Annotated in this window: 43 protein-coding genes and 1 pseudogene (2 of these 44 running past the window's edge); 28 read left to right on the top strand and 16 right to left on the bottom strand. The window is 72.7% G+C overall.

Annotation, left to right across the window (positions count from 1 at the left end; translation table 11 throughout):
• Nucleotides 1-1,287, bottom strand: partial view of a pyridoxal phosphate-dependent decarboxylase family protein gene (locus tag B6R96_RS23300; protein WP_081525213.1) — the 5' portion only. 102 nt of this gene lie to the left of the window's left edge; only the first 1,287 of its 1,389 coding nucleotides appear in the window; it begins with the start codon at nucleotides 1,285-1,287; its stop codon lies beyond the left edge, outside the window.
• 75 nt (nucleotides 1,288-1,362) lie between these two features.
• Nucleotides 1,363-1,677 (bottom strand): hypothetical protein, encoded by a 315-nt coding sequence (locus tag B6R96_RS37565; RefSeq protein ID WP_162498482.1) that lies wholly within the window; start codon nucleotides 1,675-1,677, stop codon nucleotides 1,363-1,365.
• Here B6R96_RS37565 and B6R96_RS36935 point away from each other — a divergent pair.
• Nucleotides 1,655-2,032 (top strand): DUF4232 domain-containing protein, encoded by a 378-nt coding sequence (locus tag B6R96_RS36935; protein WP_237291498.1) that lies wholly within the window; start codon nucleotides 1,655-1,657, stop codon nucleotides 2,030-2,032. The genes B6R96_RS37565 and B6R96_RS36935 overlap by 23 nt on opposite strands.
• Nucleotides 2,033-2,153: 121 nt before the next feature.
• On the opposite strand, the gene B6R96_RS23290 is transcribed toward B6R96_RS36935, so the two are convergent.
• Nucleotides 2,154-3,296: a PP2C family protein-serine/threonine phosphatase gene (locus B6R96_RS23290; RefSeq protein WP_030384700.1), complete on the bottom strand. Its 1,143-nt coding sequence runs from the start codon at nucleotides 3,294-3,296 to the stop codon at nucleotides 2,154-2,156.
• Nucleotides 3,297-3,413: 117 nt separating this feature from the next.
• Here B6R96_RS23290 and B6R96_RS23285 point away from each other — a divergent pair.
• Nucleotides 3,414-4,650: pseudogene (locus B6R96_RS23285) on the top strand (GNAT family N-acetyltransferase).
• Nucleotides 4,651-4,669: 19 nt separating this feature from the next.
• On the opposite strand, the gene B6R96_RS23280 reads toward B6R96_RS23285, so the two are convergent.
• Together B6R96_RS23280 and B6R96_RS23275 are read right to left on the bottom strand one after the other, a co-directional pair.
• Entirely contained in the window at nucleotides 4,670-5,476 is an 807-nt protein-coding gene (locus B6R96_RS23280) for an Fpg/Nei family DNA glycosylase (RefSeq protein ID WP_081523552.1), read from the bottom strand.
• Between the two features lie 76 nt (nucleotides 5,477-5,552).
• Nucleotides 5,553-6,038, bottom strand: coding sequence for a ribose-5-phosphate isomerase (locus B6R96_RS23275; protein ID WP_030384703.1), 486 nt, complete (start codon nucleotides 6,036-6,038; stop codon nucleotides 5,553-5,555).
• Nucleotides 6,039-6,257: 219 nt separating this feature from the next.
• Here B6R96_RS23275 and B6R96_RS23270 point away from each other — a divergent pair, with 219 nt between their 5' ends.
• Complete coding sequence (locus B6R96_RS23270) at nucleotides 6,258-7,691, top strand: amino acid permease (RefSeq protein WP_081523551.1); 1,434 nt, start codon at nucleotides 6,258-6,260, stop codon at nucleotides 7,689-7,691.
• 74 nt (nucleotides 7,692-7,765) lie between these two features.
• On the opposite strand, the gene B6R96_RS23265 is transcribed toward B6R96_RS23270, so the two are convergent.
• Complete coding sequence (locus B6R96_RS23265) at nucleotides 7,766-8,350, bottom strand: biotin transporter BioY (RefSeq protein ID WP_053704099.1); 585 nt, start codon at nucleotides 8,348-8,350, stop codon at nucleotides 7,766-7,768.
• A gap of 285 nt (nucleotides 8,351-8,635) precedes the next feature.
• Here B6R96_RS23265 and B6R96_RS23260 point away from each other — a divergent pair, with 285 nt between their 5' ends.
• On the top strand, nucleotides 8,636-10,033 hold the full coding sequence (locus B6R96_RS23260; RefSeq protein WP_081523550.1) for an amino acid permease: 1,398 nt from the start codon (nucleotides 8,636-8,638) through the stop codon (nucleotides 10,031-10,033).
• Between the two features lie 71 nt (nucleotides 10,034-10,104).
• Here B6R96_RS23260 and B6R96_RS23255 read toward each other — a convergent pair whose 3' ends face one another.
• A complete protein-coding gene (locus tag B6R96_RS23255; RefSeq protein ID WP_081523549.1) occupies nucleotides 10,105-10,887 on the bottom strand; it encodes an SDR family NAD(P)-dependent oxidoreductase in 783 nt (260 codons plus the stop codon).
• Nucleotides 10,888-11,067: 180 nt separating this feature from the next.
• On the opposite strand from B6R96_RS23255, the gene B6R96_RS23250 reads away from it, so the two are divergent.
• Together B6R96_RS23250 and B6R96_RS23245 are read left to right on the top strand one after the other, a co-directional pair.
• On the top strand, nucleotides 11,068-12,483 hold the full coding sequence (locus B6R96_RS23250) for an amino acid permease (RefSeq protein WP_079404934.1): 1,416 nt from the start codon (nucleotides 11,068-11,070) through the stop codon (nucleotides 12,481-12,483).
• 160 nt (nucleotides 12,484-12,643) lie between these two features.
• Nucleotides 12,644-13,300 carry a superoxide dismutase gene (locus B6R96_RS23245; RefSeq protein ID WP_030384709.1) on the top strand — a complete coding sequence of 219 codons (657 nt, stop codon included), beginning with the start codon at nucleotides 12,644-12,646 and terminating at the stop codon, nucleotides 13,298-13,300.
• Between the two features lie 135 nt (nucleotides 13,301-13,435).
• On the opposite strand, the gene B6R96_RS23240 is transcribed toward B6R96_RS23245, so the two are convergent.
• Nucleotides 13,436-14,086 (bottom strand): mycothiol-dependent nitroreductase Rv2466c family protein, encoded by a 651-nt coding sequence (locus B6R96_RS23240; RefSeq protein WP_053176893.1) that lies wholly within the window; start codon nucleotides 14,084-14,086, stop codon nucleotides 13,436-13,438.
• Nucleotides 14,087-14,226: 140 nt separating this feature from the next.
• Here B6R96_RS23240 and pepN (B6R96_RS23235) point away from each other — a divergent pair, with 140 nt between their 5' ends.
• The gene (pepN, locus tag B6R96_RS23235) at nucleotides 14,227-16,785 is read left to right on the top strand and encodes an aminopeptidase N (protein ID WP_081523548.1); all 2,559 of its coding nucleotides are present in this window, start codon (nucleotides 14,227-14,229) and stop codon (nucleotides 16,783-16,785) included.
• 218 nt (nucleotides 16,786-17,003) lie between these two features.
• Entirely contained in the window at nucleotides 17,004-17,966 is a 963-nt protein-coding gene (locus B6R96_RS23230) for a hypothetical protein (protein WP_081523547.1), read from the top strand.
• On the opposite strand, the gene B6R96_RS23225 is transcribed toward B6R96_RS23230, so the two are convergent.
• Entirely contained in the window at nucleotides 17,942-18,832 is an 891-nt protein-coding gene (locus B6R96_RS23225) for a pyridoxamine 5'-phosphate oxidase family protein (RefSeq protein WP_081523546.1), read from the bottom strand. The genes B6R96_RS23230 and B6R96_RS23225 overlap by 25 nt on opposite strands.
• 137 nt (nucleotides 18,833-18,969) lie before the next feature.
• Between B6R96_RS23225 and B6R96_RS23220 the strand changes: the two genes are divergently transcribed.
• Both B6R96_RS23220 and B6R96_RS23215 read left to right on the top strand, forming a co-directional pair.
• A complete protein-coding gene (locus B6R96_RS23220) occupies nucleotides 18,970-19,530 on the top strand; it encodes a CGNR zinc finger domain-containing protein (protein WP_081523545.1) in 561 nt (186 codons plus the stop codon).
• Nucleotides 19,531-19,803: 273 nt separating this feature from the next.
• The gene (locus B6R96_RS23215) at nucleotides 19,804-23,127 is read left to right on the top strand and encodes a S8 family serine peptidase (protein ID WP_081525212.1); all 3,324 of its coding nucleotides are present in this window, start codon (nucleotides 19,804-19,806) and stop codon (nucleotides 23,125-23,127) included.
• A gap of 96 nt (nucleotides 23,128-23,223) precedes the next feature.
• Here B6R96_RS23215 and B6R96_RS23210 read toward each other — a convergent pair whose 3' ends face one another.
• The gene (locus B6R96_RS23210) at nucleotides 23,224-24,708 is read right to left on the bottom strand and encodes a M28 family metallopeptidase (RefSeq protein WP_081523544.1); all 1,485 of its coding nucleotides are present in this window, start codon (nucleotides 24,706-24,708) and stop codon (nucleotides 23,224-23,226) included.
• 261 nt (nucleotides 24,709-24,969) lie between these two features.
• On the opposite strand from B6R96_RS23210, the gene B6R96_RS23205 reads away from it, so the two are divergent.
• Together B6R96_RS23205 and pepN (B6R96_RS23200) are read left to right on the top strand one after the other, a co-directional pair.
• A complete protein-coding gene (locus tag B6R96_RS23205) occupies nucleotides 24,970-25,998 on the top strand; it encodes an aspartate-semialdehyde dehydrogenase (protein WP_053176880.1) in 1,029 nt (342 codons plus the stop codon).
• A gap of 141 nt (nucleotides 25,999-26,139) precedes the next feature.
• Nucleotides 26,140-28,734 carry an aminopeptidase N gene (gene pepN / locus B6R96_RS23200; RefSeq protein WP_081523543.1) on the top strand — a complete coding sequence of 865 codons (2,595 nt, stop codon included), beginning with the start codon at nucleotides 26,140-26,142 and terminating at the stop codon, nucleotides 28,732-28,734.
• 201 nt (nucleotides 28,735-28,935) lie between these two features.
• Here the strand turns inward: pepN (B6R96_RS23200) and B6R96_RS23195 are convergent, their stop codons facing one another.
• From B6R96_RS23195 to B6R96_RS23185, 3 genes are read right to left on the bottom strand one after another with little or no spacing between them, the layout of a single operon-like run.
• The gene (locus B6R96_RS23195) at nucleotides 28,936-29,838 is read right to left on the bottom strand and encodes a LysR family transcriptional regulator (protein WP_081523542.1); all 903 of its coding nucleotides are present in this window, start codon (nucleotides 29,836-29,838) and stop codon (nucleotides 28,936-28,938) included.
• Nucleotides 29,839-29,848: 10 nt separating this feature from the next.
• Nucleotides 29,849-30,769 (bottom strand): DMT family transporter, encoded by a 921-nt coding sequence (locus tag B6R96_RS23190; protein WP_051778989.1) that lies wholly within the window; start codon nucleotides 30,767-30,769, stop codon nucleotides 29,849-29,851.
• A gap of 50 nt (nucleotides 30,770-30,819) precedes the next feature.
• Complete coding sequence (locus tag B6R96_RS23185; RefSeq protein WP_081523541.1) at nucleotides 30,820-31,752, bottom strand: EamA family transporter; 933 nt, start codon at nucleotides 31,750-31,752, stop codon at nucleotides 30,820-30,822.
• A 140-nt stretch (nucleotides 31,753-31,892) separates the two neighbouring features.
• Between B6R96_RS23185 and B6R96_RS23180 the strand changes: the two genes are divergently transcribed.
• Complete coding sequence (locus B6R96_RS23180) at nucleotides 31,893-32,384, top strand: MarR family winged helix-turn-helix transcriptional regulator (protein WP_081523540.1); 492 nt, start codon at nucleotides 31,893-31,895, stop codon at nucleotides 32,382-32,384.
• A gap of 109 nt (nucleotides 32,385-32,493) precedes the next feature.
• Here B6R96_RS23180 and B6R96_RS23175 read toward each other — a convergent pair whose 3' ends face one another.
• Nucleotides 32,494-32,733 (bottom strand): hypothetical protein, encoded by a 240-nt coding sequence (locus B6R96_RS23175; RefSeq protein ID WP_030384723.1) that lies wholly within the window; start codon nucleotides 32,731-32,733, stop codon nucleotides 32,494-32,496.
• A gap of 20 nt (nucleotides 32,734-32,753) precedes the next feature.
• Entirely contained in the window at nucleotides 32,754-34,781 is a 2,028-nt protein-coding gene (locus B6R96_RS23170; RefSeq protein ID WP_081523539.1) for a 4-alpha-glucanotransferase, read from the bottom strand.
• A gap of 201 nt (nucleotides 34,782-34,982) precedes the next feature.
• On the opposite strand from B6R96_RS23170, the gene B6R96_RS23165 reads away from it, so the two are divergent.
• Nucleotides 34,983-37,973 (top strand): beta-N-acetylglucosaminidase domain-containing protein, encoded by a 2,991-nt coding sequence (locus B6R96_RS23165; RefSeq protein ID WP_203351647.1) that lies wholly within the window; start codon nucleotides 34,983-34,985, stop codon nucleotides 37,971-37,973.
• 140 nt (nucleotides 37,974-38,113) lie between these two features.
• Here B6R96_RS23165 and B6R96_RS23160 read toward each other — a convergent pair whose 3' ends face one another.
• Complete coding sequence (locus B6R96_RS23160; RefSeq protein ID WP_030011969.1) at nucleotides 38,114-38,650, bottom strand: HNH endonuclease; 537 nt, start codon at nucleotides 38,648-38,650, stop codon at nucleotides 38,114-38,116.
• Nucleotides 38,651-38,936: 286 nt separating this feature from the next.
• Here B6R96_RS23160 and B6R96_RS23155 point away from each other — a divergent pair, with 286 nt between their 5' ends.
• The 14 genes from B6R96_RS23155 to B6R96_RS23090 all read left to right on the top strand — a co-directional run.
• On the top strand, nucleotides 38,937-40,019 hold the full coding sequence (locus B6R96_RS23155; RefSeq protein WP_078972214.1) for a mechanosensitive ion channel family protein: 1,083 nt from the start codon (nucleotides 38,937-38,939) through the stop codon (nucleotides 40,017-40,019).
• Between the two features lie 145 nt (nucleotides 40,020-40,164).
• Nucleotides 40,165-41,430 carry an ROK family transcriptional regulator gene (locus B6R96_RS23150; protein ID WP_081523537.1) on the top strand — a complete coding sequence of 422 codons (1,266 nt, stop codon included), beginning with the start codon at nucleotides 40,165-40,167 and terminating at the stop codon, nucleotides 41,428-41,430.
• A 155-nt stretch (nucleotides 41,431-41,585) separates the two neighbouring features.
• Entirely contained in the window at nucleotides 41,586-42,929 is a 1,344-nt protein-coding gene (locus B6R96_RS23145) for an ABC transporter substrate-binding protein (RefSeq protein WP_030384728.1), read from the top strand.
• Nucleotides 42,930-42,933: 4 nt separating this feature from the next.
• Nucleotides 42,934-43,884 carry a carbohydrate ABC transporter permease gene (locus B6R96_RS23140; RefSeq protein ID WP_053177824.1) on the top strand — a complete coding sequence of 317 codons (951 nt, stop codon included), beginning with the start codon at nucleotides 42,934-42,936 and terminating at the stop codon, nucleotides 43,882-43,884.
• Nucleotides 43,881-44,786, top strand: a complete 906-nt coding sequence (locus B6R96_RS23135) for a carbohydrate ABC transporter permease (RefSeq protein ID WP_081523536.1) — start codon at nucleotides 43,881-43,883, stop codon at nucleotides 44,784-44,786. The genes B6R96_RS23140 and B6R96_RS23135 overlap by 4 nt, the downstream gene beginning before the upstream one ends.
• A 5-nt stretch (nucleotides 44,787-44,791) precedes the next feature.
• Nucleotides 44,792-46,057 (top strand): 6-phospho-beta-glucosidase, encoded by a 1,266-nt coding sequence (locus B6R96_RS23130; RefSeq protein WP_081523535.1) that lies wholly within the window; start codon nucleotides 44,792-44,794, stop codon nucleotides 46,055-46,057.
• Nucleotides 46,048-47,037 carry an N-acetylglucosamine kinase gene (locus B6R96_RS23125; RefSeq protein ID WP_053704082.1) on the top strand — a complete coding sequence of 330 codons (990 nt, stop codon included), beginning with the start codon at nucleotides 46,048-46,050 and terminating at the stop codon, nucleotides 47,035-47,037. The genes B6R96_RS23130 and B6R96_RS23125 overlap by 10 nt, the downstream gene beginning before the upstream one ends.
• Nucleotides 47,038-47,245: 208 nt before the next feature.
• Nucleotides 47,246-48,652, top strand: a complete 1,407-nt coding sequence (locus B6R96_RS23120) for a hypothetical protein (RefSeq protein WP_443069948.1) — start codon at nucleotides 47,246-47,248, stop codon at nucleotides 48,650-48,652.
• 143 nt (nucleotides 48,653-48,795) lie between these two features.
• The gene (locus tag B6R96_RS23115) at nucleotides 48,796-49,746 is read left to right on the top strand and encodes a glutamate ABC transporter substrate-binding protein (protein ID WP_237291691.1); all 951 of its coding nucleotides are present in this window, start codon (nucleotides 48,796-48,798) and stop codon (nucleotides 49,744-49,746) included.
• A 122-nt stretch (nucleotides 49,747-49,868) separates the two neighbouring features.
• A complete protein-coding gene (locus B6R96_RS23110; protein WP_081523532.1) occupies nucleotides 49,869-51,158 on the top strand; it encodes a hypothetical protein in 1,290 nt (429 codons plus the stop codon).
• Entirely contained in the window at nucleotides 51,155-54,037 is a 2,883-nt protein-coding gene (locus B6R96_RS23105) for a serine/threonine-protein kinase (protein WP_081523531.1), read from the top strand. The genes B6R96_RS23110 and B6R96_RS23105 overlap by 4 nt, the downstream gene beginning before the upstream one ends.
• A gap of 3 nt (nucleotides 54,038-54,040) precedes the next feature.
• Complete coding sequence (locus B6R96_RS23100) at nucleotides 54,041-55,624, top strand: protein phosphatase 2C domain-containing protein (protein ID WP_081525211.1); 1,584 nt, start codon at nucleotides 54,041-54,043, stop codon at nucleotides 55,622-55,624.
• Nucleotides 55,625-55,684: 60 nt separating this feature from the next.
• Nucleotides 55,685-57,010 (top strand): VWA domain-containing protein, encoded by a 1,326-nt coding sequence (locus B6R96_RS23095; protein WP_030384738.1) that lies wholly within the window; start codon nucleotides 55,685-55,687, stop codon nucleotides 57,008-57,010.
• A gap of 44 nt (nucleotides 57,011-57,054) precedes the next feature.
• On the top strand, nucleotides 57,055-57,671 hold the 5' portion of the coding sequence (locus B6R96_RS23090; protein WP_081523530.1) for an FHA domain-containing protein. 397 nt of this gene lie beyond the right edge of the window; only the first 617 of its 1,014 coding nucleotides appear in the window; its start codon is at nucleotides 57,055-57,057; its stop codon lies off the right edge, out of view.

Below are 57,671 nucleotides of genomic sequence, written 5' to 3'. Positions count from 1 at the left end.
TCCCCCGTACACGGTCGGAGTGACGAACACCTCGGCGGCCACCGCCTCCCGCAGGGCGGCGACGCGTTCCGGGGTGGGGGCCTGGGCGAGGGTGAAGCAGACGACGTTGAGGCGGACCGGGGCGAGGAGGGTGAGGGCGGGGTCGGCCGCCAGGGCGGTGCCCAGGGCGCGGGCGCAGGCGATGTCGCGTTCGACGATCTCCCGGTGGCCCTGGCGGCCGTACGCGCGGAGTGTGAACCAGGCGGCGAGGGCGCGCAGCCGGTGGGAGTTCTCCGGGGTGAGGTGGACGAGGTCGGGGTGGTCGCCGAGCGGGCCGAGGTAGGCGGCGGAGTTCTGGAAGACGCGGGCCTGGAGGTCGCGGCGGCGGGTGAACTGGACGGCGCTGTCGTAGGGGACGTTGAGCCATTTGTGCAGGTCGATGCAGAGGGAGTCGGAGGCGTCGAGGCCGTCGGCGAGGTGTGCGTGCTCCGGGGAGAGGGCGGCGAAGGCGCCGAACGCGGCGTCGGTGTGGAGCCAGAAGTCGTGGCGTTCGCGCAGGGCCGCGATCGCCCGGAGGTCGTCGAAGTCGACGGTGTTGACGGTGCCCGCGTTGGCGACGACCACGGCCGGTCCGGGGGTGTCGGCCAGTGCCCGTTCCAGGGCGGCGGGGTCGACGGCCTCGCGGCCGGGCAGGGTGGGGACGTTGACGAGGGAGTTGCGGCCGAGGCCGAGGACCGAGAGGGCCTTGGCGATCGAGGAGTGCGGGGCGCCGGAGAGCACGCGGACCGGGCCGAGGGCGGCCGCGCCGTCCTCGGCCGGGCGGACGCCGAGGCGTTCGCCGAGCCATTCGCGGGCGATGGCCAGGCCGGTGGTGTTGGACATGGTGGCGCCGGAGACGAAGGTGCCGGAGTGCGCGGCGGAGAGCCCGAAGAGCTCGCGGAGCCAGCCGACGGTCTCGCGTTCGAGGTCCTGGCCGCCGCCGTCGAGCGCGGAGTTGGAGTTCTGGTCGTGGGCGGCGGTGAGCCAGTCCCCGGCGAGGGCGGCGGGGGTGGCGCCTCCCGTGACGAAGCCGAGGTAGCGGGGTCCGGCGGAGGCCGACAGCCGCGGCTCCCAGCGGTCGCGGAAGGCGGCGAGGGCGGCTTCCGTGCCGGTCGCGTGCTCCGGGAGGGGCTCGGGGGCGTGCGGCTCCCCGGCGGGCGGCACGACGGGACGCGCCGCCAGGGTGGCGAGCGCTTCGGCGGCTGCGGAGCGCGTGGCGTCGAGGAGTTCGGGAAGCCGGGCGAGGTCGGCGGCGAGCGTGCGGTCCATGGGGGCACGGTAGGCGCGGCCGGGGCCGAGGGGGCGGGCCAATCGGCGGGGATTGGCCCGTGTGGCGCCGTAGGCTCACCGGATGATCGCGAAGCAGCGGACGAGGCGGCGGACGAAGCGGCGGACGGGTCGATGGATACCGGCGCTGGTCACGGCGGGGGCTCTGGCGGGGGCGACGGCGGGGGTGTCCGGGTGCTCGACACCGCCGGCGCCGAGGGCGGCGGCCGGGCCGGCCGCGGTGACGGTGACCGCGAGGCCGGCGCCCACCGGGAGCGCCCCCGCGGCTCCGCCGGCCTCGGCGGAGCCGTGCCCCGAGGGCGGGGCGCGGCTCGTGGAGATGGACGGGGACGCGGCGATGGGGCTGCGGGTGGCGAACCTCCAGCTGGTCAACTGCGGTACGCAGCAATACGTACTGGAGGGCTACCCGCAGCTGTCGCTGCGCGACGGCCGCAACGATCCGGTGCAGGTCGTGGTGGAGCACGGGTCGGCGGGGATCACCACGGGGACGGCGAACCTGGACGAGGCCCCGCAGCGGGTGACGCTGGATCCGGGGCGGGCGGCCTACTTCGGGATCGTGTGGCGCAACCTCGTCACCGACTCGTCGGTGGCGGCCACCACGGCGCCGGTCGTGGAGGTCGAGCCCCGGCCCGGCGCCCCCCGGCTGTGGCTGCGGCTCAGGGCGCCGGTGGACCTCGGGAACACCGGGAAGCTGGGGCTCGGGCCGTGGAAGCCGCTGGTGCGCTGAGACGCGGACGTCAGCGAGGCCCGGCGCAGGAACCGGTGCCCGTGCCCGGCGGGCGGATCACGGTGGGGCCGTGGCCGTGGGGCCGCGCGGCGGGCCGGGGGTGGGGACGGCCCCACCCCGGTCAGGCGGAGCGGCGGATGAGGAGGAGGGCGCGGTCGTCGTTGACGTCCTTGGCGACCTTTTCGATCAGGTGCCAGGCGGCGCCGTCCCAGCCGGCGGCCACGTAGCGGTCGGCCTCGCCGGTGAGGCGGTCGATGCCTTCGCTGATCTCGCGGTCGGAGGTCTCGACCAGGCCGTCGGTGAAGAGCATCAGGACGTCGCCGGGGCGCAGGTTGCCGCGGGCGGGGGTGAATTCGGCTCCGTCGTAGACGCCGAGGAGCGGCCCCTCGCCGGTCTTCTCCTGCCAGCGGCCGGTGCCGGCGCAGAGCTGGAGGGCGGGGAGGTGGCCGGCCGAAAGGAGTTCGTAGTCGCCGGTCTCCAGGTCCAGGACGAGGTGGATGGAGGTGGCGAAGCCCTCGTCCCAGTCCTGGCGGAGCAGGTAGCCGTTGGCGGCGGGCAGGAAGCCGTGAGCGGGCAGGGCGCCCAGCAGTCCGCCGAAGGCGCCGGACAGGAGCAGGGCGCGGGAGCCGGCCTCCATGCCCTTGCCGGACACGTCGGTCAGCACGATCTCCAGGGTCCGGCCGCCGTTGGTGCGGGCCGCGACGACGAAGTCGCCGGAGAAGGACTGGCCGCCGGCCGGGCGCAGGGCCATCTCGCGGTGCCAGCCGCGCGGCAGGGCGGGCAGCTTGCTCTGGACGCGGATGCGTTCGCGCAGGTCGAAGAGCATGGTGCCGCCGCGTCTCCAGGGCACGCCGACGCGGCTGCGGAACTGGGCGATGACCAGCCCGAAGAATCCGCAGGCGGCGACCACCAGCACGGTGCCGGGGGTGACGCGCGCCGGGCCCTGGGTGTAGGGGCCGAGGACGAGGGCCTCGACGATCAGTGCGGTCGCGGAGGCGGCGTAGAGGGCGAGGAGGCTGGCGGGGCGCAGCAGCAGCCCGCCGGCCACGATCGGCAGGACGAGCGCCGACGGCGAGAACCAGACGGGCAGCATCAGCGTGCCGCAGGCGATGGCGGGCACGGTGAACAGCAGTCCGCCGAAGGCGAGCCAGTCGGAGGCGTCGCCGCGGAAGTAGTCGACGGCTGATTTGCGCAGGGCGGTGCGACCCCGGTGCGACAGCATGCGCATCCGGGCCATGAGGGATTCCACGCGTGCTCCGGCCATTGCTTCGGGACCTTATCCATCCTGGCTGTGGATGCGCAGGGGTACCCCCGGACCGGGGGGCGGGAGCGGCCCGAAAACAGATCGACTGGGGCGGATTGCCCTGATAGGCATGGCCGTATGGCTCTTGAGATGCGTGTATTGCAGGCGGATGAGTGGGATGTCTGGTACGACCATCTGGAACTGGCGTTCGGTGGCGTGCCCGAGTCCCCCGAGGAGCGGGAGCTCTACAAATCGCTGACCGAGGTCGACCGTTCGCTCGGCGTCTGGGACGGTGACGCGTGCGTGGGCTCGGCCGGCGCCTTCACCTTCCGGTTGTCCGTGCCGGGCGGGGCGGTCGTCCCGGCGGCCGGCGTCACGATGGTGGGGGTCTCCCCCACCCACCGGCGGCGCGGGGTGCTCACCTCCCTGATGCGCCGCCAGCTCGACGACATCCGGGCGGGTGGCGAACCGCTCGCCGTGCTGACGGCCTCGGATCCGGCGATCTACGGGCGCTTCGGCTACGGCCCGGCCAGCTACGCCCTGGCGGTGGAGGTCGACACGACCCGCGTACGGCTGTCCGTGCCGCCGGGGACGGACGCGATACGGCTGCGCCTCGTGGACCCGCAGCGGGCGCTGGCGGACTGCGAGCGGGTCTACGCGGCGCTGGTCCCCACCCGGCCGGGCATGCCGGCCCGGCAGCCGGGCTGGGAGCAGCAGTCGCTGCTGGACGCGCCGGCGATGCGCGGCGGCGGGTCACCGCTGAAGTGCGTGGTCGCCGAGCGGGAGGACGGCGAGGTGGTCGGCTACGCCCGCTACCGGGTCAAGCCCGACTGGGACCTGACGGGTTCGGAGGGCAGGGTCGAGGTGAGCGATCTCGACGCGCTGGACCCGGCGGCGTGCGCGGCCCTGTGGCGCTTCCTGTTCTCGATCGACCTGACCTGGACGGTACGGGCGACGCGGCGCCCGGTGGACGACCCGCTGCTGCACCTGGTGAGCGACATCCGGCGGTCGCGGACGCGGACGCGGGACTCGCTGCACGTACGGCTGGTGGACCTGGCGGCGGCGCTGGAGGCGCGGACGTACGGGGCTCAGGTGGACGTGGTCCTGGCGGTCCGGGACCCGTTCGGCCCGTGGAACGAGGGGCGGTGGCGGCTGGTGGCGGACGGCAAGGGCGTGGCCCGCTGCACCCGGACCGAGGAGGAGGCGGACCTGGAGCTGTCGGTCCGGGAGCTGGGGTCGGCGTACCTGGGGCGGGATCACCCTCACCTCGCTGGGCGCGGCCGGCCTGGTGCGGGAGCTGCGCCCGGGCGCACTGGCGGAGACCTCGCGGGCCTTCGCCGGGGACGTGGCGCCCTGGCTGCCGCACGGCTTCTGAGCCCGGGCCGGGCCGTGCCTCAGGGGGCCTGGCAGCCGGGGCACCAGAAGAGGTTGCGGGCGGCGAGGTCGGCGGTGCGGATCTCGCTCCCGCAGATGTGGCACGGCATGGCCGCCCGCCGGTAGACGTAGACCTCGCCGCCGTGGTCGTCGACGCGCGGCGGCCGGCCCATCGCCTCGGGCAGGTGCTCGTCGCGGACGGTGTCGATGCGGTTGTTGCGCACGCCCTCGCGCATCAGGGCGGCGAGGTCGAGCCACATCGCGTCCCACTCGCCGCGCGTGAGGTCCTTGCCCGGGCGGTACGGGTCGATGCCGTGCCGGAAGAGGACCTCGGCGCGGTAGACGTTGCCGACGCCCGCGATCACCTTCTGGTCCATGAGCAGGGCGGCGACGGTGGTGCGGGAGCGGGAGATCCGCTTCCAGGCCCGGTCGGGGTCGTCGGCGGGGCGCAGCGGGTCCGGGCCGAGCCGGTCGTGTATCGCCTTCTTCTCGCCCTCGCCGATCAGGGCGCAGGCGGTGGGGCCGCGCAGGTCGGCGTAGTGGTCCTCGTTCAGCAGGCGCAGCCGGACGGTGTCCGTGGCGGGCGGGGCCGGGGCGGGGCCGAAGCCGAGCTTGCCGAACAGGCCGAGGTGGATGTGGATCCAGGCGTCGCCGAGTTCCAGGAAGAGGTGCTTGCCGTGCGCCTCGGCGCCGTCGAGCTCGCGTCCGTCGAGTACGGCCGCGCTCTGCTCGAAGCGGCCCTGGGGGCTGCTGACGCGGACCACCCGGCCTGCGAACCGCTCGGCGTGGTCCTGGGCGAGGCGGTGGATCGTATGCCCCTCGGGCACGGCGGAGCTCCTCGGAAAACGGAAAGAGAAACCGGCCGCACCGGCCCCGGGGGGCGGCACGGCCGGAAGGGGGGGGTCAGCCCTGCGGGTGGTGGGCCGGGATCGGGGGGAGCTCGCCGGTGGTCTCGTAGGCGGAGAGCATCTCGATGCGGCGGGTGTGGCGCTCCTCGTCGGAGTACGGGGTCGCGAGGAAGGCCTCGATGAAGCTGACGGCCTCGTCCTGCGTGTGCATGCGGCCGCCGACGGAGATGACGTTGGCGTTGTTGTGCTCACGGCCGAGCTGGGCGGTCTGGACGCTCCAGGCCAGGATGGCGCGGACGCCCTTGACCTTGTTCGCGGCGATCTGCTCTCCGTTGCCGGAGCCGCCGATCACGATGCCGAGGCTGCCGGCGTCGGCGGCGGTCTTCTCCGCGGCGCGGAGGCAGAACGGCGGGTAGTCGTCCACCGCGTCGTAGATGTGGGGCCCACAGTCGACGGGCTCGTGGCCGTTGTTCTTGAGCCAGTCCACCAGGTGGTTCTTGAGCTCAAAGCCGGCATGGTCGGATCCGAGGTACACGCGCATGAAACGAGTGTGGCACGAGGAGGCCCGGCAGCCCGCAGCGGGTGTCGCGTAAGTCACTTCTAAAGCTCAAGTAAACCCAAAGAACGCAGATGGGACACGGGAGGACCCCGGTCCTGGACGTTCGCCCTAAGGCAACGATCCGGATTGAGGTCTTCCGTCCTGCGTTCATCTCAGGTTTGAATGCCGGGGCTCGCAACCCGAGAACCTAAGGATCCGTCCATGAGCTCCACGACGACCCTCCAGAAGGAAGGCGACCCCACCGGGAATCCCGGTGAAGGCCAGCCCTCCGACGGTCTGAAGGCCGGTCTCAAGAACCGCCACCTGTCCATGATCGCCATCGGCGGCGTCATCGGCGCCGGTCTCTTCGTCGGCTCCGGTGGCGGTATCGCCAAGGCCGGTCCCGCCATCCTGATCTCTTACGCGCTGGTCGGCGCGATGGTCGTCTTCGTGATGCGGATGCTCGGCGAGATGGCTGCCGCGAGCCCGAACTCGGGCTCCTTCTCGGCCTACGCCGATCGCGCGCTCGGCCGCTGGGCGGGCTTCTCCATCGGCTGGCTCTACTGGTTCTTCTGGGTCGTCGTCCTCGCCGTGGAGGCCACCGCCGGTGCCGCCATCCTGGAGGGCTGGATCCCGGCCGTCCCGCAGTGGGCCTGGGCGCTGATCGTGATGGCGGTGCTGACCGCCACCAACCTCGGCTCGGTCGCCTCCTACGGTGAGTTCGAGTTCTGGTTCGCGGGCATCAAGGTCGTCGCCATCGGCGCGTTCGTGATCGTCGGCATGCTGGCCGTCTTCGGCGTACTGCCGGGCTCGGACAACCCGGGCGCGGGCTTCGCGCACCTCACCGACGCCGGCGGGTTCTTCCCCAACGGCTACGGCGCGGTCCTCACCGGTGTGCTGATGGTCGTCTTCTCCTTCATGGGCAGCGAGATCGTCACCCTGGCGGCCGGCGAGTCGGAGAACCCCCGCAAGGCGGTCACCCGGGCCACCAACTCCGTCATCTGGCGGATCGGCGTCTTCTACCTGGGCTCGATCTTCATCGTGCTGACCCTGCTCCCGTGGAACGACAAGTCGATCACCGAGAAGGGCTCGTACGTCGCGGCCCTGGACTCGATCGGCATCGCGAACGCCGGCACGATCATGGAGGTCATCGTCCTGACCGCCGTGCTGTCCTGCCTGAACTCCGGCCTCTACACCGCCTCCCGCATGGCCTTCTCGCTCGGTGAGCGCGGTGACGCCCCCAAGGCGTTCGCCAAGGTCAACAAGAACGGTGTGCCGGTCGCCGCGATCCTGGGCTCCACGGTCTTCGGCTTCGTCGCCGTCTACTTCAACTACGCCTTCAAGGACACGGTCTTCAACTTCCTCCTCAACTCCTCGGGTGCCATCGCGCTCTTCGTCTGGCTGGTGATCTGCTTCACCCAGCTGAAGATGCGCGGGATCCTGGTCCGCGAGGCCCCGGAGAAGCTGACCGTGAAGATGTGGCTGTTCCCGTGGCTGACCTGGGCCACCGCCGCACTGATCATGTTCGTGATCGGCTACATGTTCGTGGACGACGCCAACCGCGAGGTCGTCACCCTGTCCACCCTGGTCGCCGGCCTGGTCGTGCTCGTCGGTGTGGTCCTGGACCTCCGCCGCAAGCGGGCCCTGCAGGGCTGATCGCACGTGCACGTACGCCGGAGCCCGGCCCGCCTTCGAAGGCGGGCCGGGCTCCGGTGCGTACGGGGGGCCGTTCAGCCGCGGCGGCCGACCAGCTTCCAGGCGGTCGGCAGGGCGCCCATGGCCAGTGCGGCCTTGAGGGCGTCGCCGATCAGGAAGGGGACCATGCCCGTCGCGAGAGCGGTGGTGAGGGACGCCCCGGTGACGGCCATCAGGTAGGGCACGCCCACCGCGTAGACCACGGCGGAGCCCACCGCCATCGAGCCGGCCGTACGCAGCACCGAGCGGTCGCCGCCGCGCCGCGCGAGGGCGCCGACGACGGTGGCGGCCAGCAGCATCCCGAGGACGTACCCGAAGGTGGCGCCGCCCGCGCCGGAGCCGCCGCCCGCGAACCACGGCACGCCGGCCATGCCCACCAGGGTGTAGACGGCGAGCGACAGGAAGCCGCGGCGGGCGCCGAGCGCGGTGCCCACCAGCAGCGCGGCGAAGGTCTGGCCGGTGATCGGCGCGGCCAGGCCGTCGACCTGGACGGATATCTGGGCGGCCAGCCCGGTGAGCGCGGCGCCGCCGACGACCAGCGCGGTGTCGCGGACGCGGCTCGCGGGCAGCAGGTCGGCGAGGACGGCGCCGGGCCGGAGGGAGACGGAGGCAGTGCTCATCGGGGAACTCCACGGGGTGGGGGTGGCAGGACGATCACCGACGCTAGTGCGCGCTCCCCCGCCTCCCCAGCGCTGCCCGGAACAAAGCCCCCCTCCCCGCTTTGGTGGGGATACCACAAAGCCCTCTCTCCACGCCCGAGTCGACGTGATCCTCGTCACGAGGAAGATCAGACAACACGTCCGTTTTGCACGGACGACCGCCGCTCAGCGAGACTGTAGGGTCCCGCCAATCCTGACGCGGAGCCCCCACCGCCGCTGGGCCGAACGAGAGTACGAGCACCCTTCATGCGCGAGCGCCTGGAAGCAGCACCTCCCACGACGGGCGACCTGCCCGCGGAACCCCTCAGCCACAGCCTCAAGCAGCGCCACCTGACCATGCTGGGCCTCGGCGGCGTCATCGGCGCCGGGCTCTTCGTCGGCTCCGGAGCCGGCATCGGCATCGCCGGTCCCGCGATCATCTGCTCCTACCTGCTCGCGGGCGTCCTCGCGATGCTGGTGATGCGGGCACTGGGCGAGATGTCGGCCGCGATGCCCGCCTCGGGCTCCTTCTCCGTCTACGCGGAGCGGGCGCTCGGCCGCTGGGCCGGTTTCTCGGCGGGCTGGCTGTACTGGTTCCTGCTGGTCGTGGTGCTGGCGGTGGAGGCCACCGGAGCGGCGAAGATCGCGAACGGCTGGGTGCCCTCGGTCGACCAGTGGGTGTGGGTGCTGCTCTTCATGGTGGTCTTCACGGTGAGCAACCTGGCCGCCGTGAAGAACTTCGGGGAGTTCGAGTTCTGGTTCGCCGCCCTGAAGGTCGGCGCGATCGTGCTCTTCCTGATCCTCGGCACCCTCGCGATCTTCGGCCTGCTCCCGGACACGGAGCCGATCGGCGCGGCCAACCTCACCGGCCAGGGCGGTTTCTTCCCCGAGGGCTTCGGCGGAGTGGTCGCCGGCATGCTCGCGGTCATCTTCGCCTTCGGCGGCCTGGAGGTCGTCACGATCGCGGCCGCCGAGTCGGACGACCCGGCGCGGTCGGTGTCCCGGGCGGTGCGCAGCGCGGTCTGGCGCATCCTCTTCTTCTACGTGGGCTCGATGGTGGTCATCGTGACCCTGCTGCCGTGGGACTCGCTGAAGCCGGGCGAGAGCCCGTACGTCGCGGTCCTCGACTCGATCGGTATCCCGGCGGCCGGCCAGATCATGAACATCGTGGTGTTCGTGGCGCTGCTGTCGGCGCTCAACGCGAACCTCTACGGGTCCTCGCGCATGGTGTTCTCGCTGGCCGAGCGGGGTGAGGCGCCCAAGTCGCTGCTGCGGGTCTCGGGCGGCGGGGTGCCGCGCCGGGCGGTGTTCGCCTCGGTGGCCTTCGGCTTCGTGTCGGTGGTGCTCAACCTGCTGTGGCCGGACACGATCTTCCTCTACATGCTCAACGCGGTCGGCGCGGTGCTGCTGTTCGTGTGGGCGCTGATCGCCGTGTCGCAGCTGAAGCTGCGCCGCCGGATCGAGCGGGACATGCCCGAGCGGCTGACCCTGCCGATGTGGCTGTTCCCGTACGCGACCTGGGCGGCGCTGGCCGGAATGGCCGCGGTGCTGGTCCTGATGCTGTTCGACGACTCCGCGCGGCCGCAGCTGCTGTGGTCGACGGGCGCGGCGGCCCTCGTCCTCGTGGTGGCCTTCGTGCGGGAGCGGCGCACCTCGAAGTCCTGACCGGCCCGCGGCCCCCGGGCCCACGGCATGCGAAGGCCCCCCGCGCACCCGGCGCGGGGGGCCTTCGCGCGTCAGGTGCGCAGGTACGAGGCTCCGTTGACGTCGAGCACGGTGCCCGAGCTCCAGCGTGCGGCGGGCGAGGCCAGGTGCAGCACGGCGGCGGCGATCTCCTGAGGGGTGCCGACCCGGCCGAAGGGGCTCTGCGCCCGGATCCGCTCGCCCTCCTCTCCCTCGAGCCGCCCGGCGACCCGCTCGGTGGCCACGAAGCCGGGCGCCACGGAGGCCACGGCGATGCCGTGCGGGGCCAGGGAGACGGCGAGGGACTGGCCGAGTGCGTGCAGGGCCGCCTTGGTGGCGCCGTAGGCGGGGTGGTCGGGCTCGCCGCGGAACGCCCCGCGCGAGCCGATGTTGACGACGCGGCCCTCCCGCCGGCCGGCGATCATGTGGCGGGCGACGCAGTGGGTGAGGTTGGCCGGGGCGAAGAGGTTCACGGCGGCGGTCTGCCGCCAGGCCTCCTGCCAGTCGGCGTACGAGGTCGTGGGCAGCGGGTGCGCGACCATCACGGCGGCGTTGTTCACGAGCACGTCGATGCCGCCGAGCGCCTCCTCGGTCTCGGCCGCGAGGGCTTCCACGCGGGCCGGGTCGGCGAGGTCGCCGCTGACGAGGACGTGGCCCTCGCCCGGCAGGCCGGCGAGGGTGCGCTCGGCGTCCGCCTGCCGGACCGTGCAGTGCACCGCCACCCGGTCACCCCGCTCGGCGAAGGCCGTGGCGATGGCCCGCCCGATGCCCCGCGAGGCCCCGGTGACGAGCACCCCCCGGCCCGTGTCGGCCAGTTCCCGTACGGCGTGGTCCATTCCTTCGTCCACCGGTCCCCCTGTCGTCGCGTCACCTGCGTCCTGTCGTGAGCGTACGGGGATGATCACGGCCGGTCATCCGGCTGTCCGCATATCGGACGCAGACCATCCGAAGATCGGACGGAGGTGAGACTGGGGCACCTCATCACGTCCCCCCGCACACCGGACAGGCACACCCCCATGAGCCAGAGCACCCTGACACCCCTCGAACCCCCGCAGAGCGACGCCGGGTCCCCGCTCGGCAACGGACTCAAGCAGCGCCACCTCTCGATGATCGCCCTCGGCGGTGTGATCGGCGCCGGACTCTTCGTCGGCTCCGGCGCCGGCATCGCCGCGGCGGGCCCCTCGATCGTGCTCGCGTACGCCGCGTCCGGGCTGCTCGTGATGTTCGTGATGCGGATGCTCGGCGAGATGTCCGCCGCGAACCCCGCCTCCGGTTCCTTCTCCGTCCACGCGGAGCGGGCGATCGGCCCGTGGGCCGGGTTCACCGCCGGCTGGATGTTCTGGATCCTGCTGTGCGTGGGTGTGGCCATCGAGGCCATCGGCGCGGCGCACATCATGACCGGCTGGTTCCCGGGCACCCCCTCCTGGATGTGGGTGCTGGTCTTCATGGCGGTGTTCTGCGGCTCGAACCTCGCCGCCGTCTCGAACTTCGGCGAGTTCGAGTTCTGGTTCGCCGCCCTCAAGATCGGCGCGATCGCCCTCTTCCTGGGCCTGGGCGTCCTCGCCGTGCTCGGCCTGCTGCCCGGCACCGACGCCCCCGGCACCGCCAACCTGCTGCACGACGGCGGCTTCCTGCCGCACGGGGTGGACGGCCTGCTGGTCGGGCTGCTGGCCTCGGTCGTCGCGTACGGCGGCCTGGAGACGGTGACCATCGCGGCCGCCGAGTCCGAGAACCCGGTCCGGGGCGTGGCCAAGGCCGTGCGCACCACCATGTGGCGGATCGCGATCGTCTACGTGGGGTCCATGCTGGTGATCGTCACCCTCCTGCCGTGGAACGATCCGGCGGTCACGGCGGACGGCCCGTACGCCGCCACCCTCGACCGCCTGGGCATCCCGGCCGCCGGCGAGATCATGAACGTGGTCATCCTGATCGCCCTGATGTCCGCGATGAACGCCAACATCTACGGCTCCTCGCGCATGGCCTACTCCCTCGTCTCCCGCGGGCAGGGCCCGAAGGCGCTGGGCAAGGTCAGCGGCCGGGTGCCGCGCCGGGCGGTCCTCGCCTCCTGCGGCTTCGGCTTCGTCACCGTGCTGCTGTCCTACTGGTACCCGGACACCCTGTTCGCCTGGCTGCTGAACATGGTGGGCGGGGTCATCCTGATCGTCTGGGGCTTCATCGCCGTCTCGCAGTTCGTGCTGCGCCGCCGGCTGGAGCGCGAGGCTCCCGAGAAACTGGTCGTGAAGATGTGGGGCTTCCCGTATCTGACCTGGGTGGCGCTGGCCGGGGTGGCCGGGGTCCTGGTGCTGATGGCCCTGGGCGAGGACACGCGGGTCCAGGTCGTCTTCACCGGCGGGCTCACCGTCGCCCTCGCGGTGACCGGCTGGATCATGCAGAAGCGTGCCGTGCAGCACCGGGCGGCCGACACCCGCTGACGACCCCTCAACCGCAGCCGGGCCCCGTGCGTTCGCACGGGGCCCGGCTGCGTTGTACAGAGGTGACCCTTACGTGTGAGGCGGAATAGATACTGCTAGCGTGCAGTTGCGCATTGATTGCAATAAGCGATTGGCACGCCGAGGGGACCGGATAACACGCATGGCCATCTACACGCTTCCTGAGCTTCCGTACGACTACGCGGCGCTGGAGCCGGTGATCAACCCGCAGATCATCGAGCTGCACCACGACAAGCACCACGCGGCCTATGTCACGGGCGCCAACAACACGCTGGAACAGCTGGCGGAGGCGCGCGACAAGGAGAACTGGGGCGCCCTCAACGGCCTCGAGAAGAACCTCGCGTTCCACCTCTCCGGCCACATCCTGCACAGCATCTACTGGCACAACATGGCCAGCCCGAAGACCGGCGAGGGCGGCGGCGAGCCCACCGCGGCCGACGGCCTGGGCGACCTGGCCGACGCGATCACCGAGTCCTTCGGGTCCTTCGCGAAGTTCAAGAAGCAGCTGACCTTCGCCTCCTCCGCCACCCAGGGATCCGGCTGGGGCGTGCTCGCGTACGAGCCCGTCAGCGGCCGTCTGGTCGTCGAGCAGGTCTACGACCACCAGGGCAACGTGGGCGTTGCCAGCACCCCGATCCTGGTCTTCGACGCCTGGGAGCACGCCTTCTACCTCCAGTACAAGAACCAGAAGGTGGACTTCATCGAGGCGATGTGGAACGTCGTCAACTGGCAGGACGTGTCCCGGCGCTACGCCGACGCCAAGGCGAACACCCCGCTGCTGATCCCCGCCAAGGGCTGATCGCACCACCCCGAGCCCGCCCGCCTCGTGATCGTCTTCTCAGCCTTCACGTACGGGCGTGTTGAACGGAAGACCCCCGTGAGGACGTGACTCACGGGGGTCTTCTGTGCGTGGTGCTACGGACTGCTCGAAGGACTACTCGAAGGACGGGCCCTTGGTACGGGTGCGCTTGATCTCGTAGAACCCCGGGGTCGAGGCGACGAGCAGGGTGCCGTCCCAGAGCCGGGCGGCGGCGTCGCCGCGCGGGGTCGGGGTGACCACGGGCCCGAAGAAGGCGACGTCGCCCTCGCCCTCGGAGCCCGGGACCGAGATCACCGGGGTGCCGACCTCCTGGCCCACCCGGTCGATGCCGTCGTTGTGCGAGGCCCGCAGCACCTCGTCGTACTCGTCCGAGTCGGCGTACGCGAGCAGCTCGGCCGGCAGGCCGACCTCGGCGAGCGCCTCGGCGATCACCTCGCGGGTCGGGCCCTTGTCCTCGTTGTGGATACGGGTGCCGAGCGCGGTGTAGAGCTTGCCGGTGACTTCCTCACCGTGCTTCTGCTGCGCCGCTATGACCACGCGCACCGGAGCCCAGCCCTTGGGGCCGAGCAGCTCGCGGTAGATTTCGGGCAGCTCGTCGAGCTTGTTCTCGTTGAGCACCGCGAGGCTCATCACGTGCCAGCGGACCTCGACGTCGCGGACCTTCTCGACCTCGACCATCCAGCGGGACGTCATCCAGGCCCAAGGGCAGAGCGGGTCGAACCAGAAGTCGACCGGGGTCTTCTCGCGCACCTGGGTGTCGGTCATGTCTCTCCTCAGTCTCGGCATGGGTCGCAAAAAGGGCATTGCTGAGCTCACGTTCCCCGTCACCAACCAGTACGGAGTGGCGCGCATTCCCTCGTGCGAGGATTCGACCCAAGAACGCGATCACGCACGAAGGAGTGCACGTGCCCGGAGAGAATCTGTCCCGCGAGGAGGCCCACGAGCGGGCCGATCTGCTGTCCGTCGACGGGTACGAGGTGGTCCTCGACATCCGGTCCGCGGTGGACGAGGCCGAACCGGCCGAGGGTCCGCGGACCTTCCGCTCGGTGACGACGATCCGCTTCCGGGCGGCGGCCGCCGGCTCCTCCACCTTCGCGGACCTGATCGCCCCTTCGGTGAACACCGTGACCCTCAACGGGCGCGCGCTGGACGTGGCCGCGGTCTTCGACGGCGCCCGGATCGCCCTCGACGGCCTGGCCGCCGAGAACGTCCTCGTGGTGGACGCGAACTGCGCCTACAGCCGGACGGGCGAGGGCCTGCACCGCTTCGTCGACCCGGAGGACGGCGAGGTCTACCTCTACACCCAGTACGAGCCGGCCGACGCCCGGCGGGTGTACGCGAACTTCGAGCAGCCCGACCTCAAGGCCCCGTACCGCTTCGAGGTGACCGCCCCCGAGGGCTGGCAGGTGTGGAGCAACGGGGCGGAGGAGTCCCGCGAGGCGGGCGTGTGGCGGTTCGCCGAGACCGCGCCCATCTCCACGTACATCACGTGCGTGGTCGCGGGCCCCTACCACTACGTCACGGACTCCTACACCCGCGGGGACCTGACGATCCCGCTGGGCGCGATGTGCCGCAAGGGGCTGGCGAAGCACTTCGACGCGGACGACGTCTTCCTCGTCACCAAGCAGGGCTTCGACCTGTTCCACGAGATCTTCGACTACCCGTACCCCTTCGGGAAGTACGACCAGGCCTTCGTGCCGGAGTACAACCTGGGCGCGATGGAGAACCCGGGGCTGGTGACCTTCCGCGAGGAGTACATCTTCCGCGGCAAGGTCACGCAGGCCTCCTACGAGCGGCGCGCGAACGTCATCCTGCACGAGATGGCGCACATGTGGTTCGGCGACCTGGTCACCATGAAGTGGTGGGACGACCTGTGGCTGAAGGAGTCCTTCGCCGACTTCATGGGCTCCTTCGGACTGGTCGAGGCCACCCGCTTCGACCAGGCGTGGGTCACCTTCGCCAACAACCGCAAGGCGTGGGCCTACCGGGCCGACCAGCTGCCGTCCACCCACCCGATCACGGCCGACATCCGTGACCTGGAGGACGCCAAGCTGAACTTCGACGGCATCACCTACGCCAAGGGCGCGGCGGTGCTCAAGCAACTGGTCGCCTACGTGGGCCGGGACGCCTTCCTGGAGGGCGCGCGGCGCTACTTCAAGGCCAACGCCTACGGGAACACCACGCTCGACGACCTGCTGTCCGTGCTCGCGGAGGTCTCCGGCCGGGACATGGCGACATGGTCGCGGGCCTGGCTGCAGACCGCCGGGGTGAACGCCCTGACCCCGGTGCTCACCTATGACGCGGGCGGCCGCGTGACGGAACTGGCCGTCGTGCAGGAGGGTGACGAGCTGCGCCCGCACCGGGTCGCGGTGGGCCTGTACCGGCTGGAGTCCGACGGGGCCCTGGTGCGCTACGCCCGGGCCGACGCGGACGTGTCGGGTGCGCGGACGGTCGTCGCGGAGCTCGCGGGCACGGAGCGGCCCGACCTGGTCCTGGTCAACGACGAGGACCTCACCTACTGCAAGATCCGCTTCGACGAGGGCTCCCTGGACACCCTGCGGGCCCACCTCGGCGACCTGACGGACCCGCTCGCGCGGGCGCTGAGCTGGTCGGCGCTGTGGAACCTGACGCGCGACGGCCTGATGCCGGCGCGCGACTTCGTCTCGCTGGTACTGGCCCACGCGGGCCGGGAGACGGACGTCGGCGTCCTGCAGCAGCTGCACGCGCAGGCGCTGAGCTCGGTCACCCACTACGCGGCCCCGGACTGGCGCGAGCAGGGCGGCCGGGAGCTGGCGGCGGGCGCGCTGCACGAACTGCGGGTCGCGGCGCCGGGGTCGGAGCACCAGCTGACCTGGGCCCGCTTCTTCGCGGCGAGCGCGGCGACGGAGGGCGACTTCCAGCTGCTGCTGGGCCTGCTGGAGGGGTCGGCCCGGATCGACGGGCTGGACGTGGACCAGGAGCTGCGCTGGGACTTCCTGCGCCCGCTGACCGCGCACGGGGCGGTGGACGAGGGCGTGCTCGCCGCCGAACTGGCGCGCGACGACACGGCCTCGGGCAAGCGGCACCAGGTGCGGTGCCTGGCGGCGCGGCCCTCGCAGGCGGTGAAGGACCAGGCGTGGGCGGCGGTGGTCGAGTCGGACGCGCTGTCCAACGCGCTGGTGGAGGCGACGATCGCGGGCATGCAGCAGTCCTCGCAGCGCGGCCTGCTGGCGGCGTACGCGGGGCGGTACTTCGACGTGATCGAGCGGGTGTGGGCGGACCGGTCGATCCAGATCGGGATGGACGTGGTGAAGGGGCTGTACCCGTCGCTGCAGGCCGACTCGGCCACGATCGACGCCACTGACGCGTGGCTCGCCGCGCATGCCGGTGCGGCTCCGGCCCTGCGCCGTCTGGTCGTCGAGGCCCGCGACGACCTGGCCAGGGCCCTGCGCGCCCAGGCCTGCGACGCGGCGGCGGGCAACTAGCCTGCGGCGCCGTTGCCGGGGCTCCGCCCCGGACCCCGCGCCTCGAACGCCGGCGAGGCTGGATCTTCCAGCCGCCCGGCGTTCGAGGGCCGGGTCCCCCACATGGGCGCACCCCATCGGCAGTCGAACGCCCGTACTTTAGCCCCAGCTTGTCCGGATTTGTCGACGAGCGTGTAACAGGGGTTAGCAAGGCCATGGCCTGAGGGAATCACCGCGTCATGAACCACAACGCACCCCTCCCCCTCGCGCACCTCACCGGCAGCCGCCCCCGCGTGCTGACCCTCGCCCAGCTGCGCGAGCACGGCGTCACCGCCTCCGACGCGGCCGAGCGGCCCTGGCAGCAGATCCTGCCCGGGGTGTTCCTCCTCCACTCCGGCCCGGCGACCAGCGAGGAGCGGCTGCACGCCGCCCTGCTGTACGCGGGCCGGCGCGGCGGCGGCGAGGCCATGATCACCGGGCTCGCGGCGCTCGCGCTGTACCGGTTCGGCTCCGCGCCCGCACTGCTCGCCCTCTCGCACATCGACGTCCTGGTGCCGGGCACCCGGCGGCTGCGCTCCACCGGGGACGTGCGGATCGTACGGACGCACACCCCGCCGCGTTCCCAGGAGGTGACCGGGCTGCCGGTGGCGCCCGTCGCCCGGGCCGTCGCCGATGCCGTCACCCAGCTCTCCGACGCCGCCACCGTGCGCCGCCTGCTGAGCGAGGCCGTTCGCGGCGGGCACTGCGAACCGGCCGCCGTCGTACGGGAGCTGACGGTGGCCCGGCTGCTGAACCGCCCGCACGTGGTCGACGCGGTGGAGTCGCTGCTCGCGGAGGGCCGGGCCATCGCCGAGGACCGGCTGTACCACGTCGTACGGGGCTACGAGCTTCCCGACCCCGTCTGGAACGTCGACCTGCGGCTGCCCGGCGGTCCGCACCTCGGCGGGGTCGACGCGTACTGGCCCGAGCACGCCGTCGCCGTGGAGATCGACACCCGCGCCCCGCGCCAGGGCGAGGACGAGCAGTGGTCCGAGTCCGTGCGCAAGCGCGAGACGCTGGAGCGGCTCGGGGTCACCGTCCTCCACATCACCCCGCGCAAGCTCCGCGACTGGCCCGAGCAGCAGGCGGCGGTCATCCGTACCGCCCTGACCGCCTCCGACGACCGGGAACCCGCCGCCTACCTGGTGGTCCTGCCCAGGTGAGGCGAGTACTCCGGGGTGCTCCACAGCAGCCGCCCCGGGTGCACGCCCTCCACCACCGACTCCACCCGGAAGCGGGTCCGGCGACTCCCGTCGGCCCCGAATTCCGTCCGGGCCCGGCCGCTGAGCTGCAGGACCGCCCCGCTCTCCCAGTCCGGGAAGAGCAGCCCGGCCCGCGGATCGGCCGTCAGGTTCCCCAGGGTCAGGAACATGGCGTTGCCCGCATAGTCCGGCCAGGCCAGCTCGACCGGCGAGAGCACCTCGACGAAGCCCGGCAGCCCGCCGCGGTGACTGGCGTCCACCCCGTCCGCCTCCGCCGTCGTGGCGATGAAGAAGGTGTCGGCGCCGCGCACGGTCCGCTGCTGGCCGGGGGTCAGCGCGTCCCCGCGCCGTACGACACCCGCCCCCTGCCCGGCCAGCTCCAGCGGCCTGCGCCGCTGGATGTACTTCGGGCAGTTGGCGAAGACCTGTTCCGCCTCGACGGCGAAGCCCCGCCGCGTCACCGCGAGGGTTCCGTTCAGCCGCATCCGGCGCCGGGTGCGCGGGTCGAGCGCGATGCTCCCCACCCGGGTCCCCGCCGTGGCCAGCGCCTCGGCGAGCGGGTCGCCCTCCGGCGGCCCGGAGGCGACCACGATCCGGTCCGGCCCGGTGGCCCGTACGAGACCCGGCGGGCCGGTGAGCAGGGAGGCCCACACACGCCCCGCGCCGTCGGCGGCGCCGACGACCAGGTGCGGCTGGAGTCCCAGGAAGGCCGCGGCGACATCGCCGATGCCCGCGCCGATCGAGCGTCCGACGTGCTCGGCGAGGTCCCGTACGCCGACCCGCTCCTGCACGGCCAGCGCGCCCCAGTGGTACGCCCCGGAGATCATGACGGTCCTTCCGCAGGGAATGGCACACCCATCCATACCTAACCTCTGAATCCAGAGTAAGAGGTTAGGAGCGAGGGGTCAACCGCTCACGTACCCTTAAGGGGTTAGCGGGGCGGCCTGAGAGGGGCGAGCGGGACATGACGGCAGTGGATCCACGACCCCTGACCGGGGAGCCGATCGCCCTCGACCTGCTCAACACCCGCTGGGTCGCCGACGGCGAACCGCTGGACCTGTTCGCCGGCGCGGCCGGGCTCACCCGGGTGCAGGGGCTCGCGGTCTGGCTGGAGAGCACCGGCCTGGCCGGCCGCTTCCGCGCCGACGCGGCGACCCTCGTCCACCTGCTGACCGCCCGCGAGGCACTGTCCCGCGCGGTCGCGGACCCCGCCGACGAGAGCGCCCGCACCCTGGTCGACGCCGTACTGGAGCACGGCCGCATCCGGGCCACCCTGACCGCCGAAGGCCCGGGCGAGCGCGCCGAGTTCGCCGATCCGGCCTGGGGGCCGGCCTGGACGGCGGCGCGCGACTTCCTCGACCTGCTGGGCTCCGCGCCCGAGCGGATCCGCACCTGCGCGTCCGAGACCTGCGTCCTGCGCTTCTTCGACGTCTCGCGCAACGGCACCCGGCGCTGGTGCTCGATGGCCGCCTGCGGAAACCGCGCGAAGGCCTCGCGCCACTACGCGCGCACGCGCGAGCGCTGAGCGGACGGAATCTGTCACACCCGCGCCGGGGCGCAGTCGCGTCCCGGCGCTGCCGCATGGCCATCAAGTCGATAAATAGACCCAGCAGCCGCCGTGTTTCGCACCGCTGTGCCCCGGTTGGGTCGCACTGGCGCATTGCTCGCGCTGGCGGAAGTGCGCCATGACAGGTCTCGGTCAATGACAACCCTCCCCAAAGAGCTGTCACGTAGGCCAAGCTGACCGGTCATCCGGCACCGAAATCCGGACCGTATCTTTCACTTACCAGGGATGCTGATGACCCTCGAATCCCCCAGCTCCATAACCGGGGCCAGACGCGTCGCGCGCGTCGCGGCCGCGGCCGGCCTGGTCGCCGCCCTCGCGGCAACCGGCGCCGGGCCCGTCTTCGCGGCCCCCGCCGCGGACACTCCGGTCACCAAGCCGGCCGTCAAGTCGGCGGAGCAGAAGCTCGGTTCGGCCGATGCGGAGCTCCTCCAGGAGGCCAAGGCCAAGGGTGACGCGAACGTCACCGTCATGGTCGCGACGGCCCCCGGCCAGACCAAGCAGGTGGCCGACCAGCTGGGCGCCGTCCAGGGCGCCTCGGTGGGCCAGACGTACGACAAGCTCGGCTACGTCCGCGCCACCCTGCCCACCGGCAAGGCGGACGCCGCGCTGAAGGCGGCCGCCAAGCTGTCCTCCGTGCACGGCATCGACCTGCGGCACGAGATCAAGCTGCCGGACCCGCGCCCCGACGCGGACCGCGAGAGCGGCACGGTGAAGAAGACCGCGGCCGAGACCTACGCGGCGCCGGACAAGAACACCCCGGCGAAGAACCCGTACAACCCGTCCTTCGAGACGGGCGCGGTCGACTTCGTGAAGGACAACCCGCAGGCCGACGGCCGCGGCGTGACCATCGGCATCATGGACTCGGGCGTCGACCTCGGCCACCCGGCCCTGCAGAAGACCACCACCGGCGAGCGCAAGATCGTCGACTGGGTCACGGCGACCGACCCGATCACGGACAACGACGCCACCTGGCGCGCCCAGATCACCCCGGTCACCTCCGCCGGCGGCACCTTCACCGCGGGCGGCCAGAGCTGGAAGGCCCCGGAGGGCAGCTTCCAGTGGAGCCGCTTCAGCGAGTCGATCACCGCCACCGGTGACATGAAGGGCGACGTCAACCGGGACGGGGACACCACCGACCGGTTCGGCCTGCTCTACGACGCCGCGGCCGGCACCGTCCGCGTCGACACCGACCAGGACGGCGACTTCACGAACAACGAGCCGATGAAGCCGTACAAGGACGGCTACCAGATCGGCTACTTCGGCACGGACAACCCGGCGACCGAGGTCGCCGAGCGCATCCCGTTCGTGATCGAGATCCGCAAGGACGTCCCGATGGACCCGCTGGGCGGTGACTGGGTCGGCAAGAAGGCCGACTTCGTCAACGTCGGCATCATCGAGTCCGAGCACGGCACGCACGTCGCGGGCATCACCGCCGCCAACAGCCTCTTCGGCGGCAAGATGAACGGCGAGGCGCCCGGCGCCAAGCTCGTCTCCTCGCGCGCCTGCTCCTGGTCCGGCGGCTGCACCAACATCGCGCTGACCGAGGGCATGATCGACCTCGTCGTCAACCGCGGGGTGGACATCGTCAACATGTCGATCGGCGGCCTCCCGGCGCTGAACGACGGCAACAACGCGCGCTCCGAGCTCTACAAGAACCTCATCGACACCTACGGTGTCCAGCTCGTCATCTCGGCGGGCAACGAGGGCCCCGGTGTCAACACCATCGGCGACCCCGGTCTCGCGGACAAGGTCATCTCCGTGGGTGCCGCGGTCTCCAAGGAGACCTGGGCCGCCAACTACGGCTCCGGCGTGGCCAAGAAGTACAACATGTTCCCCTTCTCCTCGCGCGGTCCGCGTGAGGACGGCGGGTTCACGCCGACCATCACCGCCCCCGGCGCGGCCATCAACACCATCCAGACCTGGCTGCCGGGCGCCCCGGTCGCCGAGGCGGGCTACACCCTGCCGGCCGGTTACGGCATGCTCCAGGGCACCTCGATGTCCTCGCCGCAGGCGGCGGGCGCCAGCGCCCTGCTGATCTCGGCCGCGAAGCAGCAGGGCATCAAGCTGACCCCGGCCTCCCTGCGGGTCGCGCTCACCAGCACCGCGAAGAAGATCGCCGACGTCCCGGCGCACGCCCAGGGCTCGGGTCTGATCGACGTCATCGGCGCGTGGGAGTCCATCCAGCGCGACGCCAAGGCGAACGAGTTCACCGTCAAGGCGCCGGTCGACACCGCGATCGACCAGTTCCTGAAGACCCCGGGCTTCGGCACCGGCCTCTACGACCGCGAGGGCGGCCTCAAGGTCGGCCAGAAGAAGGTCTACGACGTCGTCGTCACCCGCACCACGGGCGTCAAGTACGGCACCCGGCACGACCTGACCTGGCGCAACAACGACGGCACCTTCAAGGTCATCGGCGGCTACGACTACGTCACGCTGCCGCTGAACAAGCCCGTCACCATCAAGGTCGAGGCCAAGGCCACGTCGGCCGGCGTGCACAGCGGCATCCTGCAGCTGGACGACGAGACCACCGAGGGCATCGACAAGCAGATCCTGACGACGGTCGTCGCCGCGACCCCGCTGGCGAAGCCCTCGTTCACGCTCTCGGACACCTCCTCGGTGCAGCGCAACAGCCACAAGTCGTACTTCGTCACCGTCCCGCAGGGCGCCAAGACCCTCGAGGTCGCCCTCGGCGGTCTGCAGCCGGGCAGCCAGACCCGCTTCATCTCGATCCACCCGTACGGTCTGGGTGTCGAGGACAGCGCGACGACGCAGTGCTACCCGAACTACAACAACCCGGCGAACACCTGCCGCCCCGACCTGCGCTCCTACGCCGACCCGCAGCCGGGCGTCTGGGAGATCGAGGTCGAGTCGCGCCGTACGTCGCCGCTGCTCGACAACCCGTACCGGCTGGACGTCTCCGTGCTCGGCGCGGCCTTCGACCCCGCGGTCAAGGTCCTGCCCGAGGTCAAGCAGGGCACTCCGGCGCCGGTCCAGTGGAGCGTCAAGAACGACGCCGCGGCCATCTCCGGCGGCAAGCTCAAGGGCGGCCCGCTCGGCTCCGCGAAGGTCGCCAAGCCGACCATCGCCACCGGTGAGACCCACACCACCGAGGTCACCATCGGCGCGGGCGTCTCCCGCCTCGACATCGCCATCGGTAAGACGTCCGACACGGGCGCCGACCTCGACCTGGACGTGTACAAGGACGGCGTCAAGGTCGGCACCTCCGCCGACGGCGACTCCGAGGAGGCCGTGAGCCTCGTCAACCCGGCCGCCGGCACCTACACCATCGAGGTGCTGGGCTACGCGGTCCCGTCCGGCTCCACCACGTACGACTACCGTGACGTGTTCTTCTCGACCGCCCTGGGCTCCGTCCAGGTCGACGAGGCGGCCGCGGTGAACCTCGCCAACGGCGCCACCGCGCCGGTCTCGGCGAACGTCCTGGTCAACAGCGCGGCCCCCGAGGGCCGTCAGTTCTTCGGCCAGGTCCAGCTGCTCAACGCCCGCGGCACCGCCGCCGGCACCGGCAGCGTGCAGATCGAGAAGGTCCTCCCGTAGGACCCTCCCGCACGAAGACCCGAGGGGGCGGCGCTCTGACGAGCACCGCCCCCTCGGGCCGTTCCCGGCCGTTTCCCCCCGGCCGTCCCCCCGGTCCTACGGCCTGCCGAGCGAGCGCAGCGACTCGGCGTAGGTGCCCACCGCGTGTGCGATCACGTCCAGGTTGGTGTCGAAGACCTTCAGGTCCAGGTTCTTCAGGTCGTCCCCGGCCCCGTGGTAGTTCGGGTCGTACGGGGCCCCGGCCGTGCCGCCGTGGCGCCGCGCCTGCTCGGCGGTCTTGATGCCCTCGGCGCCGGTGAAGGTGCCGCCCGCCGGGATGCCGTTCGCGATGAACGGGCCGTAGTCCGAGCGGCCGTCGAAGTCACTGCCCTCGTGCGGCTTTCCCTTCTTGTCGAGGAAGCCGTTGATCAGCGCCTCGATCTGCGCCGAGCCCGCCGGGCCCGCGCCCGCACCGGCCTTGTCCGAGTCGTCCCCGTCGTAGACGAACTGCACCGGGTTCGGCGAGGCGATCATGTCGAAGTTCAGGTAGAGGGCGATGTCCTTCTTCTGCTTCTCGGACAGCTGTGCCACGTAGTGCTCCGAACCCAGCAGGCCCAGCTCCTCCGCCGACCACCAGCCGAAGCGCACCTTGTTGGCGGGCCCCCTGCCCTTCTTGTTGGCGCCCTCGTCGGCGAGCTTCAGCGCCACCTCCAGCAGCCCGGCGGAGCCGGAGCCGTTGTCGTTGATGCCCGGTCCCTCCGGTACGGAGTCCAGGTGGGCGCCCAAGGACACCACGCGGTCGGCGCGGCCGCCGCGGGTCTCGGCGATCACGTTGCGGGTGGTCTTCTTCACGTGCTCCTGGTCCAGCTCCAGGCGCACGCTCACCTCGCCCGCGGCGGCGGCCGCGGCGAGCGCCTCGCCGTCGGCCAGCGTGATGCCGGCGCTCGGGATGATCCCCTCGGCGGGCGAGGAGAAGCCGCCGCGCACCGGGGTGGTGCCGCTGTGGTTGTAGACGATCACGCCGATCGCGCCGGCCTCGGCCGCGGCCCGCTGCTTCTCCACGAAGGTGCACGCGCCCCGCTTGACCAGGGCGATCTTCCCGGCGAAGGCGCCCGCCGGATAGTCGTCGGCCGTGCAGCCGGGGGTCTCGTCGACCCGGGCGAGGGCGAGCGGCGCGGCCAGGCCGCCGGCCGGGGTGGACTTGGTGAAGGTGAAGGCGGCGGTGGCCAGCTCGCGGGAGCCCTGGCCGAGGACGGTGGTCCGCTCCGTCCTCGTGTGCGCCTCGTAGATGTCGAAGTCCTGGTACGAAACCTGGTACCCGGCCTTCTTCAGCGTGTCGTGCACGTAGGCGGCGGAGGCCGCGTGGCCGGGCGTACCGGCGGCCCGGTTGCCGCCGTTGGCGTCGGCGATCTGCTGGAACTTCTTCAGGTGGCGGTAGGCCCCCTTGGCGGTGACCTCCTCCACCAGCTCCTTGGCCAGCCGGCCCTCGCGCGGGTGGGCGGCCGCCGGAGTGGCGGTCAGCAGGACGGGTGCGGCGACGGCGGCGGCCGCGAGGGCGGCGAGCGCCGGTATGGACCGGCGGCGGTGGCGGATGGCGCGCACGGTGGTTCTCCCCGAATCGGATGGTTCGTTCTGCGGTCGGTCATGTCCGGATAACGGTCACGACAGACCGGACGCTAACCGGCTCCGACCAGGCAAAACGGCTGTTCGGCGGCCCTGCAACACGCCCGCCACGAACTCGCCACAGGGGTTCACATCCGGGACACCGTCCGTTCCTCGGACAATGGATTGGACAAGGATCGTGGGGTCGTACGCATGATGGCTTCACGCGCGCCCGCGTCGTACGTACCAAAAGGAGTCACCGTGAGGGTCGGAATCGTCGGAGCCACCGGACAGGTCGGCGGAGTCATGCGCGGCATCCTCGCCGAGCGGAAGTTCCCGGTGGACGAGCTGCGGCTGTTCGCCTCGGCCCGTTCCGCGGGCTCCACCCTCGAATGGCAGGGCCAGGAGATCACCATCGAGGACGCCTCCACGGCCGACTACTCGGGCCTGGACATCGTGCTGTTCTCGGCCGGCGGCGCCACCTCCCGCGCGCTGGCCGAGAAGGTCGCCTCCCAGGGCGCCGTCGTGATCGACAACTCCTCCGCCTGGCGCAGCCACCCCGAGGTCCCCCTCGTGGTCTCCGAGGTCAACCCGCACGCGATCAAGAACCGCCCCAAGGGCATCATCGCGAACCCGAACTGCACCACCATGGCCGCGATGCCGGTGCTGCGCCCGCTGCACGAGGAGGCCGGGCTGACCGCGCTGGTCGCCACCACCTACCAGGCCGTCTCCGGCTCGGGCCTGGCCGGCGTGGCCGAGCTCAAGGGCCAGGCCTGCGCCGTCTCCGAGAACGCCGACCAGCTCACCTTCGACGGCGGCGCCGTGGACTTCCCGGAGCCGGCCGTCTACAAGCGCCCGATCGCCTACAACGTGGTGCCGCTCGCGGGCAACCTGGTCGACGACGGCTCCTTCGAGACCGACGAGGAGCAGAAGCTCCGCAACGAGTCCCGCAAGATCCTGGAGATCCCGGGCCTCAAGGTCTCCGGCACCTGCGTGCGCGTGCCGGTCTTCTCCGGCCACTCCCTCCAGGTCAACGCCCGTTTCGCGAACCCGATCAGCGTCGAGCGGGCCTACGAGCTGCTGAAGGACGCCCCCGGCGTCGAGCTCTCGGAGATCCCGACCCCGCTGCAGGCCGCGGGCAAGGACGCCTCGTACGTGGGCCGCATCCGGGCCGACGAGACCGCCGACAACGGCCTCGCGCTGTTCCTGTCGAACGACAACCTCCGCAAGGGCGCGGCGCTGAACGCGGTGCAGATCGCCGAGCTCGTGGCCGAGGAGCTGCGGGGCTGATCCCGCTCACCCGATGCGGGGACGCCGCCGTCACGGCGGCGTCCCCGTCCGCGTTTTTTCGCCTGTGGATTACTCCGAGGCGGTGGCGGTGTCCGGATGGCAGGATGGCCGGGCAACGTCACCATCGAAGGAGATGAACGCGTGCCAGGCACGAATCTCACCCGTGAAGAGGCTCAGCAGCGGGCCAAGCTGCTGACCGTCGACTCCTACGAGATCGAACTCGATCTCAGTGGCGCACAGGAGGGTGGCACCTACCCGTCCGTGACCACCGTGCGCTTCCAGTCGGCCGAGGCCGGGGGCGAGACTTTCATCGACCTGGTCGCTCCGGCCGTGCACGAGGTGGTCCTCAACGGCAAGTCGCTGGACGTCGCGGCCGTCTTCCACGACTCCCGGATCGCGCTGCACCACCTGGCGGCCGGGGCCAACGAGCTCCGTGTCGTCGCGGACTGCGCGTACACGAACACCGGTGAAGGCCTCCACCGCTTCGTCGACCCGGTCGACCAGCAGGCCTATCTCTACACCCAGTTCGAGGTGCCGGACGCGCGGCGGGTCTTCGCCAGCTTCGAGCAGCCCGACCTGAAGGCCACGTTCCAGTTCACCGTGACGGCCCCCGAGGGCTGGACGGTCATCTCGAACTCGCCGACCCCGGAGGCCGCGGACGTCAAGGACAACGTCTGGCGCTTCGAGCCCACCCCGCGCATCTCCTCGTACATCACGGCGCTGATCGTCGGCCCGTACCACGCGGTGCACAGCTCCTACGAGGGCCCGGACGGCCAGTCCGTGCCGCTCGGCATCTACTGCCGGCCCTCGCTCGCCGAGTTCCTCGACGCGGACGCGATCTTCGACGTGACCCGGCAGGGCTTCGACTGGTTCCAGGAGAAGTTCGCCTACGCCTACCCCTTCGCCAAGTACGACCAGCTCTTCGTCCCGGAGTTCAACGCGGGTGCCATGGAGAACGCGGGCGCGGTCACCATCCGCGACCAGTACGTCTTCCGCTCGAAGGTGACGGACGCCGCGTACGAGGTGCGCGCGGAGACCATCCTCCACGAGCTCGCGCACATGTGGTTCGGCGACCTGGTCACCATGGAGTGGTGGAACGACCTGTGGCTGAACGAGTCCTTCGCGACGTACACGTCGATCGCCTGCCAGGCCTACGCCGAGGGCTCGAAGTGGCCGCACGCGTGGACCACCTTCGCCAACTCCATGAAGACCTGGGCGTACCGGCAGGACCAGCTGCCGTCCACGCACCCGATCATGGCGGACATCCGTGACCTCGACGACGTCATGGTCAACTTCGACGGCATCACCTACGCCAAGGGTGCCTCGGTCCTCAAGCAGCTCGTCGCCTACGTCGGCATGGACGCCTTCTTCAAGGGCGTGCAGGCGTACTTCAAGGCGCACGCGTTCGGGAACACCCGCCTGTCCGACCTGCTGGGCGCGCTGGAGGAGACCTCCGGCCGCGACCTGACCGCCTGGTCGAAGGCATGGCTGGAGACGGCCGGCATCAACATCCTGCGTCCGGAGGTCACCACCGACGCGAACGGTGTGATCACCGCCTTCGGCATCCGCCAGGAGGCGCCCGCGCTGCCCGCCGGCGCCAAGGGCGAGTCCACGCTGCGCCCGCACCGCATCGCGGTCGGCCTGTACGAGCTCCAGGACGGCGCCCTCGTGCGCACCGACCGGATCGAGCTGGACATCGACGGCGCGCTGACCACGGTGCCGGAGCTGGTGGGCCGCACCCGCCCGGCGGTCTTCCTGCTGAACGACGACGACCTGTCCTACGCGAAGGTCCGCCTGGACGAGGCCTCCCTCGCCGCCGTCACCGCGCACATCGGCGACTTCACCGAGTCCCTGCCGCGCGCCCTGTGCTGGGCCTCGGCCTGGGACATGACCCGCGACGGCGAACTCGCCACCCGCGACTACCTCTCGCTGGTGCTCTCGGGCATCGGCAAGGAGTCCGACATCGGCGTCGTCCAGTCCCTGCACCGCCAGGTGAAGCTGGCCCTCGACCTGTACGCCGACCCGGCGTGGCGGGAGGAGGGCCTGGCCGCCTGGACCGAGGCCACCCTGGAGCACCTGCGCGGGGCCGAGCCGGCCGGTGACCACCAGCTGGCCTGGGCGCGGGCCTTCGCGGCCACGGCCCGCACCGAGGGGCAGCTGACCTACCTGTCGGCGCTGCTCGACGGCGCGGCGGAGATCGAGGGCCTGGCCGTCGACACCGAGCTGCGGTGGACGTTCCTGGAGCGGCTCGCCGCGACGGGCGTCGCCGAGGAGCCGGCCATCGCGGCGGAGCTGGAGCGGGACGCCACCGCGGCGGGCGAGCGCCACGCGGCGACCGCCCGGGCGGCGCGCCCGACGGCGGAGGCCAAGGCCGAGGCGTGGGCCTCGGTGGTCGAGTCCGGCGACCTGCCGAACGCGGTGCAGGAGGCGGTGATCGGCGGCTTCGTCCAGACCGACCAGCGCGAGCTGCTGGCCCCGTACACCGAGAAGTTCTTCTCGGCGGTCAAGCAGGTCTGGGAGACCCGCAGCCACGAGATCGCCCAGCAGATCGCGGTGGGCCTGTACCCGGCGCTCCAGGTCTCGCAGGAGACCCTGGACGCGACGGACGCGTGGCTGGCCTCGGCCGAGCCGAACGCTGCGCTGCGCCGCCTGATCTCGGAGTCCCGCGCGGGCGTCGAGCGCGCGCTGAAGGCCCAGGCCGCGGACGCCGCCGCCGCTGCCGCTGCCGCTCGGTAGTAAGGAGCCCCGGGCTCTGCCCGCACCCGTGGGGGCGACGCCTCCCGCGGGTGCGGCTGCTCACCTGGGGCTCCGCCCCAGACCCCGCGCCTCAAACGCCGGCGGGGCTGGTTGTGCCGGCATCGGCGAAATCAAGCCTCGCCGGCGTTTGAGGCGCGGGGGTCCGGGGGCAGCGCCCCCGGCAGCGGTGCCGCGCAGGCACTACCGCCGGGCCGAGGCCGCTTCGCGGAGGGCCGCGAGGACGTGGGACAGCGCGGGCGCGGACTCGGCGCCCCGGCGGACCGCCGCGATCACGTGGCGCGTCGGCCGGTCGTGGGCCAGGACCCGGACCGTGCTGCCCGAGGCGCGGCTCGACACCATCCGGGGGACCAGCGCCACCCCCATCCCCGCCTCCACCATCGCCAGGATCGCGGTCCATCCGGACGCCGAGTGCGCCTGTTCCGGGACGAAGCCGGCCGCCTCGCAGGCGGACCGGGCGATCTCCGACCAGGGCCCGCTGCCGCCGTAGATCCACGGGTCGCCGGACAGGTCCGCCAGCCGCAGGTCGGCCGCGGCCGCCAGCGGATGGCCCGGCGGGAGCGCCACGTCCAGCGGGTCCTCCAGGAGCACCACCCGGGTGAAGCGGGGATCCCGCGCGGTCGGCGCATGGGCCGCCAGGGACAGCGCCAGGTCCACGCCCCCGGCCGACAGGAGCTCGTAGGACTCCGCGGCCTCCGTCTCCCGGACCCGGACCTCCACCCCGGGGTGGGCCCGCCGCAGGGCGGCCACCGCGGGGACCACGAGTGCCGGTACGGCGGTGGAGAAGGCGCCCACCCGCACCTCGCCGGTGTCCCCGGCGAGGTATCCGGCCAGTTCCGCGTCGGCCCGCTCCAGTTGGGCGAACACCGCCTCCGTGTGCCGCAGGACCAGGTGGGCCGCGTCGGTGAGCCGTACCCGGCGGCCCTCGGCCTCCAGCAGCACCACTCCCAGTTGCCGTGCGAGGTTGGTCAGTTGCTGCGAAACGGCCGAGGGCGTCATGTGCAGCGCCTCGGCCGTCCGGGTCACGGTCCCCTGGTCCGCGAGGGTCCGCAGGATCCGCAGCTTCTTGATGTCCCACTCGGTCATGGGCCCGAACCTACCGCCGGGCACTCCCCAGCCCGACCCCTCCGAGGATCAGCGCCATGCACAGCAGCTGCGCCGGTCCGGTCCGCTCGCCCAGCAGCAGGAGGCCGAGCCCGGCCACGCAGACCGGCTGGAGGTAGTAGACGACTCCCGCGCGGGCCGCCCCGATCATCGAGACGGCCTTGTTCCAGGCGAAGAAGGCGACGGCCGAGGAGAACACCCCGACGTACAGCAGCGGTCCGACCGTCCCGGCGGTGACTTCGAAGCCGCCCTGGACGGCGACGGAGACGGCGTAGGCGGGTGCCAGCATCAGCGCGCCGAGCACGAAGGTGGTGATCAGGAAGGCGAGTCCGCCGAGTTCGGCGGGCTTGCGCCGCAGCAGCGCGCTGTACGTGGCGAAGGAGAGGGCGGCGGCGAACATCCACAGGTCGCCGGCGCCGAAGTCGAAGCCGATCGAGCCGTCCCCGACGAGCAGCAGCACTCCGAGGGCGGCGAGCAGCAGGCCGAAGGTCCGCCGCTTGCCGAGCCGTTCGCCGCCGAGGCGGGCGTAGAGCGCCATGATGACGGGCGAGGCGGCCATGATCATGCCCATGTTGGAGGCGGAGGTGGTCAGTCCGGCCTGGTGCACGAGGGTGTTGTAGAGGGTGACGCCGAACAGCGAGGCGAGGGCGACGAAGCCGAGGTGGCGCCGGATCAGGGCCCGCTGCTGCCATGCCTGCCGGGCGGCGAAGGGGGCGACGGCGAGCAGGGCGATGATCCAGCGCCAGAAGACCGCCTGGACGGGCGGGACGGTCTCGGCCATGCCCCGGGTGGCGACGAAGCTGCCGGACCAGACGACCGTCGCGAGCAGTGCGAGGAGCACGCCGAGCCCGGCGGCACCCTTCCTGCCGGTGCTGCCGGGCTCGGCCTGCGAGACGGTACGGACGCGGTCCATGACGGCCACTGTGGGTCTGCTCCTCGGAGTCGGCGGGTGGTGCGTTCGCCCTACCGTCGCACCCCTTCATCCATCAGGTCCATCGAAATGTTCTGATCGTTCTTTTCAGGAGAACTGAACGATTTGGCGGTGCGGGCGGCTGCCAGCTGACCGGCCACGGTGGCCCCGAAGGCGATCGCCATCCCGACGAGCTGGACGGGCGAGAGCGCCTGCCCGAGCGCGGCCCACCCGATGACGGCGGCGGTGAGCGGGGAGAGCGGGCCGAGCAGGGTGACCGAGGTGGCGCTGAGGGCTCCGATGCCGCGGAACCACAGCCAGTACGCGATACCGGTGTTGATCAGCATCATGTAGCCGTAGCCGAGGAAGGCCTTGCCGTCGAGCGCGGGCGGGGCCCCCTCGACCAGGGCGGCGACCGGAATGATGAACAGCCCGCCCGCGGTGAGCTGCCAGCCGGTCATCGCCAGCGGCCCCACCCCCTCGGGGCGGCCCCAGCGCTTGGTCATCACGGTGCCGGCGCCCATGGAGGCGGAGGAGATCACACCGGCGATGACGCCGACCGCGTCCAGCTTCGCCTCGGCGGTGAGGACGACCATGCTCACGCCGAACGCACCGACGACGGCCGCCAGCACGGTCCGCAGGCTCGCCCGCTCGCCGAGGACGAGTGCGGCCAGCCCTACGACGAACAGCGGGCCGGCGGCGCCCAGTACGGCGGCGACCCCGCCGGGGAGCCGGTAGGCGGAGAGGAACAGCAGCGGGAAGAAGGCGCCGATGTTGAGGATGCCGAGGACCGCGGACTTCCACCACCACTGGCCCTTGGGCAGGGTGCGGGCGAGAGCGGTCAGCAGCAGCCCCGCGGGCAGGGCCCGCATCACCCCGGTGAACAGCGGCCGGTCGGGCGGCAGCAGTTCGGTGGCCACCGCGTAGGTGGAGCCCCAGGAGATGGGGGCGAGGGCGGTGAGGGCGACGGTGGCTAAACGCTTCATGGCGGGTGGCTCCTCGGTCGGATGGGGCGAGCGGGCCGGGCGGGCCCGTACTCGATCGCCAGTAAGTAGCTTACTGCTAAGCTACTTACCGTCAAGCAACTTTCTTGCGAACGATCTCGGGGAAGCCGGATACTGCACCCATGAGTGACGACAAGGACGCGGTGGACGCGATCACGGCCCAGTGGTTCGCCGTGCGCCCCGACCTGGAGACGGCTCCCATGGCCGTCTTCGGACGCATCTACCGGATCGCCAAGGCCATGGGCGACGCGATGGAGCAGTGCTACGGGCGCTTCGGCATCTCGCGCGGCGAGTTCGACGTCGTCGCCACCCTGCGCAGGTCGGGCGACCCCTACACCCTCTCGCCCCGCCAGCTCTCGGCCACGCTCATGCTCACCACGGGCGGCATGACCGGGCGGCTGGACAAGCTGGAGAAGGCCGGACTGCTCGTCCGCAAGCCCGATCCGCACGACCGGCGGGGGCTCCAGGTGACGATCACCGACCGCGGCCTCGCGCTCGTCGACGAGGCCGTCACGGCCGGGCTGGAAGTACAGCGCGCCGCGCTCACCGGGCTGACCGACGAGGAGATCGCCGTACTCACCGGCCTGCTCCGCCGGCTGCTGGCCGGCACCTGAGGACACGACAAGGCGCCGGGGGTCGCCACACGGCCGATTCGCATCGGCGGTGCGGACCCCCGGCGCCCGGGAAGTTCCGCTGGTCCCGGCCCCTCGGGGCCGGACCGGCTCAAGCCTGCTTCGGCTTCCTGTCCGACTTGTCGAGGACCATGACGAGACCCACGATGACCAGGAAGATCACGATGGGCAGGGCCACGTACAGGCCGACGGTCTCGCCAATGCTCAGGCCCGGGCCCGGGTCGTCACCGTCGTCGCGGGTGAGCGCGAGGGCGGGAGACGTCATCAGCAGCATCATCAGCGCGGTTCCGGCCGTGACGGCGCCGGCGCGCAGAGCGTTCTTCTTGTCCACGGTGCAAACGTAGCGAACACCTAAACGGCGCGCGCGCCCGGGGGTGCCGTACGGGTTCGCACGCCCTCCCCCACCGCGCCCAACAGGGCGTTCGCCCGAGGCGAGGCCACCAGCTCCTCCAGTGTCAGCGGCCGCCCGGCGGCATCGGCGACCGGCAGCCGCCAATTGGGGTACTGGTCCCAGGTGCCCGGCAGGTTCTGCGGCCGCCGGTCCCCGACCGCGTCCGGCAGCCACACCCCGACCAGCCGCGCCGGGGTGCGCAGCAGGAAGGCGTACAGGGCCCGTACGGCGGCCTCCTCGCCCTTGGTGTCCAGCCCCAGCCCGTCCAGCAGCTCCAGCCACTCGGCGGTGTCGGCGGCGTCCTCGGCCCGCTCCAGCTCGGCCGGGCGGGTCAGCAGGCCGAGCCGGTCGCGCAGTTCCACATGGCCCCCGGCGAGCTTGGCGGCCGTCGGCGGCAGGTCGTGCGTGGTGACGGTGGCCAGGCAGTCGGCCCGCCAGGCCTGTGGGGCGAGCGGGCTCCCGCCGCCGTCCCAGTCCCGCTCGAACCAGAGCACCGAGGTGCCGAGCACCCCGCGCCGGGCCAGCTCCTGACGGACCCGCGGCTCCACCGTCCCGAGGTCCTCGCCGATGACCAGCGCGCCCGCCCGGTGCGCCTCCAGGACGAGGATCGCCAGCATGGCCTCGCCGTCGTAGCTGACGTAGGCGCCCTCCGCGGGCGGGGTCCCCTCCGGGATCCACCAGAGCCGGAACAGCCCCATCACGTGGTCGATCCGCAGGGCGCCCGCGTAGCGGAACACTCCGCGCAGCAGCGACCGGAAGGGCGCGTAGCCGGTGGCGGCCAGCACGTCCGGGCGCCACGGCGGCAGCCCCCAGTCCTGGCCGCGCGCGTTGAAGGCGTCCGGCGGCGCGCCGACCGAGATGTGCCCGGCGTAGCAGGAGGATCCCCAGACGTCGGAACCCTGCGGGTGCACCCCGACCGCGAGGTCGTGGACGATGCCGACCGCCATGCCGGCCTCGCGGGCGGCCCGCTGCGCGGCGGCGAGCTGGCCGTCCGTCAGCCAGACCAGCCAGCGGTGGAAATCGCTGCCCTCCTTCGGGTCCTCCGCCCCCGCGTGCCCGGCGCACCAGGTGGCGTGCACGTCCAGCGCAGGGCCCTGCTCGGCGCAGAACGCCCGGTAGTCGGCTTCGCGTTCGGGCGTGCGCGGGACGGCGTACAGCAGCTCCAGGGCGGACCGCTTGAGCTCCCAGACGGCGTCCCGGTCGATCAGCGCGCCCTTCTCCAGGACCTGGCGGCGCAGTTCGCCGCCGCGTGCGGCGAGCTCGTCGAGGACCGTGCGGTCGGGGCAGTGGGCGTACTCGGGGACGTCCTCGATGCGCAGGTGCACGGGGTCCGGGAAGCGCCGCGAGGAGGGCCGGTACGGGGAGGGGTCGGTCGGGGCCCCGGGCACGGCCGCGTGCAGCGGGTTGACCTGGATGAAACCGGCGCCGTGCGTGCGGCCCGCCCAGCGGGCGAGCTCCGCGAGGTCACCGAGGTCGCCCATGCCCCAGGAGCGCTCGGAGAGCAGGGAGTAGAGCTGGACCAGCAGCCCGTAGGCCCGCGCGGGCGCGGCCGGCGCCCGCTGCGGGGCCACGACCAGGGTGGCATCGGCGGTGCGCCCGTCGGGGGCCTCGGCGGTGAGCCGGTGGACGCCGAGGGGAAGTCCGGGGCCCCACGCGAGCACCGCGCCCGTCTCCTCCTCCACCACCCGCACGCGGGTGCCCGGCGGCAGCCCGGCGGGTTCCGGGGCCACGGGCTCCCCCTGCCAGAGCACCACCGTGGGCGGCAGCAGCCGCCCGGCAGCCTCCCGCTCGGCGGACTCGGCGCCCACCCGGATGCTTCTCGCGTCGTCGGTGACCACCCCCAGCAGTCCGAGGACCGCCCTGACGGTGGTCTCCGGCACCGGGACGGTGACGTCGGCGGCGGGCCGGTAGTCGGTGGCGACGCCGTACTGGGCGGCGAGCCGGGCCAGGTCGTCCATCTGCGGGCGCTCCTTCGTGCGTGCGGGCATGAGGGCATGAGGATGTGTCAGAAGCGTGGTGCACGGAGGTCGGACGCCGCCGGGGAACACCGCGTCCATACCCACTCGGAGGCACCGCATTCCTGGTACATCCGGGGCAGATCACCCACTCGCATTGACACTCCAGCCGCACGGATGGTGGGCTCAAGCTCATTCGTACGAGTGGGGGACGTCTCGCGACGAGGAGGCTCTGTGCAGCTCAGGGGCAGGAGGCGGAACACCGCCGTCGCTGCGGCGGTGATCGGCACGCTGCTGGGCGGCGCCGTGGCCTCCGCGCCACCCGGGAGCCTCGCGGCGCCCTCCGCACCGACCGGACCGGGCCGCGTGCCGGCCTCCGGAATCGCCCTCGGGGGGCCCGCGCTGGACCCCGGCGCCGACACGCCCCGGGCGGCCACCGAGGGGCCCGCCGTCTGGCCGCGGCCGCAGTCGATGACCGCCGATCCGGCACGCGAGCTGCCGCTGGGGGCCGAGGCCGTACTCGTCGCCCCGGCCGACGCCGACCCGTACGCGGTCCAAGTGGTGCGCGACTCCCTGCGCGCCGCGGGCGTACGGACCGTCCACGAGCAGGCCCCCGGGACCCCGCTGCCCGCGCGCGGCACCGTCGTACGGCTCCAGGAGCCGGGCGCGGAGGAGGCCCTGCGGGCGCTGGGCGCGACCGCGCCGTCGGACCTGCCGCCCGGGGGCTACCGCCTCGCCGTCGGGCGCCACGCGGGCCGGGACACGATCGCGCTGTCCGGAGTCGGGGAGGACGGGCTGTTCCACGCGGCGCAGACGCTGCGCCAGGTACTCGCGGCGGGCGGCGGGAAGGCGCCCGGAGTACTGGTGCGGGACTGGCCGGCCGCCCCGGTGCGCGGCATCACCGAGGGCTTCTACGGGCAGCCGTGGACCCGGGAACAGCGCCTCGCCCAGGTGGACTTCATGGGCCGCACCAAGCAGAACCGGCTGCTGCTCGCGCCCGGCGACGACCCGTACCGCACGACCGCCTGGCGCCAGGACTACCCGCAGGAGCAGCAGCAGGAGTTCCGCGCACTGGCCGAACGGGCCCGCGCCAACCGGATAGTCCTCGCCTGGGCGGTGACGCCCGGGCAGTCGATGTGCCTGTCCTCGGAGGCCGACCGGGCCGCGCTCACCCGCAAGCTGGACGCGATGTGGGACCTCGGCTTCCGCGCCTTCCAGGTGCAGTTCCAGGACGTCAGCTACACCGAGTGGGGCTGCCGGGCCGACCGGGACCGGTACGGGAAGGGCCCGGCGTCGGCCGCCAAGGCGCACGCGGAGGTCGCGGGCCGACTGGCGGCGCACCTGGCCGCCCGGTACCCGGGGGCGCCCGCGCTCTCCCTGCTGCCCACGGAGTACTACCAGGAGGGCGCCACCGCCTACCGGACGGCTCTGGCGGGCGCGCTGGACCCGCGGGTGGAGGTCGCCTGGACGGGTGTGGGCGTGGTCCCGCAGACCATCACGGGCAAGGACCTGGCAGGGGCGCGCTCCGCCCTCGGGCACCCGCTGATCACCATGGACAACTACCCGGTGAACGACTGGGATCCGGGCCGGATCTTCCTCGGCCCGTACACGGGCCGTGACCCGGCCGTGGTGGGCGGTTCGGCGGCACTGCTGGCCAACGCCATGCCGCAGGGCACCCTGTCGCGGATCCCGCTGTTCACGGCGGCTGACTTCTCGTGGAACCCGCGCGGCTACCGGGCCGGCGAGTCCTGGGCCGCGGCGGTGCGCGACCTGGCGGGCTCCGACCCGCGCACGCGCGAGGCGGTCGCGGCGCTGGCCGGGAACACCGCCTCGTCGGGTCTGGGGCAGGAGGAGTCGGCCTACCTCAAGCCGCTGGTCGAGCAGTTCTGGCGGGCCCGCGCCGCGGGTGATCCGGCGGCCGGTACGGCGCTGCGCAGGGCGTTCGCCGTGCTGCGCGAGGCCCCGGGCCGACTGCCGGCCCTCTCCGGCGAGGCCGGACCCTGGCTGGAGCGCCTGGCGCGCTACGGAACGGCGGCCGAGCTGGCGGTGGACGTCCTGCAGGCCCAGGCCCGCGGGGACGGGGCCGCCGCCTGGGAGGCCTCCCGCGCCCTGACCGAGGCACGCGAGGCACTGAAGGAGCAGGGCACGGCCCAGGTGGACAAGGCGGTCCTGGAGCCCTTCCTCGCGAAGGCGGCGTCGGAGGCCGACGCCTGGACCGGGGTCACCCGCAGGACGGGCACGGTCACCAAGGAGGCCGAGGCCTGGACCGTACGGCTGGAGGCCCCGCGCCCGGTGTCGGCGGTGACGGTGATGACCGAGCCGCTCCCGGCGGGGGCGCGGGGCGCCGTGGTGGAGGCGCACGTACCCGGCGAGGGCTGGCGCAAGGTCGCCGACGCCGCCGCCGCGGGCTGGACCCAGGTGGACACGGCGGGGCTGAGGGCGGACGCGGTACGGCTGTCCTGGGCCGGGGCCGAATCGGCGCCGGCGGTGCACCAGGTGGTGCCGTGGTTCGCGGACGGCCCGCGGGCCCGCTTCGAGCTGGCCGACCGGGCCGCGGTCGACGCCGAGATCGGCGGCACCCCGCAGCGGGTATCGGCTCAGCTGTCGGCCCTGGGCCCGGGCGAGGTCCGCGGACCGCTGTCGGCGCGGCCGCCGGCCGGCATCGAGGTGCGCCTTCCGCAGAGCGCGGTGGTCCCGCGCGGCGGCCAGGCCTCGATCCCGCTGGAGGTCAAGGTGGCCCCGGGCACCGCGCCCGGCAGCTACCGGGTGCCGGTGACCTTCGACGGGGAGTCGCGCACCCTGACCGTGCGCGCGGTGGCCCGTACCGGCGGCCCGGACCTGCTGCGGACCGCGCGGGCGACTTCCTCGGCGAACGAGACCGCCGACTTCCCGGCCCCGGCGGCGGTGGACGGCTCGGCGGGCACGCGCTGGTCGTCACCGGCGGTGGACGGTGCGTGGTGGCAGGCCGAGCTGCGCGCCCCGGCCCGGGTGGGCCGGGTGGAGCTCCACTGGCAGGACGCGTACCCGTCGGCGTACCGGGTGGAGACCTCCGCGGACGGGGTGACCTGGCGGCCTGGCGCGGCCGTCTCGGCCTCCCGCGGCGGGCGCGAGTCCCTCCGGCTGGACGCCCCGGACACCCGCTTCCTCCGGATCACGTGCGAGACCCGCGCGACGCGCTACGGCTGCTCCCTCTGGTCGGCGGAGGCCTACGCGGTAACCCCCTGACCCCGCCCCACTCCGGCCCCGCCGCCCCACCCAAGCCCCGCCGGCGTTCGAGGCGCGGGGTCCGGGGCGGCGCCCCGGGAGGCCGGGCCGCAGGTCACCGACGGGCGCAACCCCGCACCAACCCGCGGCCCCAGCGGGAGCTAACCGGCCGCGACCCCGATCCGCTCCAACGCATCCTCCGCCCCGTACGGCTGGAGGTACGGCATCCACCGCGGATCCCGGTGCCCCGTACCGATGATCCGCCACGCCAGCCCGGACGGCGGCGCCGGCTGGTGACGCAGGCGCCAGCCGAGTTCCAGCAGGTGCCGGTCGGCCTTGACGTGATTGCAGCGGCGGCACGCGGCGACGACGTTGTCCCACGCGTGCTGACCGCCCCGGCTGCGCGGGATGACATGGTCGACGCTGGTGGCGACGGCCCCGCAGTACATGCAGCGGCCGCCGTCCCGCGCGAACAGTGCGCGACGGGTGAGTGGAACGGGCCCCCGGTAGGGGACCCGCACGAAGCGCTTGAGCCGTACCACGCTGGGCGCGGGGACGACCCTTGTCGCGCTGTGCAGATAGGCGCCGGATTCCTCCAGGGAGACTGCTTTGTTCTCCAGGACGAGGACGAGCGCGCGGCGGAGCGGTACGACGCCGAGGGGCTCGTACGACGCGTTGAGGACCAGGACGTGCGGCACGGACTGCCTCCTTGTACGCCGGCGGCGCGTGGCTCGCGCCGGGACGATCTGCTCTCCAGTCTCTCCTTACGGCTGGTCGAAACGCCACCACGCGCCCGTAACGGGTCCGAGGTGTTTTCAACCACACCCAGTCATCCCCGGGTGAGTCTGGTCTCTCCCTCGAACACGGCACCAAGGTGAAGGGATTGCCCCGTTAGTGTGGTTGGTCTGCCCCGCATACCCCCGGGTTCCGTCCGGGGGTACCCCCGGTTCCGCGGGCAGACCGCTATACCTGGAGGTTCCCGTCGTGCCCTGGCCCGCCGCTCTGCTGCCGCAGGCAGCCGAAGTTCCGGACGCGCCCGCATCGGTCAAGGAGGCGCAGGCGAGCGTCAACGAGGCTGCCAGCTTCATCGAGCAGAACTGGGCCACCTGGCTGAGCATCGGCCTGCGGATCCTGCTGATCGTCGTGATAGCGGCGGTGATCCGCTCGGCGGTCCGCAAGGCCCTGACCAAGCTCATAAACCGGATGAACAGCAGCGCCGAGGCGGTGGAGGGCACCGCTCTGGGCGGTCTGCTGGTCAATGCCGAGCGGCGGCGCCAGCGTTCGGAGGCGATCGGCTCGGTGCTCCGGTCGGTGGCCTCGTTCCTGATCCTCGGCACGGCCGCGCTGATGGTCCTGGCCGCCCTGAAGATCGATCTGGCCCCGCTGCTGGCGAGTGCCGGTGTGGCCGGTGTGGCGATCGGTTTCGGTGCCCGGAACCTGGTGACGGACTTCCTGTCCGGCGTCTTCATGATCATGGAGGACCAGTACGGAGTCGGGGACAAGATCGACGCGGGCGTGGCCTCGGGCGAGGTCATCGAGGTCGGCCTGCGCGTGACCAAGCTCCGCGGCGACAACGGTGAGATCTGGTACGTCCGCAACGGCGAGATCAAGCGCATCGGCAACCTCAGCCAGGGCTGGGCGACCGCGGGCGTGGACGTGCAGGTCAAGCCCTCGGAGAGCCTGTCCAGGATCCGCGAGGTGGTCAAGGAGGTCGCCGACTCCATGGCCAAGGAGTCCCCGTGGGACGAGCGTCTGTGGGGTCCGGTGGAGGTACTGGGTCTGGACGAGGTGCTGCTCGCCTCGATGACCGTGCGCGTGTCCGCCAAGACCATGCCGGGCCAGCAGTTCGCGGTGGAGCGGGAGCTGCGCTGGCGGATCAAGGAGGCCTTCGACGCCGCGGGCATCCGGATCATCGGCGGCATGCCGGCCGCCGACGAGGACGAGGAGGCCCCGGTGGACCCGTCGGCCTCGGTCGCCGCGCCGTCCGCCCTGTCGAACCCGGCCTCCCCGCAGTCGCTCGCGACCACTCCGATCCCGCCGCCGGCCGGCCCCCGGATCACCAAGTAGCCGTACGGGCACCGCACCACCCCTCCCCCCTGCCCCGCAGGTCATTGGCGAAATGACAGAGCCTGCGGGGCAGCGGCATTGACACACTTCAACAGGTGATAGGAAACTTACCTAACAGATCACCTCGGTGAGGGAGAGCCGCTCGATGCCCGCCGCCACGCCCGGAACGCCCAGCCTGTTGCGCGCCATGAACGACCGGGCCGCACTCGAACTCCTACTGACGCACGGCCCGCTCTCCCGGACCCGGATCGGGCACCTGACCGGCCTGTCCAAGCCCACCGCCTCCCAGCTGCTGGCCCGTCTGGAAGCCGTCGGACTCGTCGTCGCCACCGGCACGGACGGCGGCCGCCCCGGCCCCAGCGCCCAGCTCTACGCGATCAACCCGCGGGCCGCGTACGTCGGCGGCCTCGACGTCACCCCGGAGCGGGTGCTGGCCGCCGTCGCCGACATCACGGGCACGGTGGTCGCCACCCACGAGCTCCCCTACACCGAGGGCGCCGAGGCCGTCGGCCAGGTGACCGAGGCCCTCGGGGAGGCCGTCAAGGCCGCCGGGCTGCACCGCTCCGACCTGCGCCGGGTGGTCATCGCCACCCCGGGCGCCTTCGACCCGCAGACCGGCCGGCTGCGCTACGCCAGCCACCTCCCCGGCTGGCACTCCCCCACCCTGCTGGAGGACCTGGCGGCGGCCCTGCCGATGCCCGTCGAGTACGAGAACGACGTCAACCTCGCCGCCGTCGCCGAACAGCGGCTCGGGGCCGCCCGCGGCCACGAGGACTTCGTCCTGCTGTGGAACGAGGAGGGCCTCGGCGCCGCCCTGGTGCTGGGCGGCCGGCTGCACCGCGGCTGGACCGGCGGCGCGGGCGAGGTGGGCTTCCTGCCCGTGCCGGGCCGCCCCCTGGTCCGGCAGGTCACCCGGGCCAACTCCGGCGGGTACCAGGAGCTGGCAGGAGTGGAGGGACTGCCCCGGCTCGCCGCCGAACTGGGCGTCGAACCCCCGGCCGCGTCCGCCTCGCCCGATGGGGCCGATGCCGCCGATGCGCCCGGGGCCCCCGCCGGGTCCGGGACCCCGCACGGCCCGGAGGTCGCCGCCGCCGTCGCCCTGCTCACGCGGGCCGCCGACGCGCCCGAGGGGGCGAGCCTGCGCTTCCTCCAGTCGTACGCCACCGCGCTCGCCACCGGTCTCGCCTCGGTCGTCGCCGTACTGGACCCGGAGATCGTGGTCCTGTCCGGGGCCGCGATCAGCGCGGGCGGCGAGCCGCTGCGCGCCCTGCTGGAGGCGGAACTCGCCGAACTGGCCCCCTCCCGGCCCCGGCTGGTCCCCGGCGAGGTACGGGAACACCCGGTCCTGCACGGGGCGCTGGAGAGCGCACTGGCCGCCACCCGTGACGAAGTGTTCGACACCTCCGGCTGACCCCGCACACACCCCGCACACCCCGCCCGCCCCGCACACCGCCGCGCCCCACCCCGCGCACCCCTCACGCCCCACGCCCCACCCCGCGCACCGCCGCGCCCCACCCCCACAGGCACCCCCCACGGAAGTTCCTCCCGCAGAGAGCGAGCCCCGCCATGCCCAGAACCGGACGCACCGCACGCCTGACCACCGCGACCGCCCTCCTCGCGGCGATATCCGCCCTCGCCACGGCCTGTACCGGCCAGAGCGCGGACACCGCCTCCGACGACCCGAAGGCGGACGTCACCCTCAACTTCTGGCACGGCTGGTCCGCGCCGAGCGAGGCCAAGGCGATCGAGGACAACATCGCCCGGTTCGAGAAGGCCCACCCGAACATCAAGGTCAAGGTCACCGGCAACATGACCGACGACAAGATCAACCAGGCGCTGCGCGCGGGCGGGGACAAGGCCCCCGACGTGGTCTCCTCCTTCACCACCGACAGCGTGGGCAAGTTCTGCAACTCCCGCGCCTTCGCCGACCTGAACCCCTTCCTCGAGAAGTCCGGGGTGGACAAGACGAAGGTCTTCCCCAAGACCCTGCTGGAGTACACGGAGTTCAACGGCAACCAGTGCACGCTGCCGCTGCTCAACGACGCGTACGGGCTCGTCTACAACAAGACCGCCTTCGCGGCCGCCGGCATCACCGAACCCCCGAAGACCTGGAGCCAGTTCGTCGAGGTCGCACAGAAACTGACCAGGCCCAAGGGAGACTCGTACGAGCAGGTCGGCCTGATGCCCACCTTCCACGGCTACGAGACCACCCCCATGCGGCTCGCCGCGCAGTGGAGCCCCACCTACTTCGGCGCCGACGGCAGCTCCAACCTCGCCGCGGACCCGGCCTTCGCGAAGATGCTGACCGCGCAGAAGGACCTGGTGGAGAAGCTCGGCGGCTACGAGAAGCTGGAGCGCTTCCGCAACACCTTCGGCGACGAATGGGGCGCCGAACACCCCTTCCACACCGGCCAGGTGGCCATGCAGATCGACGGCGAGTGGCGCGCCCCGATGGCCAAGGAGGCCGGCGTCACCTTCGAGATCGGCACCGCGCCGCTGCCCGTCCCCGACGAGCAGGCCGCCGACTACGGCAAGGGCTACCTCTCCGGCACGATCATGGGCATCGCCGCGGGCAGCGCCAAGCAGAACGCCGCCTGGGAGCTGGTCAAGTACATGACCACCGACACCGAGGCGGTGGTGGCCTTCGCCAACGCCATCCACAACGTGCCGTCCACGCTCGCCGCCCTGGAGTCCCCCGACCTCCGGGTGACGCCTGAGTTCAAGACCTTCCTCGACATCGCCCGGCACCCGAAGTCCAGCACCACCCCGGCCAAGGCCGACGGCGGCACCTACCAGCTGACCTTCCAGGACTTCGCGTACGCCGTCGAGAAGGGCGATGTCACCGACATCCCGGCCGGTCTCGCGAGGACCGACCAGCAGATCGACACGGACATCGCGAAGGCGAAGTAGCCCGATGCCCGGCACCGGCACCCGCCCCCTGCGGTCGAAGCAGCGACGCTCCGCCCTGCGCACCGCGGCCTTCATGTCCCCCTGGCTGATCGGCTTCTCGGTCTTCTTCGTCTACCCGCTGCTGTCCACCCTGTACTTCTCCTTCACGCAGTACGACGGCTTCCGGCAGCCCTCGTTCAACGGCGTGGACAACTGGAGCTACGTCTTCTCGGACTATCCGCTGTTCTGGCCGGCGATGCGCAACACCCTGTGGCTGGTCCTGGTGATGGTGACCTGCCGGGTCGCCTTCGGCCTCGGCATCGGACTGCTCATCACGAAGATCAAAACGGCGACCGGGGTCTTCCGGACCCTGTTCTACCTGCCCTACCTCGCGCCGCCGGTCGCCGCGACCCTGGCCTTCGTCTTCCTGCTGAACCCCGGCACCGGCCCGGTCAACACGCTGCTGGACGCGGTGGGGCTGCCCACCCCCGGCTGGTTCACGGACGCCGACTGGTCCAAGCCGGCGCTGACCGCCCTCGCACTGTGGGGGGTGGGCGACCTGATGGTCATCTTCATGGCCGCACTGCTCGACGTACCGAAGGAGCAGTACGAGGCCGCCGAGCTGGACGGGGCCGGGGCCTGGGCGCGGTTCCGGCACATCACCCTGCCCAACATCTCGCCGATCATCATGTTCGCCGTGGTCACCGGGGTCATCCAGGCCATGCAGTACTACGCCCAGCCACTGGTGGCGGGGAAGGTCGCGGCCGGGGTCATCGGCGGCTCGGGCCAGCAGTTCGAGCCGGGCTACCCCGACAAGTCCACCCTGACCCTGCCCCAGCTCGTCTACAACCTCGGGTTCCAGCGCTTCGACTACGGCACCGCGTGCGTCGTCGCGCTCGTCCTGTTCGCCCTCTCCATGGCCTTCACCGCGCTCCTGATGCGGCGCCGTGGCGGTCTGATCGGAGCCGGTGGATGAGCACGCGCACGCACGACGGCGGCAGCAGAAGCAGCAGCAGCAGCAGCAGCGAGGAAAGCGGCAGCGGCCGGAGATCCTCCCGGGCGGTCCTGCACTGGGTCGGGGTGCACTCGCTCGGCGTGGCCGCCGCCCTCTTCTTCGTCCTGCCCTTCGTCTTCCTCCTCCTCACCTCCCTGATGGGCGACCGGCAGGCGCTCACCCGCGACCTGTGGCCCCACACCTGGGAATGGGGCAACTACGCGAAGGTCTGGCACACCCCGGGATTCCTGACCTGGTGGCGCAACACGCTCCTCTACGCCGGAGTGGGCACCCTGTTGACCGTGGTCTCCTCCGTGCCCGTCGCGTACGCGCTCGCCAAGTTCCGCTTCCGCGGCCGGCGGCTCTCGCTGCTGCTCGTGATCGCCATGATGATGCTGCCGCCCCAGGTGGTGGTCATCCCCATGTACCTCTTCTGGGCCAAGCAGCTCGACCTGTCCGGCACCCTGTGGCCGCTGATCATCCCGATGGCCTTCGGCGACGCCTTCTCCATCTTCCTGCTCCGCCAGTTCCTGCTGACCATCCCCGACGAGTACCTGGACGCGGCCCGCGTCGACGGCTGCGGCGAGGTGCGCACCCTGCTGCGGGTGGTCCTGCCGATGGCCAGGCCCGGCATCGCCGCCGTCGCGCTCTTCCAGTTCTTCTCCGCCTGGAACGACTACTTCGGCCCGCAGATCTACGCCTCCGACAACCCGGCCGCATGGACCCTCAGTTACGGACTGGAGTCCTTCAAGGGGGCGCACCACACCAACTGGAACCTGACCATGGCCGCGACCGTACTGGTCATGGCACCGGTGATCGTCCTCTTCTTCTTCGCCCAGAAGGCGTTCGTCGAGGGAGTCACCCTGACCGGCGTGAAAGGCTGACGACGATGAAACTCGCAGTGGTGGGCGGCGGTTCCACCTACACCCCCGAACTGATCGACGGCTTCGCGCGGCTGCGCGACACCCTGCCCGTCAGCGAGCTCGTACTGATCGACCCGGCCGCCGACCGGCTGGAGCTGATCGGCGGCCTGGCCCGGCGGATCTTCGCCCGGCAGGGCCACCCCGGCCGGGTCACCACCACCTCCGACCTCGACGCGGGCATCGCCGGGGCGGACGCGGTCCTGCTCCAGCTGCGCATCGGCGGGCAGGCCGCCCGGCTGCAGGACGAGACCTGGCCGCTGGAGTGCGGCTGCGTCGGGCAGGAGACCACGGGCGCGGGCGGGCTCGCCAAGGCGCTGCGCACCGTCCCGGTGGTCCTCGACATCGCCGAGCGGGTCCGGCGGACGAACCCGGACGCGTGGATCATCGACTTCACCAACCCGGTCGGGATCGTCACCCGGGCCCTCCTCCGGGCCGGGCACAAGGCCGTCGGGCTGTGCAACGTCGCCATCGGCCTCCAGCGGAAGTTCGCCGCCCTGCTGGACCTGGCGCCGGCCGACATCCACCTGGACCACGTCGGCCTCAACCACCTCACCTGGGAACTGGGCGTGCGCCGGGGCGGCCCGGACGGCGAGGACCTGCTGGCGACCCTGCTCGCCGAGCACGGCGACGCCGTCGCCGGGGACCTGCGGCTGCCCCGGGCGGTGCTGGACCGGCTCGGCGTCGTGCCCTCGTACTACCTGCGCTACTACTACGCCCACGACGAGGTCGTCCGGGAGCTCGGCACCAAGCCCTCCCGGGCCGCCGAGGTCGCCGCGATGGAACGCGAACTGCTCGCCCTGTACGGGGATCCCTCGCTCGACGAGAAGCCGGCACTGCTGGCGAAGCGCGGCGGCGCCTTCTACTCCGAGGCGGCCGTGGACCTGGCCGCCTCCCTGCTGGGCGACGGCGGCCCGGCCGTCCAGGTGGTCAACACGTACAACAACGGCACGCTGCCCTTCCTCCCGGACGACGCGGTGATCGAGGTGCAGGCCCGCGTCGACGGCTCCGGCGCGGCTCCGCTGCCGGTACCGCGGCTGGACCCGCTCTTCGCCGGGCTGATCGCGCACGTGAGCGCGTACGAGGACCTCGCGCTGGACGCGGCGCTGCGCGGCGGGCGCGAGCGGGTCTTCAAGGCGCTGCTGGCGCACCCGCTCGTCGGGCAGTTCGAGCGGGCCGAGGGGCTGACCGACCGGCTGCTCGCCCACAACAAGGAGCACCTGCCATGGGCGTGACCCTCCCCTCGGTCCTGGCCATCGACGCGGGCAACAGCAAGACGGACGTGGCGCTCCTCGCCCCGGACGGCTCGGTGCTGTGCGCGGGCCGGGCCGGGGGCTTCCAGCCGCCGCGGACGGGGGTGGCCGCGGCCGTCGACGTACTCGCCGAGGCCATGGCCGACGCCGGACTGCGCGCCGACCGCGCGGCCGGACCGTGGGCCGAGCGGGTGTCGGCGTGCCTGGCCAACGCCGACTTCGCGGTGGAGGAGGCGGAGTTGGCGCGCGAGATCGAGGGCCGCAACTGGGGCCGGGCGACGGCGGTGCACAACGACACCTTCGCGCTGCTGCGCTCCGGGCTGCCGACGGGCGCCGACCCGTGCGGTGTCGCGGTGGTGTGCGGGGCGGGCATCAACTGCGTGGGGATGACCCCGGACGGGCGGACCGCGCGCTTCCCCGCGGTGGGCCGGATCTCCGGCGACTGGGGCGGCGGGGGCGGACTCGCCGAGGAGGCCCTGTGGTTCGCGGCCCGGGCCGAGGACGGCCGGGGCGGGCCGACGGAGCTGGCCCGGGCCCTGCCCGCGCACCTCGGCCACGACTCGATGGCCTCGCTGATCGAGGCGATGCACCTGGGCCGGGTCCCGCACGGGCGGCGCCACGAACTGGCGCCGGTGCTGTTCGCGGTGGCGGCGGCCGGTGACCCGGTGGCGCTGTCGCTGGTGCACCGGCAGGCGGACGAGGTCGTGGCGATGGCCGCGGTGGCACTGGAACGCCTGGGCCTGCTGGAGCAGGAGGTGCCGGTGGTGCTGGGCGGCAGCGTGCTGGCGGCCGGCCACGCACAGCTCGACGACCGCATCGCCACCGGCCTCGCCCGCCGGGCCCCGCACGCCCGGATCTCCGTGATCACGGCCCCACCGGTACTGGGCGCCGCCCTCCTCGGCCTCGACGCCCTGGCAGCCCCGCACGGCGCCTACGAAAAACTCCGTGCCCATTTCGGTTGAACCCGCCCCGGAAGTCCTCTGGTCTGGAACCGTGGCGCGCGTGCGGACGTATTGACGGTGAAGGGGCGACGAAAGGCACCCCCGGGGACGGATCGCCCCCGATGCAGCACCGGGTGCTGTGGTCGACCGGCACTACGGCCATACTGCTGCGCAGGGGGTACCTCCCAGCGTCTGCTGGGGGGGCGACAGGACCGAGGGGGAGGTCACGGTGGCGATCACATCACGCGCGCCCGCGCCCGGAGGCGGTGTTTCCGTGCCGCCCGCCGGGCCGTCGGCGCCACCGCCCGGCGGACCGCCGCGCGGCACCGCCTGGGCCGAGGGTGTGGAGCGGCTGCGCGAGGCGGCGACCACCGAGCCGGGCCGGCTGCGCATCATCGGCGCCGTGCTGGCCGCCCTGATCGTGCTGTTCGGCACGGTGAGCGTCTGGGAGATCTCCGACCGGGCCTCGGCCGCCGATGACGTGGTGGGCCGCAGCCAGCCGCTGAGCGCGGACGCGGCGAGCATCTACCGCTCCCTGGCGGACGCCGACACCGCCTCCTCCAGCGGGTTCCTGCTGGGCGCCCAGGAGCCGCGCGAGGTCCGCCAGCGGTACGAGAAGGACATCGCCAACGCCTCCAGGCTGCTGGTGAGCGCGGCCGCCAACACCGGCGGCAACGAGGACTCCCGCAAGCAGATCACCCTGCTGAGCGAGCAGCTCCCGCGCTACACCGGCCTGATCGAGCAGGCCCGGGCCACCAACCGGCAGGGCCTCCCGCTGGGCGGCGCGTACCTGCGCTACGCCAACGAGCAGATGACCACCCAACTGCTGCCCGCCGCGCAGCGGCTGTACGAGTCGGAGACCAAGCGGCTCCACACGGACCACGACGACGCCCGGTCATGGCCGCTGGCCTCGATCGGTCTGGGCCTGGTCGCGGTCGCCGCCCTGGTGTGGGCGCAGCGCCGCAACTACCGGCACACGAACCGGGTGCTCAACCACGGGCTGGTGGCCGCGACGGCCGCGGCGGTGGTGGTCCTGCTGTGGCTGGCCGTGGGACACACGGTGGCGCGGTCCTCGCTGAACGAGGCCCGGGTCGACGGGCAGGAGTCCATGAAGGTGCTCAACGACGCGCGGATCGCCTCCCTCCAGGCGCGGGCCGGTGAGAACCTGACCCTGATCGCGCGGGGCGCCGTACTGGCCGAGGACAAGAAGTCCGACAAGTACGACGTGGACTTCACGAACAACATGAAGCAGCTGGACGCCGGACTGGCGACCGCGCTGCGGCTGGCCGACGACGAAGCCGGCCGGAGCCCCGTCAGCCGGGCCGCGGACGGCGTGAAGCAGTGGAAGCAGCGGCACACGGCGGCCCGGGAGGCGGACTTGAAGGGGGACTACGAGGCCGCGCTGCCCCAGGTCGTCGGGGACGACCAGCACAAGGAGAGCAGCGGCGCCGCCTTCGACACGGTGGACGCCTCCCTGGAGCAGGCCGTCGCCCACGAGCAGCGGGAGTTCACCCGGGCGGCCGGGGACGGCCTCGGCGCGCTGAGCGGTCTGGTGACCGGCTCCGCGGCCCTGGTGGTCATCGGCGCGGCAGCGGCTCTGCTCGGCATCGGGCGCAGGCTTTCGGAGTACAGGTGAGCGCGATGCGGATACGAACCGGGCGAGCCGCCGAAGGTCACGAGAACCACGGGAGTCCCGAGGGCCCCGAGGCGGCTCCGGTCGCCGCGTCCGGGGTCCGGCGCGCGGCGCGCCGGCTGCGCGGCTGGGGCGGGGTGAGCGCGATGGCCGTCGCCTGCGCGACGACCGCCGCCGTCGTGCTGCTGCCGCTGGCGCACGCGACGCCCGACACCGGCCGGCCGGCGGTCCGCCGGCCCGCCGCGATGGCCGCGGCCCCGGCCGCGCCGTGGGTCCTCACCGACACATGCCAGGACCCGGAGGCCAGCCTGCGCCCGGCCGAGGTGGACGGGGCGGCCATCGCGCGGATCAAGGCGGCGGGCAAGCTCGTCGCCGGCGTGGACCAGAACAGCTTCCGCTGGGGGTACCGCAACCAGACCGCGGACGGCAGCCGCCTCGACGGCTTCGACATCGACCTGGTGAAGGCCATCGCCAAGGACATCCTGGGCGACGAGAACGCGGTCATCTACCGGGCCATCCCCACCAGTCAGCGCATCCCCGCCCTTCAGGAGGGGCGCGTCGACATCGTCGTGCGGACCATGACCATCAACTGCAAGCGGCTGGAGGACGTCGCCTTCTCGACGGCCTACTTCGAGGCGGGGCAGCAGGTGCTGGCGCCCAAGGGCTCGCCGATCACCGGGTACGACACGTCGCTGAAGGACCGGCGGATCTGCGTCGCGGCGGGCTCCACGGCGGAGGCGGCCCTGAAGGCCCAGTCGTACGGCTCGGCGCCGGTGACGGTCGCCAACCAGCTGGACTGCCTCGTACGGCTCCAGCTGGGCGAGGTCGACGGCATCATCACGGACAACGCCCTCGCGGCCGGCCAGGCCGCCCAGGACCCCTCCGTCCAGCTGGTGGGCTCGCCCTTCACCCGTGAGTTCTACGGGGTCGCGATGAACAAGGACGCCTCGGACCTGGTCCGCCGGGTCAACAAGGTGCTGGAGAACTACCGCGCGGGCGGCGGTGAGAGCCCGTGGATGAAGGCGTACCTCAAGCACCTGCAACCCGTGCTGCCCGGCGTGACCGCGCCCCCCGCACCCAAGTACCGGGACGGCTGAGGCCCGTGACGGTTTCGGACACGGGACCGGGCGCGGGGCAGGATACGGGGACGGACACGGAGGCGGCAGCGGTAGCGGCAGCGGAAGCGGAGGCACAGTCGGTGGAGGCGGGGTCTGCAGTGATGGACCGGGACGACGTCGACCGCGCCCTGGCCAGGCTGGGCGCGGAGCACGAGGCCGTCGAGACCTCGCTGCTCGCCCTCCAGGACCACGCCGGGCGCCGGCTGCTGGAGGGCGCCTCGCTGACGGGGATCACCAAGGACCGGTGGACGGCCGCCGATGCGGACATCACCCGGCTGTGGACGTACTTCGACGCCTACAGCGGGGCCCTGACCGCGGCCCGGGAGGTACGGGAGCGGCGCCGCTGGCCGGGCCGCGAGGACCTCATCGAGCTGACCGAGCGGCTGCGCGGACCGGGAGTGCTGATCGCCGGGGCCGCCGCCGAGGGCGTCGCGCTGGCGGAACGGCTCTCGCTCGCCGAGCTGGTGGCCCGGATGAACGGCCTGTACGCGCGCTCGCTCGACGTGGTGGTCGCCGCCGATGCCGTGTGGTCGGCGCTGCCCGCCCGGATCGACCTGCTCGCCGCCGAGCTGCACCGCACCCGCTCGCTGGCGCACTCGGTGGGCGTGCGGCCGGGCGAGCACCCCTCGGGCGACGATCTGGAGGACATCACCGCCGAGCTGGCCGAGTTGCGCACGCAGGTGATCGCCGACCCGTTGGCCTTCTGGCTGCCGGCGGCGGGCAGCTCGGCGCCCGGTGGCGGCCGTCCGGACACCGGGCGCTACGACCGGGCCGCGCTCGCGCTGGAGGACGTACGCCGCGAGGTCGAGGCGGTGCTGGACGTACGGCAGGACGCCGAGCAGCGGCTGATCGCCCTGCGGGACGTGCTCTCGCGGGCCGACCGGACCCTGGCGGAGGCCCGGACCGCGCGCGGCGAGGTGCTGGCGAAGATCGCCGCGTCCGAGGTGCCCGCGGTGAGCGGGCCGCCCACGGTGCTCCAGGAGCAGCTCGCGGCGGCGGCCGAGCACCGGCGCCAGGCGCGCTGGCACCGGCTCTCGCCGCTGCTGGAATCGCTGGAGGAGCGCGCCGAGGAGGAACTGCGGCGGGCCCGTGAATCGTTGACCGCGGTGACGGCGCCGCTGGCCGTACGGGCCGAGCTGCGCGGGCGGCTCGACGCGTACAAGGCGAAGGTCGCCCGCCACGGACTGGCGGAGGACCCCCTGCTCATCGAGCGGTACGACGCCGCCCGGCGGATGCTGTGGAGCGCGCCCTGCGACCTGCGGGCCGCCGAGCAGGCCGTCCTGCGCTACCAGCAGGCGACGGCGGAGGCCTTGGCGGCGCCCCAGGACCGGCCCGAGCAACCGCGACACCAGGAACAGCGGCCCGACGGGCCGGGGGAGGAAGACGCATGAGCCTGATCGGAACCGCGTGCGTTCGCCCCGGCTGCCCGGGGGCGTACGAGGACATGGGCGGTGGCGAGGTCTACTGCGACACCTGTGGGCTGGCGCCGATCGGCTCGATCGCGGCGGGCGCGGACGAGCTGGTGTCGCCGCCGACGGGGATGACGAGCGCGGCCCGCGGCTCGCTGGGGTCCGGCGGGTCCCGGGGTTCGATGGGCTCGCAGGGTTCCCACGGCTCGGCGCGCTCCTCGGCCTCGGCGCGCTCCTCCCGGTCCTCCTCCTCGCGCCGCTCGGTGTCGGGGCGGCTGTCGCGGTCGGTGTCGGGGACGACGTCCACCCGGTCGGTGTCGGTGCGCAGTTCGGGCTCGGCGGCTTCGGGCCGCAGTCGGCTGGGGGCCGGGCTGGTCAACGTACCGGAGGTGCCGCGTCCGAATCCTTCGACGGCGGTCCTGGAGAATCCGGAGGTGCCGGAGCGCAAGCGGTTCTGCTCGCGCTCGGACTGCGGGGCGCCGGTGGGCCGCTCGCGGGGCGACCGGCCGGGCCGGACGGAAGGGTTCTGCACCAAGTGCGGGCACCCGTACTCCTTCGTGCCCAAGCTGCGCTCGGGTGATGTGGTGCGCGGCCAGTACGAGGTGGCGGGCTGCCTCGCGCACGGCGGCCTCGGCTGGGTGTACCTGGCGGTGGACCGGGCGGTCGCGGACCGGTGGGTGGTGCTCAAGGGCCTGCTGGACACCGGGGACCAGGACGCGATGGAGGCCGCGATCTCCGAGCGGCGCTTCCTCGCGGAGATCGAGCACTCCAACATCGTGCGGATCTACAACTTCGTGGAGCACCTGGACCAGCGGACCGGTTCGCTGGACGGGTACATCGTCATGGAGTACGTCGGCGGCAAGTCGCTGAAGGAGATCGCGAACGAGCGGCGCAGACCGGACGGGCGGCGGGACCCGCTGCCGGTGGAACAGGCCTGCGCGTACGGCATCGAGGCGCTGGAGGCGCTCGGCCACCTGCACAGCAGGAACCTTCTGTACTGCGACTTCAAGGTCGACAACGCGATCCAGCAGCAGGACCAGCTGAAGTTGATCGACATGGGCGCGGTCCGGCGGATGGACGACGAGGAGTCGGCCATCTACGGCACGGTGGGCTACCAGGCCCCGGAGGTCGCGGAGCTGGGCCCCTCGGTCGCCTCCGACCTGTACACGGTGGCGCGGACGCTGGCCGTGCTGACCTTCGACTTCCAGGGCTACACCAATGTGTTCGTGGATTCGCTGCCGGATCCGGAGCACATCGAGGTGTTCCGGCGGTACGAGTCCTTCTACCGGCTGCTGGTGCGGGCGACCGACCCGGACCCGGGGCGGCGGTTCGCGTCCGCGCAGGAGATGGCGGACCAGCTGACGGGCGTGCTGCGGGAGGTGGTCGCGCTCCAGACGGGCCGGCCGCGGCCGCAGCTGTCGACGCTCTTCGGTCCGGAACTGCGGGTTCCGGACACCCGGCTGTTCGCGGACGCGGACGACACCGTCGTCTCGCGGCTGGGCCACCGGCCGATCGCCCCGCGGCGCGGCGGATTGTTCGGACTGCTGGGCCGCGGCCCGGGCCCGACGGGGGCGCACGCGGGGGCGCACGGAACCGGTGGCGCGGCTGCGCGTCCGGCTGCGGCTACGGCTACGGCTACGGCTGCTGCGGCGGCGGCCGGGGTCGCGCAGGCGCCTGCCGCGGGACCGGCTCCGGCGGCCGCCCCGTGGGGGCCCGGGACGGCGCTGCCGTCGGGCGCCCCGGGCGGGGCTCCTCTGCCCGCTCTCGCCAGCACGGCCACGCATGTGACGGGCGCTCCGGTGCCGGGACCGCGGCGGACGCCCCCGGCACCGGGGACCGCGCCCGCTACGCCCTCCCCGCTCGCTGCGGGTGCGGGGGTGGCGGGTGCGTGGGCTGCGGGTGCGGGGGCTGCGCTCGCTCCGGTGGCGCCGCCTCCGCTGGCGGGAGCGTCGGCGCGCGACACCGCGCTGGCCCTGCCCGTACCGCTGGTGGACGCGGGCGACCCGAACGCCGGGTTCCTGACCGGTCTGCTCGCCTCCGCGCCGGGTGACCTGCTGGGCGCGCTGAGCGCGGCGCCGGCCGACTCGGCCGAGCTGCGGCTGCGGGAGCTGCGGGCCCGCCTGGAGCTGGGCGAACTGGCCGAGGCCGGGCACACCCTGGCGGATCTGGAAGCCCGGCATCCGGACGACTGGCGGGTGGTGTGGGCCCGTGGCATCGCCTCACTGGCCACCGGTGACGACGAGATAGCGGCCCTGTCCTTCGACGCGATCTACGACGCCTTCCCGGGCGAGCCCGCGCCGAAGCTCGCGCTCGGGCTGTGCGCGGAGGTGCTCGGCCAGCTGGACAACGCCGCCGAGTACTACCGCCTCGTGTGGATCACCGACCCGGGCTTCGTCAGCGCGGCCTTCGGACTGGCCCGCGTCCAGCTGGCCGCCGGGGACCGGGACGCGGCCGTGCGCACGCTGGAATCCGTACCGGAGGCGTCCATCCACTACACCGCCGCGCGGGTGGCGGCCGTACGGGCACGTCTGCGCGACCGGTCTCCGCAGGAGCCACTGCTGGCCGACCTGTCGGCCGCCGCCGACCAGGTGGAGGCCCTGCGGCGGTTCGGACTGGACCCGGAGCGGCAGGAGCGGCTCGCGACGGAAGTTCTGGGCTCGGCCCTGGACTGGGTACTGTCGGGTAGCCGGGGTTCCGACCCCGGTCGGACCTCGCTGCTCGGCAGTCAACTGGACGAGCGGGGCCTGCGCTTCGGACTGGAGCGCTCGTACCGCGTCCTCGCACGGCTGGCGCGGCGTGGCGAGGAGAGGATCGAACTGGTGGAGCGGGCAAACCGTTTCCGTCCCCGGACGTGGGTGTGAGTGATGTCGATGCATCGGCTGTCGGGCTGCCCCAGCTGCGCGGAACCCCTGGAGGAGGGTGACCGCTTCTGCGGCGTCTGCGGCTATGCCGTGAGCGCTCCTGCCGCGGCCTCCGCCGTGGACAACCCGACCATCCCCATCCCACCGGCGCCCCCGGCCCCACCGGCCCCGGCCGCGCCACCGGTCCCGGCGCCCGCGCCGGCCGCCGCGGGCGGTTACGGGACCCCGGCCCCCGGCGTCCCGCACGCCGCGGCCGGGCCCGCCCCCGGCTGGGGCAGCGCCGCCTCGGCCGCGCCGACGCTGGTGGACGAGCCGGCCGCCTGGGCCGCCACCCCGGCGGAACCGGAGACGGAACCGGAAGCGGAGCCGCGGCAGGGCCCGGCCGGGGTCACCCACGCGTCCTCCGGCCACGGGAACCCGTACGGCACCGGCACCCCGCCCGAGGGCACCCCGTGGGGCCCGGCCGAGACCCCGTACGCCCCCGCGGCCGCTGCGGCCGCTGAGGCTTCCGCGGACGGCGCGGACGGCCCCGAGACCCGCCACGACCGGCCCGAGGGCCACCCCGGCACGCCCTCGGAGGGGACCCCCTGGGGCACGGGCGAAGCCCCGTACGAGACCCCGTACGAGAATCCGCCCCAGCCCGGCGCAGCGGCCGGCGGCAAGACGTGTGTCGCCTGCCGGGCCGGCCACGTCGACACCGACGGCTACTGCGAGCACTGCGGGCACGCCCAGCCCCGCGAGCGCGACCACCTCGAGGAGGAGCTCGGCAGCGTCGCCGCCGTCAGCGACCGGGGGCTGCGCCACCACCGCAACGAGGACTCGTTCGCCGTGGCGGCCACCGCCCTGCCCGACGGCTCCGCCGCCACCGTGGCCATCGTCTGCGACGGCGTCTCCTCCGCCAGCCGTCCCGACGAGGCCTCGGCCGCAGCGGCCGGCGCCGCCAACGAGGCGCTGCTCGAAGCGCTCCCCCGCGGCGCCCACCCCCAGGAGGCCATGCACGAGGCGATCCTGGCCGCCGCCACCGCGGTGAACGCGCTGGCGCCGGAAACCCCGGGCGCGCAGAACGCCCCCGCCTGCACCCTGGTCGGCGCCGTCGTCAGCGGCGGCCTGCTGACCATCGGCTGGGTGGGCGACAGCCGCGCCTACTGGGTCCCCGACGACCGCGCCGCCCTGCCCCGCCGCCTCACCGAGGACGACTCCTGGGCCGCCCAGATGGTCGCCGCCGGTCTGATGGGCGAGGCCGAGGCCTACGCGGACGTCCGCGCGCACGCCATCACCGGCTGGCTGGGGGCCGACGCGTACGACCTCGACCCGCACACCGCGACCTTCAAGCCGGACCACCCCGGGGTGGTGGTGGTCTGCACCGACGGGCTGTGGAACTACGCGGAATCCGCGCGGGAGATGGCCCAGGTGCTGCCCGCCGACGCCGCGACCCGCCCGCTGCACAGCGCCCAGGTACTGGTGGGCCACGCCCTCGACGGCGGCGGCCACGACAACGTCACCGTGGCGATCGTGCCGTTCGCCATGCACCCCGAGCAGGAACCGGGACCGGATGCGGAGCCGGGCCCGGCGGCAGGACCGGAATAGGAAGTGGAAGCGCGCCCGCAGGTCTGACCCGCCTGCCCGAGCCCCCTAGGAGTCCAACCGATGGCGAATTTCGCCAAGCCGAACGCCCCGCGCTTCAGCGTGGAGGTGTACCAGAACGAGTTCCTCCCCGAGGGCGGACGGGACGTCCACGCGATCGTCACGGTCACCGCCACCGGCGGTGCCACCGCCACCCGCACGGCGGTCGCCGACGGCACGGCGGCCGTGGTGCTCATGGTCGACTGCTCGGGGTCCATGGAGTACCCGCCGGAGAAGATGCGCGGCGCCCGTGAGGCCACGGCGGCGGCCATCGACACCCTGCGCGACGGCACCGCCTTCGCCGTGGTCGCCGGTACGCACGTGGCCAAGGAGGTCTACCCGGGCCAGGGCCGCCTCGCCGTGGCGGACGCGACCACCCGTGCCCAGGCCAAGGAGGCCCTGCGCAGCCTGAGCTCCGGCGGCGGCACCGCCATCGGCACCTGGCTGCGGCTCGCCGACGGCCTGCTGCGCGGCTCCACCGCCGCCATCCGGCACGGCATCCTGCTCACCGACGGCCGCAACGAGCACGAGGAGCCGGCCGTGCTCCGCGCCACCCTCGACGCCTGTGCGGGCCGCTTCACCTGCGACGCACGCGGGGTCGGCACCGACTGGGACGTCAAGGAGGTCACCGGGATCGCGCACGCGCTGCTCGGCTCCGCCGACATCGTGGCCGACCCGGCCCACCTGGCCGAGGACTTCACGCGCATGATGGAGAACGTCATGGGCAAGGAGGTCGCGGACGTCGCGCTGCGCCTGTGGACCCCGGTCGGCGTGGAGATCCAGTACGTCAAGCAGGTGGCACCCTCCCTGCTGGACCTGACCGACCGCCGCACCGAGTCCGGACCGCGCGCCGGCGACTACCCGACCGGTTCGTGGGGCGACGAGTCCCGCGAGTACCACGTGTGCGTCCGCGTCCCCACGGCCATCGTGGGCCAGGAGATGCTCGCCGCCCGCACCACCCTGGTCCTGCCGGGAGCGGCGGGCGAGCCGGCGACCGTACTGGCGCAGGGCCTGGTGCGCGCGGTGTGGACGAACGATCTGGCGGCGTCCACGGCCATCAACGCGCAGGTCGCCCACTACACGGGGCAGGCGGAGCTGGCGGAGGCTATCCAGCAGGGGCTGGAAGCCCGCAAAATGGGCGATGTCGGTGGTGCCACGGCCAAGCTGGGACGTGCGGTACAACTGGCGAGTTCCTCCGGGAACGCCGACACAGCACGACTCCTGTCCAAGGTGGTGGATGTGGTGGACGCGGTGGCGGGTACTGTGCGGCTGAAAGCGAAGGTCGCCGATGCCGACGAGATGACTCTCGACACGCGTTCGACGCAGACCGTCCGAGTGAAGAAGACCTGAGACCTGACGTGATGACGCAGGGAGAAGAAGGGGGAAGCGCCGCCATGCCGACCTGCCCGAACGGGCACCAGTCCGCGTCCGACGACTGGTGCGAGGTCTGCGGCCACCGCATGGCTGCCTCGGAGGGCCCGCCCCCGGTGCCCTCCTACGGCTACGGCTTCCCCCCGACCGCCGGTGAACCCACCGCCCAGGCAGAGCTCTGCCCGCAGTGCCGGACCCCGCGCGAGGCCATGGCCCCGTTCTGCGAGGAGTGCCGGTACAACTTCCTGACCCGCACCTCGACTTCGTACACCCCGCCGGCCCAGGCCCCGGACCCGGGACCGCAGCCGACGGGTGCGGGCGGTCGCGGTACGCCCCCGCCGCCGGTGCCCGCTCCCGGGAGCTACTCCCAGGACCACTTCGAGTACCAGGGCTCGCGGCCGTCCCGGGTCAACCGGCCGGCCGAGCCGCTCCAGCGCGAGGACGACTGGCTGCTGCCGCCGCCCGCGCACGAGCCGCAGCGGGAGTACCAGCAGCCCCCGCAGCCCCAGTACCAGCAGCAGCCCCCGCCGCCGCCCCAGCAGCGGGAGTACCAGCAGGAGTACCAGCAGCAGGGCCCGCCGCCCCAGCAGCAGTACCAGCAGCAACAGCACCAGCCGTTCCCGCCCCAGGGCGGCGCCTG

Origin of the sequence: Streptomyces sp. Sge12, assembly GCF_002080455.1 — a bacterium.
Lineage (GTDB): Bacteria > Actinomycetota > Actinomycetes > Streptomycetales > Streptomycetaceae > Streptomyces.
Note: the sequence above shows the minus strand (reverse complement) of the source record. Positions and strands in the feature narration are given on the sequence as shown.

Excerpts from the sequence above, each read along its gene's own strand:
- B6R96_RS23290 (WP_030384700.1), bottom strand. The coding sequence starts at position 3,296 with ATGGCCGGAGCACGCGTGGAATCCCTCATGGCCCGGATGCGCATGCTG.
- B6R96_RS23275 (WP_030384703.1), bottom strand. The coding sequence starts at position 6,038 with ATGCGCGTGTACCTCGGATCCGACCATGCCGGCTTTGAGCTCAAGAAC.
- B6R96_RS23270 (WP_081523551.1), top strand. The coding sequence starts at position 6,258 with ATGAGCTCCACGACGACCCTCCAGAAGGAAGGCGACCCCACCGGGAAT.
- B6R96_RS23265 (WP_053704099.1), bottom strand. The coding sequence starts at position 8,350 with ATGAGCACTGCCTCCGTCTCCCTCCGGCCCGGCGCCGTCCTCGCCGAC.
- B6R96_RS23260 (WP_081523550.1), top strand. The coding sequence starts at position 8,636 with ATGCGCGAGCGCCTGGAAGCAGCACCTCCCACGACGGGCGACCTGCCC.
- B6R96_RS23255 (WP_081523549.1), bottom strand. The coding sequence starts at position 10,887 with ATGGACCACGCCGTACGGGAACTGGCCGACACGGGCCGGGGGGTGCTC.
- B6R96_RS23250 (WP_079404934.1), top strand. The coding sequence starts at position 11,068 with ATGAGCCAGAGCACCCTGACACCCCTCGAACCCCCGCAGAGCGACGCC.
- B6R96_RS23245 (WP_030384709.1), top strand. The coding sequence starts at position 12,644 with ATGGCCATCTACACGCTTCCTGAGCTTCCGTACGACTACGCGGCGCTG.
- B6R96_RS23240 (WP_053176893.1), bottom strand. The coding sequence starts at position 14,086 with ATGACCGACACCCAGGTGCGCGAGAAGACCCCGGTCGACTTCTGGTTC.
- B6R96_RS23230 (WP_081523547.1), top strand. The coding sequence starts at position 17,004 with ATGAACCACAACGCACCCCTCCCCCTCGCGCACCTCACCGGCAGCCGC.
- B6R96_RS23225 (WP_081523546.1), bottom strand. The coding sequence starts at position 18,832 with ATGATCTCCGGGGCGTACCACTGGGGCGCGCTGGCCGTGCAGGAGCGG.
- B6R96_RS23220 (WP_081523545.1), top strand. The coding sequence starts at position 18,970 with ATGACGGCAGTGGATCCACGACCCCTGACCGGGGAGCCGATCGCCCTC.
- B6R96_RS23215 (WP_081525212.1), top strand. The coding sequence starts at position 19,804 with ATGACCCTCGAATCCCCCAGCTCCATAACCGGGGCCAGACGCGTCGCG.
- B6R96_RS23195 (WP_081523542.1), bottom strand. The coding sequence starts at position 29,838 with ATGACCGAGTGGGACATCAAGAAGCTGCGGATCCTGCGGACCCTCGCG.
- B6R96_RS23190 (WP_051778989.1), bottom strand. The coding sequence starts at position 30,769 with ATGGACCGCGTCCGTACCGTCTCGCAGGCCGAGCCCGGCAGCACCGGC.
- B6R96_RS23185 (WP_081523541.1), bottom strand. The coding sequence starts at position 31,752 with ATGAAGCGTTTAGCCACCGTCGCCCTCACCGCCCTCGCCCCCATCTCC.
- B6R96_RS23180 (WP_081523540.1), top strand. The coding sequence starts at position 31,893 with ATGAGTGACGACAAGGACGCGGTGGACGCGATCACGGCCCAGTGGTTC.
- B6R96_RS23170 (WP_081523539.1), bottom strand. The coding sequence starts at position 34,781 with ATGCCCGCACGCACGAAGGAGCGCCCGCAGATGGACGACCTGGCCCGG.
- B6R96_RS23150 (WP_081523537.1), top strand. The coding sequence starts at position 40,165 with ATGCCCGCCGCCACGCCCGGAACGCCCAGCCTGTTGCGCGCCATGAAC.
- B6R96_RS23145 (WP_030384728.1), top strand. The coding sequence starts at position 41,586 with ATGCCCAGAACCGGACGCACCGCACGCCTGACCACCGCGACCGCCCTC.
- B6R96_RS23140 (WP_053177824.1), top strand. The coding sequence starts at position 42,934 with ATGCCCGGCACCGGCACCCGCCCCCTGCGGTCGAAGCAGCGACGCTCC.
- B6R96_RS23135 (WP_081523536.1), top strand. The coding sequence starts at position 43,881 with ATGAGCACGCGCACGCACGACGGCGGCAGCAGAAGCAGCAGCAGCAGC.
- B6R96_RS23130 (WP_081523535.1), top strand. The coding sequence starts at position 44,792 with ATGAAACTCGCAGTGGTGGGCGGCGGTTCCACCTACACCCCCGAACTG.
- B6R96_RS23125 (WP_053704082.1), top strand. The coding sequence starts at position 46,048 with ATGGGCGTGACCCTCCCCTCGGTCCTGGCCATCGACGCGGGCAACAGC.
- B6R96_RS23115 (WP_237291691.1), top strand. The coding sequence starts at position 48,796 with ATGGCCGTCGCCTGCGCGACGACCGCCGCCGTCGTGCTGCTGCCGCTG.
- B6R96_RS23110 (WP_081523532.1), top strand. The coding sequence starts at position 49,869 with ATGGACCGGGACGACGTCGACCGCGCCCTGGCCAGGCTGGGCGCGGAG.
- B6R96_RS23105 (WP_081523531.1), top strand. The coding sequence starts at position 51,155 with ATGAGCCTGATCGGAACCGCGTGCGTTCGCCCCGGCTGCCCGGGGGCG.
- B6R96_RS23100 (WP_081525211.1), top strand. The coding sequence starts at position 54,041 with ATGTCGATGCATCGGCTGTCGGGCTGCCCCAGCTGCGCGGAACCCCTG.
- B6R96_RS23095 (WP_030384738.1), top strand. The coding sequence starts at position 55,685 with ATGGCGAATTTCGCCAAGCCGAACGCCCCGCGCTTCAGCGTGGAGGTG.